General features: G+C 38.1%; 39 protein-coding genes and 2 tRNA genes. 24 read left to right on the top strand and 17 right to left on the bottom strand.

Annotation, left to right across the window (positions count from 1 at the left end; genetic code table 11):
• Positions 1 to 240: 240 nt before the first annotated feature.
• Positions 241 to 885, top strand: coding sequence for a 2-polyprenyl-3-methyl-6-methoxy-1,4-benzoquinone monooxygenase (gene coq7, locus DNK85_RS02750; RefSeq protein WP_235842359.1), 645 nt, complete (start codon positions 241 to 243; stop codon positions 883 to 885).
• Between the two features lie 67 nt (positions 886 to 952).
• On the opposite strand, the gene DNK85_RS02745 is transcribed toward coq7, so the two are convergent.
• Complete coding sequence (locus tag DNK85_RS02745) at positions 953 to 2,647, bottom strand: long-chain-fatty-acid--CoA ligase (protein WP_119328055.1); 1,695 nt, start codon at positions 2,645 to 2,647, stop codon at positions 953 to 955.
• 352 nt (positions 2,648 to 2,999) lie between these two features.
• Between DNK85_RS02745 and DNK85_RS02740 the strand changes: the two genes are divergently transcribed.
• The 3 genes from DNK85_RS02740 (at position 3,000) to DNK85_RS02730 (ending at position 9,372) form a co-directional block, all read left to right on the top strand.
• Positions 3,000 to 5,321: an acyl-CoA dehydrogenase gene (locus DNK85_RS02740; protein ID WP_268876825.1), complete on the top strand. Its 2,322-nt coding sequence runs from the start codon at positions 3,000 to 3,002 to the stop codon at positions 5,319 to 5,321.
• Positions 5,322 to 5,403: 82 nt separating this feature from the next.
• Complete coding sequence (locus DNK85_RS02735) at positions 5,404 to 8,088, top strand: acyl-CoA-binding protein (RefSeq protein WP_119328057.1); 2,685 nt, start codon at positions 5,404 to 5,406, stop codon at positions 8,086 to 8,088.
• Positions 8,089 to 8,181: 93 nt separating this feature from the next.
• Complete coding sequence (locus DNK85_RS02730; protein WP_119328053.1) at positions 8,182 to 9,372, top strand: acetyl-CoA C-acyltransferase; 1,191 nt, start codon at positions 8,182 to 8,184, stop codon at positions 9,370 to 9,372.
• A gap of 7 nt (positions 9,373 to 9,379) precedes the next feature.
• Here the strand turns inward: DNK85_RS02730 and DNK85_RS02725 are convergent, their stop codons facing one another.
• The 3 genes from DNK85_RS02725 to DNK85_RS02715 all read right to left on the bottom strand — a co-directional run bounded on the left by DNK85_RS02725 (position 9,380) and on the right by DNK85_RS02715 (position 13,950).
• On the bottom strand, positions 9,380 to 11,578 hold the full coding sequence (locus tag DNK85_RS02725) for a hypothetical protein (RefSeq protein WP_119328052.1): 2,199 nt from the start codon (positions 11,576 to 11,578) through the stop codon (positions 9,380 to 9,382).
• Between the two features lie 267 nt (positions 11,579 to 11,845).
• Positions 11,846 to 13,096, bottom strand: coding sequence for a hypothetical protein (locus DNK85_RS02720; protein WP_119328051.1), 1,251 nt, complete (start codon positions 13,094 to 13,096; stop codon positions 11,846 to 11,848).
• An 8-nt stretch (positions 13,097 to 13,104) separates the two neighbouring features.
• Complete coding sequence (locus DNK85_RS02715) at positions 13,105 to 13,950, bottom strand: hypothetical protein (RefSeq protein ID WP_162896487.1); 846 nt, start codon at positions 13,948 to 13,950, stop codon at positions 13,105 to 13,107.
• Between the two features lie 342 nt (positions 13,951 to 14,292).
• Between DNK85_RS02715 and gyrB the strand changes: the two genes are divergently transcribed.
• From gyrB to coaD, 6 genes are all read left to right on the top strand, one after another.
• Entirely contained in the window at positions 14,293 to 16,710 is a 2,418-nt protein-coding gene (gene gyrB / locus DNK85_RS02710; RefSeq protein ID WP_119328049.1) for a DNA topoisomerase (ATP-hydrolyzing) subunit B, read from the top strand.
• Positions 16,711 to 16,795: 85 nt separating this feature from the next.
• Positions 16,796 to 17,032 carry a CopG family transcriptional regulator gene (locus tag DNK85_RS02705; RefSeq protein WP_119328048.1) on the top strand — a complete coding sequence of 79 codons (237 nt, stop codon included), beginning with the start codon at positions 16,796 to 16,798 and terminating at the stop codon, positions 17,030 to 17,032.
• Positions 17,033 to 17,036: 4 nt separating this feature from the next.
• On the top strand, positions 17,037 to 17,399 hold the full coding sequence (locus tag DNK85_RS02700) for a type II toxin-antitoxin system PemK/MazF family toxin (RefSeq protein WP_119328047.1): 363 nt from the start codon (positions 17,037 to 17,039) through the stop codon (positions 17,397 to 17,399).
• Between the two features lie 73 nt (positions 17,400 to 17,472).
• Entirely contained in the window at positions 17,473 to 17,847 is a 375-nt protein-coding gene (locus DNK85_RS02695; protein ID WP_119328046.1) for a HesB/IscA family protein, read from the top strand.
• Positions 17,847 to 18,398: a putative Fe-S cluster assembly protein SufT gene (gene sufT, locus DNK85_RS02690; protein ID WP_119328045.1), complete on the top strand. Its 552-nt coding sequence runs from the start codon at positions 17,847 to 17,849 to the stop codon at positions 18,396 to 18,398. Before DNK85_RS02695 ends, sufT begins: the two co-directional genes overlap by 1 nt.
• 21 nt (positions 18,399 to 18,419) lie before the next feature.
• The gene (gene coaD, locus DNK85_RS02685) at positions 18,420 to 18,908 is read left to right on the top strand and encodes a pantetheine-phosphate adenylyltransferase (RefSeq protein ID WP_119328044.1); all 489 of its coding nucleotides are present in this window, start codon (positions 18,420 to 18,422) and stop codon (positions 18,906 to 18,908) included.
• A 12-nt stretch (positions 18,909 to 18,920) separates the two neighbouring features.
• Here the strand turns inward: coaD and DNK85_RS02680 are convergent, their stop codons facing one another.
• Positions 18,921 to 19,796 carry a LysR family transcriptional regulator gene (locus DNK85_RS02680; RefSeq protein ID WP_119328043.1) on the bottom strand — a complete coding sequence of 292 codons (876 nt, stop codon included), beginning with the start codon at positions 19,794 to 19,796 and terminating at the stop codon, positions 18,921 to 18,923.
• A 92-nt stretch (positions 19,797 to 19,888) separates the two neighbouring features.
• Between DNK85_RS02680 and DNK85_RS02675 the strand changes: the two genes are divergently transcribed.
• Both DNK85_RS02675 and DNK85_RS02670 read left to right on the top strand, forming a co-directional pair.
• Complete coding sequence (locus DNK85_RS02675; RefSeq protein WP_235842358.1) at positions 19,889 to 20,677, top strand: sulfite exporter TauE/SafE family protein; 789 nt, start codon at positions 19,889 to 19,891, stop codon at positions 20,675 to 20,677.
• A gap of 28 nt (positions 20,678 to 20,705) precedes the next feature.
• Positions 20,706 to 21,008: a type II toxin-antitoxin system PemK/MazF family toxin gene (locus DNK85_RS02670; RefSeq protein ID WP_119328042.1), complete on the top strand. Its 303-nt coding sequence runs from the start codon at positions 20,706 to 20,708 to the stop codon at positions 21,006 to 21,008.
• Here the strand turns inward: DNK85_RS02670 and DNK85_RS02665 are convergent.
• The 6 genes from DNK85_RS02665 to DNK85_RS02640 form a co-directional block, all read right to left on the bottom strand.
• A complete protein-coding gene (locus DNK85_RS02665) occupies positions 20,991 to 23,375 on the bottom strand; it encodes an MMPL family transporter (protein WP_119328041.1) in 2,385 nt (794 codons plus the stop codon). The two genes, DNK85_RS02670 and DNK85_RS02665, sit on opposite strands and share 18 nt — an antisense overlap.
• Before the next feature lie 10 nt (positions 23,376 to 23,385).
• Complete coding sequence (locus DNK85_RS02660) at positions 23,386 to 24,078, bottom strand: Bax inhibitor-1/YccA family protein (RefSeq protein WP_119328040.1); 693 nt, start codon at positions 24,076 to 24,078, stop codon at positions 23,386 to 23,388.
• A gap of 93 nt (positions 24,079 to 24,171) precedes the next feature.
• A complete protein-coding gene (locus DNK85_RS02655; protein ID WP_119328039.1) occupies positions 24,172 to 25,647 on the bottom strand; it encodes an MFS transporter in 1,476 nt (491 codons plus the stop codon).
• 56 nt (positions 25,648 to 25,703) lie between these two features.
• Positions 25,704 to 26,324, bottom strand: a complete 621-nt coding sequence (gene lipB / locus DNK85_RS02650) for a lipoyl(octanoyl) transferase LipB (protein WP_119328038.1) — start codon at positions 26,322 to 26,324, stop codon at positions 25,704 to 25,706.
• 3 nt (positions 26,325 to 26,327) lie between these two features.
• A complete protein-coding gene (locus DNK85_RS02645; RefSeq protein ID WP_119328037.1) occupies positions 26,328 to 26,663 on the bottom strand; it encodes an HP0495 family protein in 336 nt (111 codons plus the stop codon).
• Between the two features lie 90 nt (positions 26,664 to 26,753).
• The gene (locus DNK85_RS02640; RefSeq protein WP_119328036.1) at positions 26,754 to 27,350 is read right to left on the bottom strand and encodes an XTP/dITP diphosphatase; all 597 of its coding nucleotides are present in this window, start codon (positions 27,348 to 27,350) and stop codon (positions 26,754 to 26,756) included.
• Positions 27,351 to 27,488: 138 nt separating this feature from the next.
• On the opposite strand from DNK85_RS02640, the gene DNK85_RS02635 reads away from it, so the two are divergent.
• The 4 genes from DNK85_RS02635 to DNK85_RS02620 all read left to right on the top strand — a co-directional run bounded on the left by DNK85_RS02635 (position 27,489) and on the right by DNK85_RS02620 (position 31,566).
• Positions 27,489 to 28,373: a DMT family transporter gene (locus DNK85_RS02635; RefSeq protein ID WP_119328035.1), complete on the top strand. Its 885-nt coding sequence runs from the start codon at positions 27,489 to 27,491 to the stop codon at positions 28,371 to 28,373.
• 98 nt (positions 28,374 to 28,471) lie between these two features.
• Complete coding sequence (gene proC / locus DNK85_RS02630) at positions 28,472 to 29,347, top strand: pyrroline-5-carboxylate reductase (protein WP_119328034.1); 876 nt, start codon at positions 28,472 to 28,474, stop codon at positions 29,345 to 29,347.
• Positions 29,340 to 29,903, top strand: coding sequence for a YggT family protein (locus DNK85_RS02625; RefSeq protein ID WP_119328033.1), 564 nt, complete (start codon positions 29,340 to 29,342; stop codon positions 29,901 to 29,903). Before proC ends, DNK85_RS02625 begins: the two co-directional genes overlap by 8 nt.
• Positions 29,904 to 30,147: 244 nt before the next feature.
• Positions 30,148 to 31,566: a DHA2 family efflux MFS transporter permease subunit gene (locus tag DNK85_RS02620; protein WP_119328032.1), complete on the top strand. Its 1,419-nt coding sequence runs from the start codon at positions 30,148 to 30,150 to the stop codon at positions 31,564 to 31,566.
• A gap of 1 nt (position 31,567) precedes the next feature.
• Here the strand turns inward: DNK85_RS02620 and rpoH are convergent, their stop codons facing one another.
• From rpoH to DNK85_RS02605, 3 genes are all read right to left on the bottom strand, one after another.
• Positions 31,568 to 32,443, bottom strand: a complete 876-nt coding sequence (gene rpoH, locus DNK85_RS02615) for an RNA polymerase sigma factor RpoH (RefSeq protein WP_119328031.1) — start codon at positions 32,441 to 32,443, stop codon at positions 31,568 to 31,570.
• Between the two features lie 352 nt (positions 32,444 to 32,795).
• Positions 32,796 to 32,871, bottom strand: a tRNA-Glu gene (locus DNK85_RS02610).
• A gap of 20 nt (positions 32,872 to 32,891) precedes the next feature.
• Positions 32,892 to 32,967 (bottom strand) — tRNA-Ala (locus tag DNK85_RS02605).
• Positions 32,968 to 33,104: 137 nt separating this feature from the next.
• Between DNK85_RS02605 and DNK85_RS02600 the strand changes: the two genes are divergently transcribed.
• The gene (locus tag DNK85_RS02600; protein ID WP_235842356.1) at positions 33,105 to 33,542 is read left to right on the top strand and encodes a type IV pilin protein; all 438 of its coding nucleotides are present in this window, start codon (positions 33,105 to 33,107) and stop codon (positions 33,540 to 33,542) included.
• 4 nt (positions 33,543 to 33,546) lie between these two features.
• On the opposite strand, the gene DNK85_RS02595 is transcribed toward DNK85_RS02600, so the two are convergent.
• Genes DNK85_RS02595 through DNK85_RS02585 form a run of 3 tightly spaced genes read right to left on the bottom strand, consistent with a single transcriptional unit; the run spans position 33,547 to position 35,498 of the window.
• Positions 33,547 to 34,254, bottom strand: a complete 708-nt coding sequence (locus tag DNK85_RS02595) for an HvfC family RiPP maturation protein (protein WP_119328029.1) — start codon at positions 34,252 to 34,254, stop codon at positions 33,547 to 33,549.
• A complete protein-coding gene (locus DNK85_RS02590; RefSeq protein ID WP_119328028.1) occupies positions 34,251 to 35,081 on the bottom strand; it encodes an HvfB family MNIO-type RiPP peptide maturase in 831 nt (276 codons plus the stop codon). The genes DNK85_RS02595 and DNK85_RS02590 overlap by 4 nt, the downstream gene beginning before the upstream one ends.
• Before the next feature lie 24 nt (positions 35,082 to 35,105).
• Positions 35,106 to 35,498 carry an HvfA family oxazolone/thioamide-modified RiPP metallophore gene (locus DNK85_RS02585; protein ID WP_119328027.1) on the bottom strand — a complete coding sequence of 131 codons (393 nt, stop codon included), beginning with the start codon at positions 35,496 to 35,498 and terminating at the stop codon, positions 35,106 to 35,108.
• Between the two features lie 370 nt (positions 35,499 to 35,868).
• On the opposite strand from DNK85_RS02585, the gene DNK85_RS02580 reads away from it, so the two are divergent.
• The 7 genes from DNK85_RS02580 to DNK85_RS02550 all read left to right on the top strand — a co-directional run.
• A complete protein-coding gene (locus DNK85_RS02580; protein ID WP_119328026.1) occupies positions 35,869 to 37,050 on the top strand; it encodes an IscS subfamily cysteine desulfurase in 1,182 nt (393 codons plus the stop codon).
• The gene (locus DNK85_RS02575) at positions 37,043 to 37,381 is read left to right on the top strand and encodes a hypothetical protein (RefSeq protein WP_119328025.1); all 339 of its coding nucleotides are present in this window, start codon (positions 37,043 to 37,045) and stop codon (positions 37,379 to 37,381) included. Before DNK85_RS02580 ends, DNK85_RS02575 begins: the two co-directional genes overlap by 8 nt.
• Before the next feature lie 155 nt (positions 37,382 to 37,536).
• The gene (recO, locus tag DNK85_RS02570; protein ID WP_162896484.1) at positions 37,537 to 38,235 is read left to right on the top strand and encodes a DNA repair protein RecO; all 699 of its coding nucleotides are present in this window, start codon (positions 37,537 to 37,539) and stop codon (positions 38,233 to 38,235) included.
• Between the two features lie 59 nt (positions 38,236 to 38,294).
• On the top strand, positions 38,295 to 40,532 hold the full coding sequence (gene parC, locus DNK85_RS02565; protein ID WP_119328023.1) for a DNA topoisomerase IV subunit A: 2,238 nt from the start codon (positions 38,295 to 38,297) through the stop codon (positions 40,530 to 40,532).
• Between the two features lie 65 nt (positions 40,533 to 40,597).
• The gene (locus DNK85_RS02560) at positions 40,598 to 41,233 is read left to right on the top strand and encodes a glutathione S-transferase family protein (RefSeq protein WP_119328022.1); all 636 of its coding nucleotides are present in this window, start codon (positions 40,598 to 40,600) and stop codon (positions 41,231 to 41,233) included.
• 201 nt (positions 41,234 to 41,434) lie between these two features.
• Positions 41,435 to 42,865, top strand: a complete 1,431-nt coding sequence (locus tag DNK85_RS02555; RefSeq protein ID WP_119328021.1) for an NAD-dependent succinate-semialdehyde dehydrogenase — start codon at positions 41,435 to 41,437, stop codon at positions 42,863 to 42,865.
• 98 nt (positions 42,866 to 42,963) lie between these two features.
• Positions 42,964 to 43,499: MFS transporter (locus DNK85_RS02550; protein ID WP_119328020.1), on the top strand; the 536-nt coding region annotated here is incomplete at its 3' end.

Below are 43,499 nucleotides of genomic sequence, written 5' to 3'. Positions count from 1 at the left end.
GAAAAGAAGAGAATAAGAACAATCTAATCTTGATTTGTGCCAGTTAAAAATTTCCTTTAAACTATTTGTCAGCTGTTTGAGGTGCTTTTTCATGGTGTGCAAATCAAGAAAAAATAACGCTTCAAGCAGCAATTTGCAAATTTTTCTTCGTGTACAGAGTGTACAGAGTTGTTAACCTTTAATAGATTACTCATGACGTGTTAATATACATGCTTGGTTCTGCAATAGAAAAGAGTAATTATGTCAATGCGCCGTCATTCATTTTTAGACCAATGCATAGGTGAGCTTCAGCATTTTGTAAAGTCTGTTGTGTTGCCTGCAAAAAACCCAATGTCGACAACCCCTGCTTTTGATATAAATGAATCGGAGCTTGATGCGACAGAATCAAAACATGTAGCAGGGCTTATGCGAGTGGATCACACCGGTGAGATATGTGCGCAAGCACTCTACAGAGGTCAAGCATTTGTGGCTAAAGAGCACGAAACACGTGCGCATTTACATCATGCTGCAGAAGAAGAGTATAATCATTTGTCGTGGTGTGAAACACGATTAGAAGAGTTGGATGCAAAAAAGAGCCTTTTGAATCCCTTATGGTATGTGGGATCATTCTCCATTGGTGCAGTGGCAGGATTGCTTAGTGACAAAGTAAGTTATGGTTTTGTAATTGAAACTGAAAAGCAGGTGATGCGCCATTTAGAGGCGCATTTAAATGAATTGCCCGTTCAGGATAAGAAATCGCGTGTGATTTTAATGCAGATGTATAAAGATGAACAATCACATGCTGATGAGGCAGCACTTGCAGGAGGTGTTGAATTTCCGCTGTGGGCGAAGTTGATCATGAAAGCCCAGTCAAAGGTGATGACTACATTGGCATATCGTATTTAGAAAGACGATTGCTTACTATGGATGTGTTTTATCCCGATTGTAAATCATTTTGTGGTGGGTATAGCAATCACTGTTGATCCTTAGGGTTTAAAATGTATTTCTCTTTAAGCTCTTGTTTTAACACTTTGCCAACAGGATTCTTTGGTAATTCATCCAAGAACATAATGTCTTTTGGTGTTTTGTAATGAGCAAGGCGTGTATAGCAGAATTCAGTAATTTCTTTGGCTGTAATTGATTGATTATCCTCAAGTACAACAAAAGCAAAAGGCTTCTCACCACTAGAGTGTGATGGTGCACCAACAACAGCAACATCTTTCACCGCTGGAATTTGCAAAATGGTATTTTCAATCTCTTTTGGAAAGACGTTAAAGCCAGAAACAATCAGCATATTTTTGGAACGTCCTGAAATCGTTAATCGTCCCATATCATCCAAAAATCCAATGTCCCCTGTTTTAAGCCAACCATCAGGGGTAAAGTGCTCTTTGGTCGTCTTTTCTAAATGCCAATAGCCTGGAGATTGTTGTGGGCCTTTAACCCAGATCTCACCATTTTCATTGGCAGGTAAATCATTGTCTTGATTATCACGAATAGACACATCGGTGCTTGGTAGTGGGTAACCCACTGTGCCATTAAATACATCATCATCAAAGCGATTAATGGTAACTGCTGGTGACATTTCAGATAAGCCGTATGCTTCATGGATGGTGACACCTGTGATGGCTTTCCAATCATCAGCAACACGTTTAACAGTCGACATTCCACCACTTAATGTGTATTTAAAGTGAGGAAATGTCGATTGACGGAATGTGTCATTGTGTAAAAGTGCTGCATATAGAGTATTGATACTGTTAAAAATAGTAAAAGGTGTTTTTTGCATTGTTTTAACAAGTGATTTAATATCACGTGGATTTGGGATAAGTACCTGCTTTGAGCCTGCAAGGTAAAAGGTAAAAAAGTTAGCAGTCAATGCAAAGATATGATAAAGCGGTAATGCACCAATAACAATTTGTTTATCAAGATTAACATCTGTGCCAAGCCAGCTCCAGACCTGTTGAATATTCGCAACGATATTGCGATGTAATAATATTGTACCCTTAGGTTTGCCTGTGGTACCACTGGAGTATTGTAGACATGCCATATCATCGCATGTAATCTCAATGCTTTCTTCATCAAAACTACGATGATAATGAAGTGCGGTACTTAACTTATGGAACTGTGACGCATCATGTTTGCTTTTCATGCCCTTAAGATAGGTTGCAACAAAATGAATAATTTGTTTTTTGGGGAAGCTGTACAGATCCACTAAATCAGTTGCAATCATGTGCTTAAGATCAGGTAAATCTTTTTTTGCCTCTTGTACTAAATGAGCAAATGTGCTTAGCACAAAAATACCTGTAGCTCCTGAGTCTTGCATGATCTCTTTGATCTCATGTGCGGTGTATAACGGATTAATGTTAACAAAGATCGCCCCTATTTTGAGAATGCTGATAAGTACAATCGGGAATTGCAATAGGTTTGGCAACATAATCGCGATTTTATCACCTTGTTTAAAGCCTAGCTCATAATGCAAGAAAGCTGCGACTTTATTGCTGTAATGATCGATTTGTTGATACGTCATATCGTGATCATGGCAGGAAAAAGCGATGTTGCTTGGGAATTTTAATGCAGCTTGCTTTAGCATTGATACCAATGTTTCAGTTGATGCTGGGATGTCGCTAGGAACGCCATTTGGGTAATGTTTGATCCATGGTTTTTCTGACATAGTGTCTTGTCTCCGTTTTTATCAAAAATCCAAAAGTAATGAAGCTAAAAAGTAAATATACCAAAATTAAGCTTAGTCACATTCTAGACGTTGAATTTGCATGTTGTAAATAAATTCACTGCGAATTGCATAAATTATGTTGCTTTGCAATATTTTTTATATGATTTTAGCAATATTTTGGTTGGTGTAGCTTAATTTTTTACAAAATCGCTGTTATATTGCTAAAGAAATGAAATGGATTAACTGGCTTAAGGATAACTTTGTAGCATCAGGAAGAAAGTCATAGTTCAAGACTGTTTGCGGCAAAGATTGGTTAGAGTTGACCTTTAGAATGCTAGATTGAATAAGTGAAATTAAGGAAACGCGCATGATCAAGAAAATCTATAAATCAAGTAAGAAATCGATGCCACCTATTTCGGTAACTGAGCAAGTGGCATTAGATGCTGGGGATTGCTGGTATGAAAAACAAGTCTTCCAAGGTTTGCCTGATTTTGATGAGTTACATCGTTTGCAGAAGTTTCAGCTAAATGAAGAGGAGCAGTCTTTTTTAGATAATGAAACGACTGAGCTTTGTGCAATGATTGATGACTGGCAGGTGACACATGTCGATCGTGATTTGCCAGTGGCAGTATGGAACTTCATTCGTGAAAAAGGTTTTTTTGGTTTAGTCATTCGCAAAGAATATGGTGGCAAAGGTTTTTCAGCCGCCGCACATTCTGAAATTGTGATGAAAATTGCCACTAAAAGTGTTTCAGCTGCAGTCACGGTGATGGTCCCTAATTCATTAGGCCCTGGTGAGTTATTGCATCACTATGGTACAGATGAGCAAAAAGATATGTTCTTGCCAAAATTAGCTGCAGGCATCGATATTCCTTGTTTTGCACTAACTGGCCCAACTGCCGGCTCGGATGCAACTTCTTTGCCGGATAAAGGCGTTGTCTGCAAGGGGGAGTATAATGGTCGTGATGTCTTGGGTATTCGCTTAGAGAACATCAATAAGCGTTATATCACCTTAGCACCTGTTGCTACTTTAGTTGGTTTGGCATTTCAATTATATGATCCAAACAACTTACTTGGTGAGATGGGTAAAGAGGGTATTACTTGTGCATTATTACCACATGATCATCCGGGACTTGAAATTGGAAATCGTGCTTATCCTCTATCACAAGCCTTTATGAATGGTACAATTCGTGGAAAAGATTTGTTTATTCCAATAGATTGGATTATTGGTGGACAGAAAATGGCAGGTGAAGGTTGGCGTATGCTGGTTGAGTGCTTATCGATTGGACGTGCGATATCACTTCCTGCATGTGGCACTGCCAATACGCTGTTATCTAGTGTTATAACATCTGCTTACAGTATGGTCAGAGAGCAGTTTAAATCGCCGATTGGTTACTTTGAAGGTGTTGAAGAGAAGCTTGCACAAATGGGGGGACTTGCCTATCTTGCTAATGCGACTAGACAGTTTACCGTGGCAGCTGTTGATGCTGGCATCAAACCTTCAGTAGCGTCTGCTATTTCTAAATATCACTTAACCGAAATGGGGCGACATGTTATTAATCATGCGATGGATATTCACGCGGGACGCGCTGTTATTATGGGACCTAATAACTATTTAGCACGAGGCTATCAAGCAACACCTGTTGGTATTACTGTTGAGGGAGCTAATATCATGACGCGTAACTTGATGATCTTTGGACAGGGTGCCATGCGTTGTCATCCATATGTGCGTGATGAATCTGAAAGCCTAATGAATAAAGATGAGAAAAAAGGCTTTGAGCAATTCTCAAAACTAATGAAAAAGCACATTAGTTATATGATTAAAAATACAACACGAACTTTTTGGTATGGTATTAGTTGTGGTGCAACAGCAAAAGGTTATTCATCTAAATTTAATAAATACTATAAACGCATTACCCGTTTAAGTACGGTATATGCATGTGTTAATGACATTGCTCTTGTTACTTTAGGTGGCGCACTTAAGCGCAAAGAGCGCTTATCAGCACGTTTGGGTGATGTGATGAGTTATCTATATATGGCATGTGCTGTATTGAAATATTACAAAGATAATGGTGAACAAGCAGCAGATGATGTGTTTGTTAGCTGGAGTTTGCAGCATTGCTTATATGAAGCGCAAAATGCGTTATGTGAAATTTTTGCTAATTTCCCAAATAAAGCATTAGCAGGGACTTTGCGCTTTATTGCTTTTCCTTATGGTAAGCCATTTAAAAAACCGGATGACCGTTTGGATCATAAGCTAGCACAAGCTTTATTAAAAGATGAGAAGACACGTCAACGTATGAAATCAATGTGTTATGTCCCAGAGGATGACAAGGATCCAATAGGACGTGTTGAGCTTGCTTATCAAAAAGTGCTTGAAGCAATTCCGGTGCAAAAGAAAATCAAAGAAGCAATTAAAGCAGGTACGATACCAAAAGCTAGTTGGAGTAACTCTATTGACAAGGCACGTCAGCATAATGTTATTAGCGATGATGAGGTGACTTTACTTAAAGATCTAATGAAGCGTGTTAATGACGTGATACAAACTGATGAATTCTCGCCTTATGCTTTGGGTCCTAAAAATGCACATCCGGAATGGCGCGAAGCATATGAAGCGATGCATAAAATGTCCGATAAATCTGAAAAATTAAAGACAACAGCTGAGAGCATGTAAGATATACACCTATCGTAAATCACATTGCGGTGGTATAAAAAGTTAACATAAGGAGAACTTTTAGATGAGTGAATTGGAGCAAATAAGCGAATTAGAGCAGAAGTTTAACGATATGGTGCAGGCAGTACGCGATGCAACCATTGATTTTAAACCCGATAATAATCAAAAATTGAAATTATATGCTTTTTATAAACAAGCAACTGTTGGTGATGTTCAGGGCAAGTGTCCATCTGTTTTAAAAATGGTAGAACGTGCTAAGTGGATGGCATGGGACTCGATCAAAGGGTTGTCAAAAGAAGAAGCCATGCGTGGTTATTTGGCGGTTTTTGGACATGAATTTGCTGAGTCTCAAGATGCAAAAGTCACTGATCCTCCTCAGACAAGCGTTAAATCTGAGCCAGCAGTACAGCGCCAGCATGTGGGCATTGAGAAAGTAGCTATCCTTGGTGCCGGTGTCATGGGAGCGCAAATTGCCGCACATTTTGCTAATGCACGTATTCCTGTGGTACTTTTTGATTTAAAAGCCAAAGAGGGTGCGCCAAATGCGCTGATTGATGGGGCATTACAAAAACTTGTCAAACTTAACCCAAAACCTTTTGGGTCAACACAAGCACTTGACTATATTACTGCAGCGAATTATGAAGATCATCTTGAATTAATAAAAGATTGCGATGTCATTATTGAGGCGATTGCTGAGCGCATGGATTGGAAAAAGGATCTATATCATACAATTGCACCTCATGTTGCACCACATGCAATTATTGCCTCTAATACCTCAGGGTTAAGTATTGAATCTTTGACTGAAAGTTTACCAACACGATTGCATGCACATTTCTGTGGCGTGCATTTTTTTAATCCACCACGCTATATGCCCTTGGTTGAGCTTATTCCACATGGTGGTACTAAGGTAGAAGTATTGGATCAGCTGGAAAGCTTTTTGGTCCAAAAATTGGGTAAAAGTATTATTCGTGCGAAAGATACACCAAACTTTATTGCTAACCGATTAGGTGTTTTTTCGATGTTAGCAACGTGCCATTACACCGAAAAGTTTAATATTCCACTGGAAGTTGTCGATGGCTTAACAGGTAAGAAGCTTGGGCGTGCTAAGAGTGCCACATATCGCACAGCAGATGTGGTTGGATTGGATACGTTTGCACATGTTGTTGATACGATGAAAGATAATTTGCAGGATGGTTGGGAAAAAATCTACCAACTACCAAGCTGGATCCATGCACTAATCGAACAGGGTGCATTTGGACAAAAGACCAAAAAAGGGCTCTATCTTAAAGAAAAAGACGGACTTAAAGTGCTTGATCTACAAAGTCAAACTTACCGATTGTCTGATCAGAAGCCTGATAAAGCAGTGACCGAAATCTTAAGTGAAAAAGACTGGTCAGTGAAGTTGGCAAAATTAAAAAACATGGATCATCCACAAGCGCAATTCTTGTGGTCGTGTTTTAGAGATAGCTTTCACTATGCGGCATGTTTAGTTGGTGATATTTCCAATTATCCAAAAGATATGGATTTGGCGATTCGCTGGGGATTTGGTTGGAAAGAAGGTATTTTTGAAATTTGGCAACAAGCTGGTTGGCATGAAGTGATACGCTGGATCGATGAAGATATCAAGGCAGGAAAAACCCTTTCAAATAAAGCACTCCCTCAATGGGTATATGCGCTTAAAGAAGGTGTTTATGGTGATAATCAATCCTTTAGTTTTACTGATAATGCGCTAGTTGCACGTCAGGAATTACCCGTATACAAGCGTCAGTTACACAAAGACTATGTATTAGGTGAACATAGTACAATGCCAAGTGTTACTCTTTATGAAAATGACGGTGTACGCTTATGGAGTATTGACAATGAGATTGGCATTTTAAGCTTTAAGAGCAAGATGTGTGCAATTGGAGATGCTGTGTTAGCGGGTATTTCAGAGGCGATAAAAGTTGCTGAGCGTAAGCTCAAAGGCATGGTGATCTGGCAAGAGCAGGATATCTTCTCAGCAGGTGCTAACCTTGAGGAGTTTGGCTTTAAATTTATGATGCATGGCAAAGAAGCCGTTTATGATGTAATTCAAAAAGGACATCAAGTGATCACTCAAGAGTTGCGCTATAGCAAGATTCCAGTGGTTGCTGCTGTTAAGGGATTCGCCTTTGGTGGCGGTTGCGAGACGCTAATGCATTGTGATGCGGTGGTTGCCGCACATGAAAGCTATATCGGCCTTGTTGAAGCAGGCGTTGGAATAATACCTGGTTGGGGTGGTTCAAAAGAAATGGCAAAACGCGCCTCAGTTGCGCAAGACCCATGGAAAGACTTTGAGAAACGTTATAAGAATCTAGCAATGGCACAAGTAGCAACAAGTGCTTATGAAGCCATTGAGATGGGCTTCTTGCGTGAAAGTGACACTGTAGTTATGAATAGCAAAGAAATTTTAAGTATTGCGATCGAAAAGGCGCGATTCTTAGCATATTGCGGCTATGAGCCGCCATTAAAACAAAAGATTAAAGTCTTTGGTGAGGCGGGCATTGCCACCGTCAAAGGTCTTTTGGTTAATATGCGTGATGGTAACCAAATCTCAGCACATGATTATAAGATTGCAACCAATCTTGCAGATGCGATGTGTGGTGGTGAGATCGAAAAAGATACTTATGTTTCAGAGGATTGGTTACTTAAGCGTGAACTTGAGAACTTTGTTGAATTAGCACTTTCTGAGAAAAGTGCAGCAAGAATGCAGCATATGTTAGAAACAGGTAAACCATTGAGAAATTAGACTAAGTGAAATTATATATTTATTGAAATTAATACTATTCGTTAACCTGAATTTTCTCGTTTTCGAGGTGTAAAAATAAGGAGTTTTTATAAAATGACTGAACAAGCGGTATATATTGTTGCAGCGAAAAGATCAGCTGTTACTAAGGGTAAACGTGGTGGTTTTGCCAAGAAGCGTCCGGATGATTTATTAGCAGATATCTTAAAAGAAACGGTGAAAGAATCTAGAGTCAATCCTCTGGATATTGGTGATATCGTGATAGGTTGCGCTATGCCTGAGGGTGAGCAAGGTATGAATGTTGCGCGTATCTCAACACTTTTGGCAGGTCTGCCAGATTCGGTACCTGCCTTTACGATTAATCGATATTGCAGTTCAGGACTGCAGTCAATTGCTATTGCTGCCAATGAAATTGCTAAGGGTAATATGGAAGTTGCCGTTGCCGGTGGTATTGAATCAATGAGTATGATCCCATTTGGTGGACATAATATCTCATTTAGTAGTGAGATTTTTACCAAAGATGAAAATGTTGCTATTGCATATGGGATGGGGATCACCGCTGAGAATGTCGCTAAAGATTGGAATATCACGCGTCAAATGCAGGATGAGTTTTCATTAAAGAGTCATCAAAAGGCAATGCATGCGATTGAAAATGGTTACTTTAATGATGAGATTATTCCCGTTAAGGTGCATCATAGAAAGCCTGATGAGGCGAAAGCCGAGATCGTTGATAACGCAAAAATGATTCAAATCGATGAAGGTGCGCGCAAAGACACATCGATTGAAGCACTAGCCAAGCTTAAACCCGCGTTTGCAGCAGGTGGTTCAGTAACGGCGGGCAATAGCTCACAAGTCTCTGATGGCGCAGGAGCCGTTGTATTGGTAAGTGAATCTTATCTTAAGAAGCATAATCTAACCCCATTAGGTAAATTTCTAGGATTTGCAGTTGCGGGTGTGCCACCACGCATTATGGGAATTGGGCCGATTAAGGCGATTCCAAAAGTACTTGAACAAACCAATTTGACTTTAGCAGACATTGACTGGTTTGAGTTAAATGAGGCATTTGCTGCGCAATCTTTAGCTGTTATCAATGAGTTAAAGCTCGATGAAGCCAAGGTAAACCCTTGTGGTGGTGCAATTGCTTTGGGACATCCCCTAGGTGCTACGGGAACTGTGCTTACGGTTAAAGCACTGCACGGCTTAAGAAGAACCGGTAAAAAATATGGCATGGTCACTATGTGTATTGGTACGGGCATGGGTGCAGCTGGCATTATTGAGGCGTGTTAAAAAACGCTTAGATATTTTTGATGTCACCATCTTCGTTAATGAGCGTTTGGATATCGTTATCTACATAACGAATCACAAACTCTCCTGTCCAAGCACTTACTATGTTGTCTACAGTATTCATTCCAGTTTTGATTTGTTTGACTTGCCCTTTAGGTGTTATTAAAAGCATCTTGGATAATCCATTTTCTGAGTAATATCTCATCAATGCTTGACCATTATTTAAATTAATTAGATCAGGCTTCGTCGTGGATTTTATTGTATGTTGTATCCCGTCGATATCGACAAAAACTATTTCTTGTGCTTCTTTATAAAAAATAAGCATTGTAGGCGAAAAATATGAATGAAACTCATAAATAACCTCACCTGTTTCGTTGGCTTCTTTAGGTGGCTTAATATAGGTAGCTTCGCCTTTGGCTGTGATTAATGATATTGTAGGGGTTCCATGATAGGTAATCAGTAAGTTTTTACCTAAGCTTGGGTATATTTTATCAATACCCGAGGATGATTTGGGCGTGTCAACGTCAATTGAGCGATCACCTAATAGTAGGCGTAGCTTGCTACTATCAGTATATTGGATTACCACGTATTCTAAGGCCTGAGTAATGTTAGTTACCTTATGTACGCCACTATCAAAAGGGGAGTCAATTTTAGTTAAACTATCATTTGACTGCAGTTGATAGACTGTGTCCGTATCCTCATAAACAATAAATAATTGATCATTGGCAGCGAGCATTTGTTGGACACCTGAAGTAGCAATAGGTTTTTCTATATCAATGAGTTCGGCTTGTGCATTGATTAAGTTGATGGAGGAGCTATTATCATATGAAATAGCGATTTGAGATTGGTTTTTGATTAGTTCCTTAATATGCGCATTCTGAGGGGCTTTAACGTTAACAGATTTCCCATTTTCTTTGATTAAAGTCATATCTGAAGACTCATTATATTGGATGAGTGCATAGTTATCATGCATATGAACTATATCTATTTTATTGCTTTTTTCAGGTGCTTTGACGAGTGAAAATTCACCTTTTAGATTAACAATGCCAACATCAGCAGTTTTGTTATATTCAATTAAAAAATGATCTTTACCTAACCTTCTTATTGTATTGATATCTGCTGCTAGCTCTGTTTTTACAGGGATTATTTTATTATTTGTAATTAACTCTAGTTCGCCGTTGCCCTCAAATCCAACTAGGACCTCACCTGTTTTGGCAACACATGCTTTAGATATTCCGCCATGATGATCTGGGAAGCGAAATGTTGTAACTTCTCCTGTAGGAGAGATAAGCCTCCCTAATGACAGTTCATTTCGCAGTCTGAAATCATCTTTTGCATACTCACTGTAATAAGTAAAGATGGTTGGAGAGATAGAAAATTCATCATTATTAGCCACATAAGCAGAAAGTGTATATCGATCGGAAGATGGTTGTGGTGCGTCTACATAAACTTTATTACCGTTATGATAGAATAAAATAATGTTACCATCCTCGAAGTATAGTGGAGTGAAGTTCTTCGCTAAAAGTGCACCACTTTGTCTTTGGTATTCTTTTTTACCGGAGTCAGGCACAAAAGTGTCTACTCTATTGTTAGGATCCATGTGGGTTAACGCATTAGTGCCTTCATAGATATAAAATATATGTTCACCGTTTTTGGTAAGGTGTCTCAATCCAGTTGCCTTTTTAGGGGCATCTATGACGATGCTATCGTTGAAGCTAAACTCTCCAGTTCGAGTAACAAGCATTTGGTTATTGCCATAGGGAAATATTGCCTGTGCTTTACCATGCCTACTCTCTAAATAGAACCTAGCCTTTTGGGGGATGACTCTTATATTTTTTTGTGCTTGTTGACCATCTTGACCTTGGATGGTGATGCTTACTTCTTTGGATGTCATCTGATTGGCGCTAATACGGAATCGGCAAACACGGTGCCCTTCATCGATAGTACACTTATGGGGAGTTATCGCAAGGTCATTTTGTTCGGCAATGGTTAAGGTATAAGGGCGTTGCATATCTTCTGAAATGCTTGCATTTATATACGATGTTCCACCACCAGCGCGTAAGATATCTTGAGGCATGTTAAGTTGTATAGTTGTTTTTGGTGGGGTTATAGGGTTAACTTCATAAGTAGTCGATGAATTTGCAATATGAAATACATTGAATAGTGAAAAAAGGGCAATATATTTTAGATGAGCTCGTATTTTGATCATAATTTCTCCAATAGGGTCTTTTGGTTGGAAGCATTCTATCGAGAAATATAAAATCTGGCTGTTTCAGTAAGGTATTTGGCTGTAACAGTTATGATACTTCGCATGGCAATAAATTAAGGTGTTTGGCCTATGTACACGAAGAAAAATAAGCGTTCTTTCCCCTCTCAGTACTCCCTTGCTCCTGTTTTTGATTTGTTTTGTTTCACATTTATCAAAGCAGGCAGCCTTGCTCTAAGTCAAGGGCGGTGTCAGATCAAGTTTGAGCTACTACACTTGAAGGGATGATCTGTCATGCTTTCCCTCATTACTTTTGTGTTCATTATGAAATACGTTCAATACATTATTAGACGTGCTTTGGTTTTGTGCTAATGCATTTGTGAATGCACTGTTATTATCGCCTTGATAGTCGATTGCAATATTCTTGTGATGAGGTAATTTTTGCAAGGCTTCTGCGTATTCGTTCACGCTCAGATTAGGAATTTTTTTGAAGGTAATATGTACTGTTTTATCAGGCGTTACTTTCTGTTGTTCGTCTATTAGTTTTGATAGAGTTTCAATAAACTGACCAAAGGAAGATTGACGACTCTCCAAAGTGATGGCATTGGTAGTTTGATTCTGTGATAAGGTAAATTTACTATTATCTTTTGTAAAATCAATCTGCTGTTTTGTTATGCATTCATTTAGAGCAGTTAGGTTATTTCTAACTGTAGTTGTTGCGCCAATAGCGTTAACAAGTTCAAGAATATTGCACCAATCAATAAATTTCTTGCTACCATTTTTTTGATGGGTGCTTTTACAGGTACCATCAGTAGCTTGCGTTATGGCATCTCGAGCAGTAGGGGAAGATAGTATTTCGACAGAATATTGTTCTATCTTCAAACTTTTATCTAGATTGGAATCCTGTTTTGAATGTGAAAGTAAACTGAAGTTTCCGGTGCCAAAAATCAATTTACTGGTTCCGCCAATTTGTTCACTAAAATTATCAATCTTAAGTTCTTTCTCACCTTTAGGGTTAAGGTTTTTGTTCTGTTTAGAGATATTTTTACTGATCTTATTATTAATAACCTCAAATTCGCTATCCTTACCCACTTGTAATTGCGTGAATCCGTTATTGAGCTTTTTTTGTAGCTGATTAATTAAATCAGTTTTTTCTGCAATGTCATTTTCAAGCTTGGAAATTGTGCTTTTATCATTGTCCTGTAGCCGCTTTAGCTCCTTGATTTCTCCGTTATGTTGAATAAGCTCATTATCTTTTTTGTGCAAATTATCTTTTTGCTCAATCAACTGGCGCTGTAAGTTCTCCTGAGAGTCACTGCGATACTTTACAATTTGCTTGTAGCTTTCCAGTGTGTTTTTCAAACCCTCTATATGTAGCTTATAAGTCTCTACCATGGCATCAACATAAGCTTTATCCTCTGAACAGACTAGATTACGGTTAACCTCCTCTAAGTTGCTCTGAGCACTGTGTGATATATTGTCCTTCGCATTTAACCAAATGCCTCGAGTAGATGAGCGCATTTGGATGCTTACTTTCCCAAATGAACCCCCCTGTTTATGGCAGTTTGATTGAATATATTTTGGAAAGAGTTTTGATGCTTATCTAGCGATGCGTTAATTGACCTGTCCTGCCTGCTTGGAATGCTAGCGACTTTCATCCCTAATTTATAAGCGTCTTTTTTTCTAGCTTTTTCAAAATTGGTATTATCCTCAAGGAATTTGCTTGCACTTGCCTTAGCGTTTTTAGCGATTTTCTCAAAACGATTATTATCCTCTATAAATGCATTCTTTGACAAACCTTGATCATTAGGGTTGTTAGTATCTTGATTGAGGCTTTGCCGCTTAGTATCTGTTTCCGTGGTTTCAATCGTCAGGGTATTTGATGATGTCCTCTTTGTAGCACTATCTAAAGCAAATGAGTTATTTGTAAAATCTAACGTAATATTATTGTTCTGAGTTCCTAAACCATGAGATGAATTTTTGGTGCTTTCAAATGGTATCTCCCCAAATGTGAAGTCAGTATTCGGAACTTCAAAGTTATTAACTGGCTCTTTCTTACTGCTTTGAGTGCTGATCACTTTTTCTACCCCTTTAATTTGAGCGCTTGAGGGAGATTCAGGGGAGTTTTCATGACGACTGGAAAGCTCTTCAGCTAGCTGTGAGATATTTGCATTTAATCTGTTTGTTAACAACTGATCGAGCATTTTTAAGTCTACCTCACCTAAACTTTCCGCCATCTCTGGTTTATAAGCGCCTTTTTTTCGAGCTTTTTCAAAATTGGCATTATCCCCAAGGAATTTGCTCGCACTCGCCTTAGCGTTTTTAGCACTTTTCTCAAAATGATTATTATCCTCTATAAATGCATTTTTTGACAAATCTTGATAATTAGTGTTGATAGCATTTTGATTGAGGTTTCGCTTCTCGGCACTTTTTTTTGTGGTTTCAGTCATCAGGGTGTTTGACGCTGTATTTGCTGTTTTTGATGGCATTTTAGGTTCCTTTACTTGCTCGAGTTATATGCATTTGATGATAAGTTTAAATTTACCAATACATACCTTGGCATTCAATGTTTTGGAAACAATTCCATCAGTTTGATGAATGTGCCATTTTTTGTGTCGAATTTCATCTGTATTTGACAGGCAATAAATTAAAGGCTTTAGCACTAAATTTTGGTATACTCTGTGGCGATTTGTTTTGAATGAAAATGGAGTGACTGAATGTCCGACGTTAAAACTTATGATTCGTCAAATATTAAAGTATTAAAGGGTCTTGAAGCGGTACGTAAACGCCCAGGCATGTACATTGGGGATACTGATGATGGCTCAGGTCTTCATCATATGGTGTTTGAGGTGGTTGATAACTCGATTGATGAATCCTTAGCAGGATATTGTGACGATATCATTGTCACAATGCATACCGATGGTTCGGTATCAGTTAGTGATAATGGACGCGGAATTCCTGTGGATATTCACCCTGAAGAAGGGCGTTCAGCAGCTGAAGTAATTATGACTGTGCTGCATGCCGGTGGTAAATTTGATGATAACTCTTATAAGGTATCAGGTGGTTTACATGGTGTTGGTGTATCTGTTGTTAACGCACTTTCTGAGAGTCTTGAGCTACGTGTGTGGAAAAATGGCAAGGAATATGAACAGTATTATGCCCACGGTGAACCATTAGCACCATTAAAAGAAATAGGTAGTACCACAAAACAAGGGACAATGATTCGCTTTAAGCCATCTCCGCAAACATTTTCAATTGTCGAATTTAGTTATGAGATTTTGGCAAAACGCATTCGTGAGCTATCTTTTTTAAACTCAGGGGTTAAAGTTCAGTTGATTGACAAAATCAATGATCAACAGGTGACTTTCCAATATGAAGGTGGCATTAGCGCGTTTGTGGAGCATTTGAATAAAAGTAAAACGCCGTTGAATCAAAACATTATCAGTATTCAAGGGGAACGCAATGGTGTCATGGTTGAGCTGGCGATGCAATGGAATGAGTCCTATCAGGAAAATGTATACTGCTTTACTAACAATATTCCACAACGTGATGGAGGGACACACCTATCAGGTTTTAGAGCAGCATTAACGCGTACAGTTAATGGCTATATTGAGTCAGAAGGGTTAAATAAAAAGCTTAAAATAAGTACATCAGGTGATGATGCACGTGAAGGCTTAACTGCGGTATTATCCGTCAAAGTGCCTGATCCTAAGTTCTCATCACAAACCAAGGATAAGTTGGTTTCATCTGAAGTAAAAACCGCGGTTGAAGCTTTAGTTAATGAAAAGTTGCAAGAATTTTTATTGGAAAATCCGAATGAAGCAAAGTTGATAGCCAATAAGATTATTGATTCAGCACGTGCTCGAGAAGCAGCAAGAAAAGCACGTGAAATGACGCGCAGAAAAGGTGCCTTGGATATTGCGGGCTTACCCGGCAAGCTTGCCGATTGTCAGGAGAAAGATCCGGCCTTATCTGAGCTTTACATTGTTGAGGGAGATTCTGCAGGAGGCTCAGCTAAGCAGGCACGTGATCGTAGAACACAGGCTATTTTGCCATTAAAGGGTAAGATATTAAATGTTGAGAAAGCGCGTTTTGATAAAATGTTAAGTTCACAAGAGGTTGGGACTTTAATTAAAGCCTTGGGTTGTGGCATAGGTCGTGATGAATATGATCCAGACAAAACAAGATATCACCGTATTGTTATTATGACGGATGCTGATGTTGATGGATCACACATTCGTACATTGCTTTTGACTTTCTTTTATCGGCAAATGCCAGAACTTATTGAACGTGGTTATATCTATATCGCACAACCGCCGTTATATAAGGTCAAGCGTGGTAAGCAGGAAACTTATCTCAAAGATGATGCCGCTTTAGCACAATACTTGGGAAGTATTGGGATTGAAGGTGCGTCTTTATTTCCAGGTGAAAACATTCCCCCTATCTCAGGCGTTGGTTTAGAAAACTTGTATCAACAATATCAAAAAACCAATGCAAAAATGACTACTTTATCGCGTCGCTATCCAGTCAATGCGCTTAAGGCATTTGTTAGCTATTTGCCATATCCTGCTACTGGCGATGAATTGACGCTTAGTAATTGGTGGCAAGGCTTTGCTGAGCATGCTAATAAGCTTTCTAGTGGCTATGAATTTTATACAACAGTCATGCACAGTGAGCAACATGAAGATGAGAAAGTCATTAAACTGAAACTTTCGCGTTTATTACATGGTGTGAATACTGAATATAGTTTTAATTTAAGTTTCTTTGAAAGTAAAGACTATCAAAGCATTGTTGAGTTAGGTGCAGCCCTCAATGGCCTGTTAACCAAAGCGGCTTATGTTGAACGCGGCAGTAAGAAAGAGTTTGTTGATACGTTTGAGCAAGCGATGGAGTGGTTAATCTCTGAAGCCAAGCGTGGGCAGAATGTACAGCGCTATAAGGGTCTTGGTGAAATGAACCCAGAGCAACTATGGGAGACAACAATGGATCCTGCTGAGCGCCGTATGCTGCAAGTAACCATTGCAGATGCTGTGGCCGCTGATGAGTTATTTTCAACACTCATGGGTGATGATGTTGAGCCTAGGCGTGACTTTATTGAAAGCAACGCCCTTAATGTTGTAAATATTGATGTCTAAATATTATTCTTTGTTGACAGTTATACCTTGAGTTCTATACTTTAGTTATGTAGTACAAAATGTATTTCATTTATGGAGGCTAATTATGACATCAACTATCTCAGTGCGTCTAAATGAACAAGTCTTGCAAGCGGTTAAATCAAATGCGCACTTTCTACATGTGTCAAAAACTGAGTATATTCGCAAAGCAATAGATTATATGAACCATGAGATGCAACGTCAGATAAGTGCGGAAAAATTAAAAACAGCAAGTCTTAAGGTTCGAAAAGAAAGTATGAAGATAAATGCTGAGTTTGCTAAGTTTGAGCATGACCCAGAGTAGCCTTATGCAAACTGGTGAAATATGGCTTGCTAACCTAAATCCAAGTAAGGGCATTGAGCCTGGTAAAATGCGACCAGTTCTTATTGTGCAAAATCAGGTGCTGATTGATGTAGAGCATCCTTCGACAATTATTATTCCATTAACCACAAACTTAGTTGATGATGCATCGCCACTGCGTATTAGAGTGCATCGCCAAGATAAACTTGAGAAAGACTCAGATTTACTTATCGATCAAATAAGAGTCATTGATAATAAACGTTTGATCGCTGGACCTTTGATGCAATTGCCTTTGGAGCAGCTGGATGTTGTCTATCGTGCATTATTAGAAGTGATGGGAATGACTGGGTATCAACTACAAACACATTAAAATCTTAGAAAAAAGCATAAGTAAATGATACCATAGCGGTGCTATTTCAAAGTAAACTTAAAGATAGATTATCATGATAGAGAAATTTGATCCAAAAAGAGAGCAACCAGTGACGTTTACTAAGGCGGCTTTAGCGCATTTTAAGAACCATTTAGCGAAAACTAAATCGTGCGCTATCAAGATTGGTATTACAACAACTGGTTGTTCAGGCTTAGCTTATGTTGTTGAACCGATTAAGGAAATACCTGAAGGCTTTATTAAGATTAATGAAGAAGACGTTTTATTTTTCGTAGATCCTAAAGCATTACAATATGTAAATGGTCTTGAAATAGACCACGTCAAAAAAGAGTTAGGTTTATCGCAGCTTGTTTATAATAACCCCAATGAGTCAGCGCGTTGTGGTTGTGGCGAGAGTTTTACCGTGCAACAAGAAGGGTTAAAAGAATAATGAAAATGTCTGATGTTGCTATTTTACGCCGTGAAGTTGAGGTAACAACTGTTCCCTATGGTGAGAAAATGACTTTGTTACCTGGGCAAGAAGTACTTGTAACACAAGCAATGGGTGCAAGCTTCACACTAAATGTAATGGGTAACCTTGTCTATCTTGATGGCAAAGATGCTGATGCAATCAATCGTGAAATTATCCTTCTACCTAGTGATAAAGCCAATATTCAAAGAGGTGATGAAATAAATCTTGATCTTTTGTGGGATCAGCTACGCACGGTTTATGATCCTGAGATTCCTGTAAATATCGTTGATTTGGGATTAATCTATGATATTTCAACCACGCGTTTAGAGAGTGGAAACTATCACATCGGTGTGCAGATGACACTCACTGCTCCAGGGTGTGGCATGGGGCCGGTATTGGTGCAAGATGTTGAAGATAAGCTTAAACAATTTGCCAATGTTGATAAAGCTGATGTGGTATTGGTCTTTGATCCGCCATGGAATTCTGAAATGATGACGGAAGAAGCAAAGCTTGAGCTTGGACTTTTTTAGGTTTAGTAAAGGACTTAAACCATGATAAAAGTAGTTTATCCCGGGACATTTGATCCTATTAGTTTAGGGCATATTGATCTAATTAAACGCGCAAAGTCTTTATTTCATGAAGTCATTGTTGCCGTTTCAACAGGTAGTGGTAAGTCAACACTATTTACTGAAGAAGAACGCTTTCAAATTACCTATGAGGTCTTGGGTGGTATGGCAAATGTGCGCATTATGCGTTTACAAGGACTTATTGCTGACTTTGTTGATGAAGTAGGGGCTAGTGCGGTAATTCGTGGATTGCGAGCGGTTTCTGACTTTGATTATGAGTTTCAAATGGCAAATATCAACCGCCATTTAAATAAGAAATTTGAAACAATCTTTCTAACACCCGATGAAAAGTATACTTGTTTATCATCAACGATGATTCGCCAAGTAGCCAAAATTGATCCATATCGTGTGGCTGATTATGTCCATCCAGTGGTACTAAATGCATTGTTAAGAAAAATCAATCGTAATAGCTAAACTGATTATTGTTTAAGAAACCCTTTGACACATTTCAAGAAAAGTCTTGGCTGCACGGGATAGCTCAACTTTTTTATGATAAATACAAGCACTGTTAATATAAATAGGCGCATCGATAAGTGGCAATTCTTTGAGCTTATCCGACATCATATCCTCAGTTATAATTGACCAGCCAAAGCCTGATTCAACAATCCTTTTAATGATCTCAAGCATATTGATGTTAGTTAGTTCTGGTGAGTGTATCTCATGTTTGTCCAATAATGTATGTAACACAGTATGATGTCTATTCTCAGGTGCAGGAGATAACACAGGAACTTGACTCAATCGATGTGCAATGTTACCACTTCTTTGTTGCCAAAATGGATGATTTTTAGCAATAACGGCAATAACACGGCTCTTTTGCAGAATATGCCAGCTAATATTTTCGGGCATATTGTCCTTCATGGTAATTAAACCAATTTCTGCTTCTAGTGAGGCTACCTTTTCAATGATTGGCAATGAGTAGGTGGAGTCAAGCTTAATATTTACTTTAGGATATTGGCAAGTAAAGTCTTTAAGTATCTTTGGTAAAAAATGTAGCCCCATATGATAGTTGCAGCTAATGGCTAAATCGCCAATCACATCGTCTTGGAAAAGTTGCATTTTATGTTCAAGACTACTCCATGCTTGGATAAGCTTATTAGCGTAAGGGATAAGGGCTTTGCCAGCGGTGGTGAGTTGAACCACAGACCCCGTGCGATGAAATAGTTGATTATTTAACTGTGTTTCCAACTGTGAGATGCGCTTGGTAATCGTTGGCTGTGTCAAAAATAACCTATCAGCGGCTTCTGTAAATGACTGGGTTTCAGCAACAGCTAGAAAGGCGCGGATATTCTTCATTGATTCCATATTTGAATGACTTTAATTTATTTAATTCATTTTATCTATAATATAACGATTGTTAGAATAATGACATAGCATATTTTGCCAAAGGTTACTTTATGATAGCGTTAGTGATTTATTTAGTGGGTGGTGTTATCACAGGTATTTTGTCCGCATGGGTAGGAGCAGGTGGTGGTGCTATTATCATTCCATTAATGTTAATTGTCTGTAAATATCAAGGAATGTCAAATACGTTAGCCATTCATTTAGCAGTTTCAACATCATTGGCATTTATTACGATCAATGCATTTTATAATGCTTATAAACATTATAAACATGGGCATTTAGTGATGTCCATTTTGAAAAATGCAATACCAATGATCTTTCTTGGCGCAATTCTAGGCACCATAATTAGTGAATTTATGCCTGCAAGAGCCATTGAGATTTTATTTGCAGTAGTGTTATTAGTAAGCCTTATTAAAACATTTCGTTTGAAGGGAGCACAGGTTAATAAAGATATTATTATACCATCTAAAGGTTCATGTGTTTTCCTTGGAGGGACAACAGGACTGTTGTCTAGCATTATTGGTATTGGTGGCTCAAGTATTGTTAACCCATATATGAAACATTACAATTATCCGATGAAAAATTGTGCGGCAATGGCTGCAGCTACGGCTTTCCCAACGGGTTTAATCGCAACTATTACCATGCTGGTATCAAGCTATCATGTTGTTGGAATTCCTGCGTATAGTTTGGGGTATTTATATTTACCTGCTTTTTGCGGGTTACTGGTTGGATCAATTATTGGTACACCAATTGGCATTAGCATTGTTAAAAGATGTCCAGAAATGATATCACTGTGGTTATTTAGATTTATTTTAATCTATGTAATTATCGATATGCTCTAAAACTGAAGGTAGTAAGTTTTGACAAAAAATCATATTTATAGATCAAGAGATTAGAAAAATTCGTCCTGCTATTATTGTGAGTAACAATGCTAATAATAGAGTTTCGGAAATTGTTACGGTTATTCCGATTACCTTCAATGTTACTAAGGTTTATCCATTTGAAGTTTTTATTGCAGCAAATGAATCAGGATTACCAAAAGATTCTAAGGCGCAATGTCAACAGCTTAGAACGGTTTCAGTGCAGCGGATAATAAGTCATAAAATCGGCGCACTAAAAAGTGCAACCATTGGGAAGGTTAATGTGGGTATGCGCTTACACTTGAGTGTCTAAATTGTGTTTGTTTACCTTAGAGGCTAAGGGCGACAATAAAAATGCACTGGCAATGCCGATAAATACAGCCAAGCCAAAGTAGTGGATAACCGGTGTTTGGCTAAAGGCTAATAGTCCAAAGGAAAGGATGGTGGTAATTGCTGAGAGCGTGACTGCCAGCATTGTACTGTTTAAACTTAACTTGGTTTCAGCAAAGAACAACACATAATCAACGGCAATGCCAAGTACTAGAATCAGTGCTAAGATACTAAAGAGTGTTATTGGTACATTAAATATGCCAAAGACCGCGAGGCTTAATAAAGTTGCCATGGTTGGAGGTGCGAAGTAGCAGATTACTTTTTTTAGACTCTTGTAGCGTAAAAATAGCAATAGAAATAAAGCAATAAATACGATAATCAGTAGATAACTAATATATTGGCGATAAGTTTTAAATACATGCGAAATCTCATCTGCCTTATTGATAAAATTGGCATAAGGGAAGTCTGAGCAAAGTATTTTAATATCACGCATATTCAACTTTTGTGATAACAAAATGACCGAGGCAAATTGTGCATGAGAATTTCTTGAATTGTCAAATTTACCCATCCATAAAAACTTTAAATCTTGCGATACTGGTGAGTTTAACCAGTCGTTGATAGTAAGTGGTTTAAAGGGAATATTACGTAAGTTTTTCTCAATACTCTGGATTTCTTTATTATCAACACCGATCTGATTTAAAAAGTTACTTAATCGATGCTGTAATAGGTTGTTGCGTACAAGGTTATAATTCTGCTGTTGGCTGTTAAGACTTGGCAGATATTGACTAATAGCTATAACTGGTTGTGCAATATTTGGGTTTTGTACTTTGATTTGGGTAATTAATGTATGCTCATGTGTAATGACATCGTCAGGTGTCTTACCTGTGATGATGACAAAGTCAGTGCTGACATCACTACCAATAATAGATTTTAATTGTTGTTCGTTGGCTTTTAAAGCTTTAGGTATTGACTCTAAAATGCGAATGTCATCATTACTGTGGAGTTTTGAGATGCCAGTTGCAGCGAGAATGGCAAGGATCATATAGATGATCATGATTTTCTTAATACTTAATTTTTGCCAGAGTTTTAGGTAAAGTGTGGCGATATGACAGATAAAAGAGTTAAATGCTCGCTTATGTGGTTTAAGTAAATAAGGAAATAAACATACCACTGTCAGATATGACATAAATAAACCACTAATGGCAAAAGTTGCAAGTTGTCGTAGTCCAGGAAAAGGGGCAATCGCGATGATCAAATAAGCAATGATAACGTTTAAAAGGCCTAAGGTAATGCCAGAAAAAATGCGCTTTAACCCAGCTCTTGGCTGCCATATATTGCCGCCATATAATCTGTCAGCATAGTAGAAAAAGGCGTAATCGACTGAAATACCAATTAAACTGGCGCCAAACACCAGTGTAAATAAAAAAACTTTACCAAATATAAGATAAGTCACTATAAAGGCAAAAATAAAGCCGATGGCACTAGAGAATAGCGTCAATAGCAATGGTGATAATGAACGAAAACTAATAAGCATTAACAGAATAATACCAATCAATGAGCCAACACCAATAATTGAGACATCATGGCGTGCACTATCCGTACCTGCTTTGGCATAAAAAAGCATGCCAGTCATTAAGAAAATACTTTGGGGATAATTGCTTTTAATGGTTTGCTTAATGTCACTAAAAAGACGGGTAATGTTATTTTGATTACTTAAGGAAAAGCTATCATCCTTTAATGTGGCATTAATCATACTGTACCAGATGCTATTATCTTTAGTCATCAGATGATTCTTATATAAATCAAGCTTATTAGATGGTTTCGGCAATGCTAAAATGAAGTGCTGAAAAAGTGAAAAAGGATCATTTTGTAAAAGTTTAGAATTACTTATACCGATGGGGTTGTAGATGTTAAATAAAGCCTGCTGCGCAATCACATCAAACTGATGTTGTGTTATAAGCTTTTGATCTTTATCCGACAGTAAGGATAAGCGGTAAGGGAAATAAAACGTTGCCCAAGCTTGTTGCTCATCGCTGTTAACGCCATTACTCACACTAGAAAAATAACCAGATTTTTGCAGTGTATGACTGAACATATCGGATGCTTTTAGTGCTTTGTCTTGATCAGGATTACCAACTAAAATGACAACCTGTTTGCCCATTGTGTTGGCAAAATTATCAGCAATTTTCTCCACGCTATTAGAGTCTTTGGCACCTGGTAACAGTGCAAGCATGTTGGTATTAATAGGTAGACCTTGGAAAATCAAAAGTGCAAAGCTTAAAACACTTAAGGTTGAAAGTATGAGCCATAGATATAAACGCTTGTTGAAATGATTCGTCTGAGAGTGCATGTTTTTGGGATTAATTACGATTTCCCGAGAACATGCCTAAGAATTGTAGGATGGTTAAGAAGATATTTAAGATAGAAACATAGATGGTGACTGTTGCAACGATATAGTTTGTTTCGCCACCACGCACGATTTGGTTGGTCTGCCATAGAATAAAACCACCTGAAATAAAAGCAATAATGACAGAAAGTGCTAAGTACAATGCTGGCATTTGCAAGAACAGGTTAACGACAATGGCAACTAATGCGATTAATGCACCAATGCCTAGAAAAGAGCCTAACCTTGAAAAATCACGTTTTGGATTTAAGGCAATAGCTGAAAGACCTAGAAAAATTGCGCCAGTTGCACCTAATGCCATCATGATAAGCTCAGAGCCATTACTAAACGTTGTAATATAGTGGTTTAAAATAGGTCCTAGTGTCCAGCCCAAAAAGCCTGTTAATGCAAAAGTTAATACTAATCCCATGGGGCTATTGCGCGTTGCTTGTACGCCAAAGAGTAGTGCAAAATAAACAATTAAGGTAATGATGGGATTGATCACAGGTGCTGCAACCATCATTGACCAGCCAGCGGTTAAAGCGCTAAACAAAAGTGTTAGTGACAATAGCAAATAAGTATTTCGCAACACTTTGTTAGTTTGGATGACTGAGCTACCACGAACATCAATCACGCGCGCATTTTGTTGATAGTTAAAACGATCGTTCATATTCTCTCCATATGATATTTAATTAAAAAGCCCAAAATCGTTGTTAAGTATATGGGGAGAGTTGCTGAAAAAACAATAGTCAATGGCTTAAATTTAGACATTTTTTTTATGGTAGTGCATGAACTTTGTCAATAGATAAGCAATCAAGGCGCATAACAAGCCGGCAATAAGCAATATAACATAAAGGTAAGATAATGATTGATAAGTATCGGTTAGCGTCTGCGAGTTAAGAATGTGTTGATTAAGAGAAAAGACAAATACGCCAATAGCTGCGGTAATGATAAAGAAAAATCCCATGACGATAGACTCATATTTGCGTGGGGAGAACTTACCAACCATTGCATAGTACAAAGGTAGTAATAGTACTTTAGCGACAGAGTTCAACATTAAGGTGACCAGTAATAAGTAGTTTCCAGTCATTGCAAAGTGGTTTAAAGATTGTGAAAAGAAGCTAAACAATAACAAACCACAAGACAGAGCCATAAAAAAAGTAGCCAGACTAAATAAGCGAATTAATCGTTTCATATGTTGTGTATGTTTATTTTTATTCCACAGTACTGCGGAAACAAAACCAATAATAAGTACTAAAGCAATATTGGCTTCGAAAAAGAAATCAGCAGATAAACTCTTAGCACTAAAAAAACCATAGTTGCGATTAAACAATGTGAGGTAATTAAGAAAAATGGTAATAATATTTTTATCGGCAAGCCAGAAGAATATGCTAAGTGCCAATAAAGTCAGCAGTAAGCGATTACGTTTGCGCTGTGTTTCATCTTTTTCAAGATAGGCATAAAGTAGCATAATCACAATAGCAATAAATGCTAAGATGATAATAAGGACTTGCAATACACGTTGATAATGTAATAAAAAATCAGTCAATGAGGACAGAACAATTAAAATAAATAAAACGCTGTAAGTGGATGGTGTATATTTTGGCTCAATACCATCAATCAGACCAATATTGCGATTAAGATGAACGCCACCGGATAAAAAAATAAGTACAGCAAAAAGTGTTACTATTGCCATAATGATAAACCAGCTCTCATAGCTTAACTGTTGTAATGCGCCACCAATCGATAATGACAGTGCTGCTCCAAAAACGGTAGTCATATACATTAAGGTAAAGCCTGCGTGACGTCTTGGATCATCCTGAGTGTAGAGAAAGCTTAAAGTGGTAAATAGATTAGGAATAACTAATCCCACACCGATGACATAAGAAGAAAAACCAATCAAAGATAAGTTGTTAAGTGATAATAGAATAAGTGCAACAAATGAATAAAGCGTACCTATAACCACTGAACGTCGGTGACCGATCATATAACCTAAAATCCCACCGATTAATCCTGCGGCACTATATAAAAAGAGATTGGTCACAAGGTTAAAGTGGATCGCTAAAATATCAGGTGTTAATCCTTCTTGTGTACTATCGACAATGCTATGAATATAGCTAGAAAAATGTACTGTAATGGCAGTTGTGCCCATACTATAAAAGAGTGAGGCTAATAACAAAAACCACAATCCAAAAGGCTGTTTGGTATTAAGTAATAGTTTCTTAGGTTTTAATTGCATAGCATATGCGCTTCAAATGAGTCTTTGGCTATTATGACAATAATCTGATGATGGGTCTAACTTAAAATTAAACTATCTAACTTTTCAGTCAGTATTTGTGCATAATCATGAAGTACATTATCGATATTGATCAAGGTGTTATGTGCGTGAATTTGTGTCATTTTTAAGCCCTGGTAGCCACAGGGATTAATATAGCTAAACGGTGTTAAGTCCATATTTACATTAATGGCAAGACCGTGATAGGTTAAGCCTTTTTTAACGCGCAAACCTAATGAAGCAATTTTAGCCTGATCAACATAAATACCTGGTGCATTCTCGATTGTGTGGCTTATAATACCATAGGTTTCTAGCAAGCGCATACATGATTTCTCAATCGTACAGACAAAGTTTTTAACGCCCAAATTAAGGCGTTTTAAGTCAAATAAAAAGTAAATAACCGCCTGACCTGGTCCATGATAGGTCACCTGCCCACCACGGTCGCTTTGGACAATAGGAATATCTTTAGGGTTAATAATATGCTCAGGCTTACCGTGGCGTCCTTGGGTAAAAACAGGGAAGTGCTCCACAAGCCAAATTTGATCTTGAGTATTATCAGTACGTGATTGCGTAAAATCAATCATCGACTGATAAACCGACTCATAATTTTGTAACCCTAAGTTTTTAATAATAATTGGCATCTGTTATAGCACCATGTGAATTTCAGGGTGACCACTTAATGCCTGATAGATATTATCAAGTTGTTCCTTGCTCGTCGCTTCAAAGACTGCAGTGATGGAAATGTATTTACCCGTTTTACTTTCACGCGTGGTAAATTCAATCGCTTCAGGATTTTCAATATGTTTTTCTAAGATATTAAGGACAAACTCTGCGATCTCTTTTTGTGGGTTTGCCATGATTTTAATCGGGAACCTGCAAGGGAATTCAAAAAATGTTTCAGGTTGTTTTGCCTCATTGTTTTCAGAGTTAACTGTTTCTTTGGGAAGCACTTTATCTTTTTTATTTTCTTTATCACTCATCTTTAGTAGAACTCATGGATTGTCAATCAAACATTACGCCCAAGTGTAATGTAAAGCGTTAAGAAAATCATCTTGAAGCGCCATATTTTTCTACAGAAGACGATGGAGTTTTTCTTTTAGTTTTGCCAGTGCGCGTGCTCTATGGCTAACACTGTTTTTGATATCATTAGCTATTTCAGCCATCGTTTGTTGATATTCAGGCAGTAAAAAAATTGGATTATAACCAAAGCCATTATGACCACGACGCACATAAGTGATGCTACCATTGATGCGTCCCTCTGCGATGACTGGCATTGGATCATCTTCATGCATTACAAGAGCTAAAACGCATTGAAAATGCGCTTGACGTTTATCATTTGCAATATCTTGCATAGCATCAAGTAGTTTATTAATATTCGCCTCATCATTACCATGCTCTCCAGCAAAGCGCGCTGAGTAAATTCCAGGCGCACCATTTAAGGCATCAACACATAAACCAGAATCATCGGCAAGTGCAGGCAGCTTAGTAACCCGTGCACAATGTCGTGCTTTTAAAATTGCATTTTCAACAAAGCTTAGGCCAGTTTCATCTGCATCAGGGACATTAAATTTCGTTTGTGGGATTACTTTAAAACCTAAAGGTGACAAAATATCGCTGACTTCTTTGATTTTTCCTTTATTACTCGAAGCAAAAACAATTTCTTTCATGTGTTTAGTGCGCCTTGGTATTTTGTTAGATTAGTAAATTGTATGCATTTTAATGGGAAATAAAAAACTAAGCAAATTGCTGGTCAGTCCCGAGCTTCTTAAGTTAGTATGATGCATTAAAGTAAGAAAAGGGAATGTATGACTAACGAGAAAAAGGCACTTATAGCACTGGTCATCACCGTTATTTTATGGGCATCTGCTTTTGTTGGTATTCGCTACGTGATGGAAGCATTCTCAGCAGGTGGCCTGGCATTATCACGTTACTTTGTGGCATCAGTTGCAGCTTTTATCCCATTTTGTCTGATCAAAAATAAAAAATTGCCACGATTTAAAGATTTAGTGATATTTACGATTCTTGGCTTTTTTGGTTTTTTTTCCTATAACATCTTGCTTAATGAAGGTGAGAGAACTGTAAGTGCAGGATTAGCGAATCTTATTGTTGCGCAATTACCGATTCTTGTCGCTGTTTTAGCGATGATTTTGTTTAAAGAGCGCATTAATCGTTATGGTGTTTTGGGGTTTGTAATTAGTTTGTGTGGTGTGTTGGTCATTCTCTTAGGCAGTCATAATAGCGCCGGATTTGGCGGTGTATTATTGATCTATGGAGCTACCTGCTCAGGTGCGATTTACTCGTGTTTGCAAAAGAAGTTTCTAGCACGCTACCATCCGATTGAAGTTGTATGCTACTGTATGTGGCTAGGCACTTTAATATTGATAATATACGCACCAGAGGCAATACACTCAGTAATACACTCGGACTTGTCACATGTCTTAACCATTGTGTATATGGGCATTTTCCCAGGAGCAATTGCTTATTTATTGTGGGGTTATGCCTTTAAACATATTAAGGCAGCAGCGGCATCAAGTGCTTTGTATCTAATGCCTGTCTTTACGTTAATTTTAGCGGCTATTTTTCTTTCAGAGATTCCAAGTGTCCTTTCAATAGTAGGAGGCATTATTGCTGTTACTGGCTCGATTGTGATTAGTAAGTTTGGTATTGGTGTCATGCAAAAAGATCACTGAAGTGGTTACAAAAACTTGAGTTTGAAGAGTCAATTTGAAACAATACGCCACATGAAAATATTAAGAAAGTTAAGAGAAATAGGAAAAAGGATTTAAGAATGGTCAATGCGCAAATTTGCTTTTTAGGTGGTGGTAATATGGCAAGAAGCATTATTGCTGGATTGGTTAATGATGGTGTTGCCGCTCAATCTATCATGGTGGTTGATCGTAACCAGGAAAAATTGGATTTACTTAATCAATTGTTTCATGTTAAGACAACACGAAGTATTGAAGATGCAGTCAAGTGTGCAGATATTGTGATGCTATGCGTTAAACCACAATCTCTAAAAGAGTTAATGTTCACAATCAGAAGTTCATTACATAAGCAGAATAAACCCTTGTTTATATCGATCGCAGCAGGCATTACCTTAACGCAAATTGCGCATTGGATGGTTGGTAATTATGCAATTGTGCGGGCTATGCCAAATACCCCAAGTCTTATAGGTTGCGGTGCTAGTGCGTTGTTTGCCAATGAATATGTTTCGCGCCAGCAAAAGGAAATGGCTGAGCAAATTATGCGTAAAATAGGAGTGATTACCTGGGTTGATCATGAAAACTTGATTGATGTTACCACAGCAATTTCAGGCTCGGGACCTGCTTATTTTTTCTTGATGATGGAGCATATGATTGATGTAGCAGTTTCTCTAGGGTTAAGTGAAAAACAAGCGACCTTATTGGTCACTCAAACGGCATTTGGTGCAAGCAAAATGGCATTAGAAAGTACACAAACCTTGTCAAGTTTACGTCAAAACGTCACTTCAAAGGGAGGGGTTACTGCTGCGGCATTAAAAGCCTTTTCGGAAACTGGCTTTAAAGAGAGTATTGCTCATGCAATTAAAGAGAATCTATCGCGTTCACAAGAGCTGGCAAGTCAATTTGGTCATGCATTAACACATGATGAACAAAAAGATAAAGAAGGGATAAAGTATGATTAATGCGATCAATAATGTTGTACTTTTCTTAATAGAAATTCTTTTTAGCTTATTTGCCTATGCTGTTCTTCTTAGATTTTTCCTGCAATGGGTAAAAGCTGATTTTTACAATCCGTTTTGCCAGTTAATTATTCGCGTAACTAACCCCTTATTAAAGCCATTACGTCGTATTATTCCTGGTTTTTTTGGCTTGGATTTTGCTGCCATTGTCTTGGTATATGTCGTTTTATTATTGCAAATTATTCTGGTGCAAATGCTTACTGCAAAAAATTTTTATATCCCATGGGGTATTATCTGGCTTGTGGCAGTGGTTAAGTTTATTCTTACGGTGATCTGGATGTATATTATCTTGATTTTTATTCGTTCCATTGCCAGCTGGTTTGCTCAAGGCTCATATAATCCAACCTTGATGGCATTGCATCAACTGACTGAACCACTACTTAGAAAAGCGCGTAGAATTATTCCACCGACGCAAAGTGGTATCGACTTCTCACCGATGCTGGTACTAATTGTGCTTATTTGTTTACAGATATTTATATCATCGATTTTTGCAATGTAGCGTACTTTTTAGTTTGTTTAAAACACAAATAGCGTCTTACGGTTGTCTTGGCTCAAACATTGAAATCATTTATGGCGGCTAGCAAAAGGTATTAGTGTCTTTAAGATCATCTTTATGACAGTAGTAGAAATTTTGATTTTTGCTGATTTATTCTCGTTGTTGGGTTTATTTTGGTTATATTTTATTTGATACAGGCATAGTATTCACATAGACTTAGGACGGTTTTTATGTTGGAGTGTGGGTAATGCAGGTATTGGATTCATCGATGGCTACGATTCGTCGTGTAGTACCGCTTATCGTTGCGGTAGTGATTTTTATGGAGTTTTTGGACCTTACCATCATTAACACCGCGATTCCGAGTATTGCCAGAGATTTTAGCATTAACCCCATTTTATTGAAATTTTCGGTAGCAAGTTATTACATTAGTCTCGCGATTTTTATTCCGATTAGTGGTTGGTGTGCTGATCGTTTTGGCACAAAGAGAGTATTTTTATTTGCGGTGATGGTTTTCACTTTATCGTCACTTGCTTGTGGACTATCAAACTCAGTCGTAATGTTGACGGTTTGTCGCTTCTTACAAGGTGTTGGTGGTGCTTTTATGAATCCAGTAGCACGGATTATTATTTTGCGGCTGTTCTCACGTAAAGAGCTGATTAAGGTGCAAAGTATTATTTTCACACCTGCGATGCTGGGCTATGTATTGGGCCCTTTTGTTGGTGGTGTAATATGCGATAGCATGAGTTGGCATTGGATTTTCTTTATTAATTTACCGATTGGCTGTCTTGCTTTGGTCTGTGGATTTATTTATATTCAGCAACACGTTGCAAAGACCTTTAGACGCTTTGATATGGTCGGTTTTTTAATTGCAGGTTTTGCTTTGGTTGTTATCACATTTGGCGTTGAGATGATTGGACACTATGATATTGTCAGCAAAGGGATTGTATATACAAGCATTGTGATTGGCATATTGTTATTGCTCATGCTCGTAATGCACTGCTTAAAGAAAGTCAATCCTGTGCTTGATCTAATTGTTTTTAAAGTTAAAACATTTAGAACAGCGGTGTCAATCAATGCAGTCTCATTTGCATTAACAGCGGGAGTTTCTTTATTGTTACCGTTGATGTATCAAGAGGGGTTTGGTTTTGATGCAGCGACTTCAGGGCTTCTGACTTTACCGATTGCTGTGGGCTATTTAACATTTAGAGGGTTTGCTAATCATATTATTTCTAACTTTGGGTTCAAAAACGTTTTACAAGTGAATTTAATTTTGGCTATGATTTGGCTTATAGGTATTGCGCATATTGAGCAGCATACGTCAGTTTTCTATATTGTGGTTGTTGAGTTTTTATATGGTTCCAGTACTATTTTGATCGGCTCAGCAATTGGAGCGTTAACCTACATGGATTTAAATGTTGATCAAGCAGCGAATGCTACTTCAATTGATTTGACGATTCGTCAATTTGCTGCATCCATGGGGGTGGCATTAACCGCAGTTATTTTGAGCAGTATGTTACACATATTTGACTTATCACTCTTTAGTCCAAATGCCGTGGTATATCACTATAGTTTCTATGCAATGCTGCTGCTTTTATTGGGCGCGTTAATCATAAGCCTTACCTTGACAAAAGCTGATGGCATGGCAGAGTTAACGACGGCCAAATGATTTACACGCGTGCGACAGCACGTTTGAGTTTATCCATTGCAAGTTCTTCAATTTGACGGATTCTCTCGGCAGAAACATCATGTTTTGACGCCAAATCATGTAATGTCAGTTTTTCATCGGCAAACCAGCGCGATAAAATGATATCTTTACTACGCGCGTCAAGTTTATCAATTGCTTCTTGTAATTTGCCTTGGACTTTTTCTTCATAGTCCTCTTCAACAGCTGCCTGTTCTGGGTTGTTGGATTGATCTTCAAGATATAAAGCCGGGTGAAAGCTTGACTCATCATCGGACTCTTCAACAGGTGCATCAAACGCCATATCATAGGCATTCATGCGCTTTTCCATCTCAAGGACGGTTTCCGGTTTAACCCCTAACTCTTTGGCAACGCTTTGAATTTCTTCGTCACTAAACCAACCAAGACGTTCTTTGCTGCTTCTAAGATTAAAGAAAAGCTTACGTTGTGCTTTGGTTGTCGCGATTTTAACAATACGCCAGTTTTTCAAAATATAGTCATGCATCTCAGCCTTAACCCAATGCACAGCAAAAGAAACAAGGCGCACACCTACATCAGGATCAAATCGCTTTACCGCTTTCATCAAACCGATATTACCTTCTTGAATCAAATCGGTAATCGGTAACCCGTAACCAGAAAACCCACGTGCGACTTTAACCACAAAGCGTAAGTGTGAAAGAATGAGTTTTTGTGCAGCATCAATATCATTTTGTTGTCGTAAGCGATGCGCTAATTCTTTTTCTTCTTCCTCAGAAAGCATTGGGATACTGCTGGCAAAACGGATGTAGCTGTCTAAGCCATCCGTGTCAGATAGTGCTGGTATTGGTAAGGTATTTTTTTTAGGAACGAGTTCTTTACCCATTTGCTGCTCGTGTTGTCGATAATGCTCAAAAGTATAGCATATATATACCCATCACAAACCATTTTACGGTTTCTGTCATTGGATTTTTTGCGATCTTGGGTGATCAGATTTTGCCAATAGCGAATGCGTTAAGAAGCAATGAATAGTTTCATTGTTTTAGCAAATGAGCGCCCAAAGACTTTGTCAAGGGCAGCTATTATCTGCAATATGATTATCTAAAAGCATCAAAACTTCTTCGACATTAAACACTGTAAAGTAATTTATAATGGGTATAGAGCATTGCTAAAGATATTTTAAGCATGAAAATATTTGACCCTAGAAACAAAAAAACCGCTTAGCACGGTTTTAATGATGGCGTCCCCAAGGGGATTCGAACCCCTGTTACCGCCGTGAAAGGGCGATGTCCTAGGCCTCTAGACGATGGGGACACAAACTTGTGTCACTGTTCTGGTGGAGCTAAGCGGGATCGAACCGCTGACCTCTTGCATGCCATGCAAGCGCTCTCCCAGCTGAGCTATAGCCCCGAAACTGAAGCTGCATTCTAGGGAGGTTTTAAAAGGCTGTCAAGCGCTTAAATTTAAATATTCTTAAAATTTGAGTTTTTTGTCAGTTGATGATTGAAAGTCTTCTATACTAGAGAGCATAGACATGGATAAAGAGTATGAAGATGTATCTTAAAAAAATAAATGACAACCATAGAGCACAGGGTTTTTCATTGATTGAGCTATTGATTGTCATTGTCATAATTGCGGTTTTAGCAGCTATTGCCATTCCGATGTATAGTAACTATGTACTAAGAGCACATCGAGCAGATGCGGTGAGTTCACTAAATCTAATTGCGATGAATGAGGAAGCATGGGCATTAAGCTCAGGCACCTACACTGCAGATTTGAATGATGTATGGGTAACCTCTGGTGGTATGGCGTTTTCAACACGTGGTTTTTATGATATTACTTTATCTGGTGTCGATAGTAGTGGTTATACCATAACAGCTACACCAAGAGGATCACAAACGGCGGATAGTGGTGATTGCCCTAATTTAACTTTAGTTGCCGATGATGGTGCAATTACACGCACACCCATTGCCTGTTGGGAGTAACGATTTATACTGGAATAAGTATATTTTTCTCAATATACGATTGACAGAGTGCTCTGCCACTTTGCAATAAGTCCTCACTGACAGGTAGCGATAAATTGTGTGCTGCAGTAGTGATCGCTTGGTCGATATTTTGCGGTTCTGTTATTAGAAGCTCTAATAAGTGTGCGCTTAAAAGATTGACTTCCATAAACAATACCTTAAAAGCACTATTGCGATAAACCACGAGAAAGGTTGGATTAACAGGTGGCTGTTCAGGGGTGAAATCTTTAGATATCTGGTGCACTGGATAGCGATAAACAAGGACGCGGGTACTATTATTAGTGATATAGTTATCACTTAGGTTTTGTCTTTCGCGATCAATTGATAACTCAACATCTAACTCAATCCATTCATAATGCATAAGCTCATGCAAAAAAGACCAAGGTAATTCCTCTAGGGTATTGATATATTCAACAAATTGCTTAGGCAGGTCATAAAAATAAGGACTTTGACTGTTGTAATAGGCTAAAAAGTCTAAGGTTAATTTACGCCATTGTGCTTTAGATAAAATGCTGACACTGACAGGAAAGGCACGTTTTAAAGTATTATTGATGTTATTGTAAATAAGGTTTTGATAAATTTCCATTTGCTCATGACTGATATTAGGAATATTTTTTGATGCATTTTGCTGGCGTAAATTACTGGTAAAATCAGTCATTATCTTATAACTCATACGCTTTCCCTTGAATAAACCTGTTGCTGAATTTGGGCAATAGTTTGAAGCTCTGTTTTTAAATTCGCCAAAGGAGGTAAATTAAAATCCCGTTCAAGCAAGGTTGGAAAAAAACCATGTGTTTGGTAGCAGTGCGCAAGAAGCTGCCACACTGGATCGATAACATCCTCACCATGAGTGTCGATAATTAATTGCGGTGATTTTTGCCAATGTCCAGCAATGTGCATATAGTGAATTTTGTCACGAGGTATTTGCTGGATAAATTGCTGTGGGTCATAACCGTGATTAACACTGTTGACGTAAACATTATTTACATCTAATAGTAGTCTAGAGCCAGACTCGCAAACGATTGCTCGAATAAAATCAATCTCACTTAATATTTGTCCAGGAGCAGCATAGTAGGAAGCATTTTCTAAAACCAATGGGCATTCTAGAATATCTTGTACTTGCTTGATACGTGTAGTGACATACTTAACCATTTCATCACTAAAGGGCAATGGAAGTAAATCATATAAGTATCCTTGATGATCTGAGCAATAACTTAAATGCTCACTGTAAATGCTAATATGGTACTCACGCATAAAGGCTTTAATGCGTTTAATAAAATCGATATTTAAAGGTGCCGTTCCACCAATCGACAAGCTTAATCCATGCAACACAATAGGAAATTGTTCACGATACTTTTTAAGTAAGTGTGCGCGTCGACCCCCTATACCAATCCAGTTTTCAGGAGCTATTTCAATAAAATCTACACCCTGAGGGCTTTGTAATAACTCATCAAAAAACTCCTGACGTAGTCCAAGTCCTATGGCTTGGTGATCTAGCATGCGTTTGTCCTTGTTACTCTTTGATTAGTCGCTATCGGTATTATCACTGCTATCATCATCACTGCCACAGCTACCAGCGCCACATTTCATGTCACTGCTTTTATCAGATGAAGTGCCACATGAACCTGAGCCGCATTTACCATCTTGTGATTTGTCCATGGCATGATCACTACCACAGCTACCACTACCACATTTCATATCGCTTGATTTCTCTGACGCTTTAGCACTGCAGCTACCAGCACCACATTTCATATCATTCGATTTATTGTCATTAGCATTTGCCGAGGTCTGCATATTTTTACCATTAGCATAGCCATTATTCATATCACTGCTTTGGAAATTACCATCGGCAAAGGCATGTGTGGACATGCCAAAAGCCAAAGCTGAAGCAATGATTAGTGATTTTGTTGTTTTCATAAGGTTTTTCTCCTTGTTGTGGGTTTAAAATCCTTCTTAGTGCGTCTTGCAACAGCATCCAAGTTTTATACTCATCAAAACTCATTTTGCAGCATTTATGTCATTGAATTTCTCGCATTTTTGAGCAATTGGATTTTGGCAGTAGTCCTAGCTATTACCTGCAATCTAATTGCCCAAAAACATCAAAAACTTCTGCGACACTAAGCACCGCAAAATGATGTACGATAGGTATATTGAGTATTAGCATATCGAAAATAATAAAAAATGCACGTGGTGAATTGCAAATAAAATTTTTCTTTTTGGCATTGCTCTTTGGCTAGTATAAACTAGATATCAGTGATAATGCTAAAGTCTATAAAGATATCTAGCTATGAAACAAATATATCTTGATTATGCTTCAACTACCCCGGTGGCTGATGAGGTGGTGGCACAGATGCTGAAATATCTAAGCTTTGATAATGCCTTTGGTAATCCGGCATCAAATACCCATGATTATGGTTGGCAGGCAAAAGAAGCTGTGGATAATGCGCGATTACAAGTTGCTAAATTGATTAATGCGGAGGCGCGTGAGATTATTTTTACCTCAGGTGCTACTGAGTCGGATAATCTTGCGATTAAAGGAGTAGCTGATGCTTATTTAAATCGTGGAAAACATATTGTGACATCAATGATTGAGCACAAAGCAGTGATGGATACATGTGCTTATCTTGAGACAAAAGGTTATGTGGTAACTTATCTTAAGCCGGATGCTAAAGGTCAAATCTCGTTCGAACAAATTAAGGATGCATTAAGATCTGATACGATTCTTGTTTCTATAATGGCTGTGAATAACGAACTAGGCACGATATATCCTTTAACTGAAATTGGTGCTTTATGTCACGAGCGTAAGATTTTATTTCATGTTGATGCTGCACAAGGTGTTGGCAAAGTATTTATTGATGTAAAAGCAATGCATATTGATCTACTATCCATTTCAGGACATAAGATCTATGGCCCTAAAGGTGTTGGCGTGTTATATGTCAGAAGAAAGCCTAAAGTAAAGCTTACGCCAGCGATTCACGGTGGAGGGCATGAGCAAGGTTTTCGCTCAGGGACGTTGGCAACACATCAAATTGTAGGATTAGGTAGCGCCTGTGAGTTGATGTACTTAAAGCAAAATGAACTAAATGAGCATGTGAGCAAGTTGCGCAACCAGTTTTTACAAGGAATTAATGTGTTACCTAAGTTAATCATTAACACGCCGTTAGATAATAGTTATGCCGGAATTGTTAATATTACCTTTAAAGGTGTCGATGGTGAGTCACTGGTGGCAATGCTTTATCAACTAGCAGTATCAATGGGTTCGGCATGCAATTCAGCAAGTGTTGAACCGTCATTTGTATTAAGTGCCATTGGTTTAACACAGCAAGAAGCACATGCCAGTTTGCGTTTTTCATTTGGACGCTATACCACAAAAGAAGATATTGATATTGCAACCGTGGCAATTGTTGACGTGGTCACGAAATTGCGCGCACTATCACCAATATGGGTAGGTGATCAAAGTCATGATTAGTGAAAAGGTCTTAGCTCTGCTTAAAGAGATTACATTGCAAGACTGCCAATATGATGATAATCCAGATGTTCAAATCATCGCACATGCTGGCGACTCCGGGCAGCAAGTTTTCATTTACAGTGATCAAGTCGATTACTATTTCAAAGCGATTGGTAGTCCTTATTTATTGGCAATGACAAAATGGTTGGTAATACAACTGCAAGATCAACAGATGAGAGAGTTTGCTAATATCACTATTGGTCAGCTGCAACAGGCATTTGATTTACCCGCGCACAAACGGCAAGATGCCTTAGTGATTTTGCAGTTGATTGAGCAGTTACACCCATCGTAAATCATTTTGTGGTGTTTAGTTGTAAAGCAGTTTATGAGGGTTTTGACAAGTTGGATTGCAGGTAGTAGTTAGGACTACTGCCAAAATTCAACTTGGTAAAAGTGCGGAAAATGCAAAGCAAGAAACTTTGTAAAATGGTTTATGGTGGGTATAGAATGGCTACGCTAGAAAAAGCAGTAATTTTACATAGTCGTAAATACAAAGAGTCATCGCTGTTATTAACATTATGGTTAAGAGAGCATGGTAAGCTCAATGCAGTTGCGCGGACGAACAAAAAGAATCATGGCATTTATCAGCCATTTAGCTTGTTGAGTGTTGATATAAAGATCATGCCTGCAGCGGAAAGCTTAGCAAATATTCGTTTTGCCGAGTGTGAAAAGAGCTTTAGCATGGGAAGTTATTTATCACAATTAGCACGTATGTATCTTAATGAGGTTTTATATTGGCTTTTGCCACATGATCATCATGATACAGCACTCTTTGATAGTTATTCATTAGTAATACAAGAATTGGTTAGCGATGATATTACGAGATTATTACGGTATTTTGAGCTGCAGCTATTAGAAAGCTTAGGTTATGGTTTTCAGGTGGATCATGATGAACAACATAAAATGATTACTGAAAATCATTATTATACAATGGCGCCGTTATCCGCCTTTTATCAAACAGCCGTTGAAAGTGGTATTAGTGGCAAATATATCAAACAGTTGCAACAGCCTGTTTCCAGTTGGGATAATGATACACTTCAAGTGCTACAAAAACTCATACGTATTAATTTAAATGCCTGTCTGCAAGGGAGAGTGCTTAAAACCCGTGAGCTTTTAATGAGTTTTTTACGAAACCAAAATGCTTGATGACGCTTAGATGATCATTTGCTATGATGTGATGAGTTTAACGTCTTAATTTTTAACATATGGATCAATTAAGCCTTTCTTTTGAAGATAATGAAAAGCAGACGATTAGTGCCTTTAGTCGTCAGGCATATTTGAATTACTCGATGTATGTGATACTTGATCGTGCATTACCACATATCGGAGATGGCTTAAAGCCTGTGCAGCGTCGGATCATTTATGCGATGAGCGAGATTGGCCTATCGGCATTAAGTAAACACAAAAAATCGGCGCGTACTGTCGGGGATGTGCTTGGTAAATATCACCCGCATGGTGATAGCGCATGTTATGAAGCGATGGTGCTAATGGCGCAGGATTTCTCATATCGCTATCCTTTAATTGATGGGCAAGGTAACTGGGGTTCTCCGGATGACCCTAAATCATTTGCCGCAATGCGCTATACTGAGTCGCGTTTATCTAAATATGCTGAAGTGTTATTAAATGAATTAAAGCTTGGCACAGTCGATTGGCAACCAAATTTTGACGGCACATTACAAGAGCCAAAGATGCTGCCGGCACAAGTGCCTAATGTCTTATTAAACGGTAGTATGGGGATTGCTGTGGGTATGTCTACGGATATTCCATCACATAATCTCACGGAAGTTGTTGATGGCTGTTTATATTTATTGACGGGTAAAGATCACGATTTAGATGGTTTAATGACGCATATTCCAGGGCCTGATTATCCAGGAGGTGCTGAAGTCATAACTTCATTTGCGGAGCGTAAGAAAATCTATGAAACCGGCACCGGCAGCATTCGCTTGCGTGCGGTTTTTCATACTGAAGAGGGTAATATCGTGATTACTCGCGTACCGCATCAGGTTTCTAGTGCTAAAGTGATTGAGCAGATTGCTGCACAAATGCATAGCAAGAAAATCTCGTGGTTGAGTGATATACGCGATGAATCCGATCACAATGATCCTGTACGAATTGTTTTGGTCCCTCGTTCAAACCGTGTGGATACGCATCTGTTGATGAGCCATTTATTTGCAACAACTGATCTTGAGAAAAGTTATCGCGTGAACTTAAACATGATTGGTTTAAATGGCAAACCACAAGTAAAGTCACTGATGGAGATCCTAACGGAGTGGCTTCTATTTAGAACACAGGTGACCACGAAACGTTTAGAGTTTCGTTTGGATAAGATCTTAGAACGCTTACATATCTTAGATGGTTTTTTGATTGCATTTTTAAATATTGATGAGGTCATTGCAATTATCCGTTATGAAGACGAACCAAAAAATGAGCTGAAAAAGCGTTTTGATCTTACTGACACACAAGCTGAAGCCGTACTTAATCTGCGCTTACGCAATTTAGCCAAGCTTGAAGAAATGGCGATCAAAAAGGAAAAACACGAGCTTGAAAAAGAGCGTGATGGAATTATGGGGTATTTGGATAATCCAACTAAATTAAAAAATCTCATCAAAAAAGAGCTCAAAGCAGTACAGCAGAAGCATGGCGACCAAAGAAAATCAGCCCTGGTAGTGCGTCCTGAAGCCAAAGCCTTAAAAGAAGCAGATCTACAACCGGTTGAAAGTGTTACGGTTGTTTTGTCAAAACAAGGATGGGTGCGTGTCGCTAAAGGCCATGATGTCAATGTTGAAGGTTTAAGTTATAAAACAGGTGATAGTTATTTTGCCTCAAGTATGGGTAAGAGTAATCAGCACTGTCTATTCTTCTCAAGTCTTGGTAAAGCCTATAGCTTGCTAAGTGCTGATCTTCCTTCAGCAAGAGGCCAAGGCGAGCCAATTACTGGACACTTGAAGCTTGAGCAAAATGAGCAAATTGTGGGGTTGACATTTGTGAAATCAGAAGAGCAAATAATATTAGCCTCAAGTGTCGGTAACGCTTTTTTAGCGAATGTTGATGACTTGATTAGTAAGAACCGCTCAGGCAAACAAGTGATTACATTAGGCCGTGACAAAATGGTCCCACCTGCTAACGCACATGACTATGCGCACAGTTTAATTGTCGCCATTTCTAATCAAGGGCGCTTGCTTGCGGTTGATAAAAGTGAGCTGCCAAGTTTGGCAAAAGGCAAAGGTAACCGTCTTTTGAATATGCCAAGCGCATTAGCTACAGGAGAAGAGCTTAAATTTGTTGCCGCCATTACTAATGGACAAAGCTTGGTAATCTACTCGGGTAAACGCCATATGCGTTTAAGCTTTAGCGATCTAAATGACTATCAGGGCAAACGTGCCTCACGTGGCAAGATTTTGCCACGTGGTTTTCAGAATGTTGATCATGTTACTAGTGCATAATGAAGAAATTAGGTTTAAGCTAATGGCTTGTAAATTAAAACTACTAAAATTTAGGAAATAAAATTATGTATAAATTATACTCCATTGCAGGCTCATGCTCAACAGCAATCACTGTTCTTCTCAATAAACTAGGTGTTGAGTTTGAGGTTGTTCAGCGTGATGACATTAAGAACTACAGGGATATGGTAGCAACTAATCAAGTTCCCGCACTAGATGATAATGGTCAAATCATCACAGAGGGGGCAGCTATCGTATTATATCTACTTGAGAAACATAACAGCAGTATGCTGCCAAGTAACATAAGTGAAAAAGGTAAATTTTTGCAATACATTATGTTTAACTACGCGACTTTACATCCGTCTTACTCTAGGATATTTGCAGTTGCTAAAACTCTAGACCATGGAGATAGCAATAAGCAAGAATTAATGCAAAAGATGGCTGATAGCGTTTCGTATAATTGGAATATACTTAACAACAGGCTTGTTGGTAGACGTTATATTGTAGGTGATCAAGTGACAGTCATTGATTATTTAGTTGCTGTTTATGCGAGTTGGGGTAAGTATTTCCCAGAGTTAAAAATCACATTTGGAGAGAATGTACTTAGATTGGTCAATGAGGTTTCAGCGTTACCAGAATTTAAAGCAGCATATCAACTAGAAAAAGTAGAGTATAAAATTTTAGACTCTACTGCAACTGCTTAACAAAATAAAGTGCCGGCTTTCTTGGTATGCCTAGGCTATATGTGTCAAGGCATAATTATAATGGCAGATCACAGTTCAATGTGGATTATAAGGGTAAGCAACAGCTATTAAACCTACGCTAGAATTATACAAATATGCTAACATTTTTTGTCATTTATAGTTGGTAACGTAATACAATTGTATAACAATATTGGAGTTATAATGGAAGTTTACGAGAAATATCTTAAGAATTGGAAAGAAAGAGTAGCATCAAATAATTCTACATTTGACATTATTAACCCAGCTTTGGGAGAGGTAATTACAAGCTTGCCTGAAATGGGGAAGATTGAAACAGTAAATGCTATTGATAAACTTGAACAAGGATTCAGTGCGTGGAGTTCTTCAACTTTTGCTCAAAGAGCATCGTTGCTTTTAAAATGGGCAGAGATTATTGAAGAAAATAAAAATGAAATTGCTACGTTGCTTACAATAGAGCAAGGTAAGCCATTATCTCAAGCACAAGGTGAAGTTTCTTGGGCAATTTCACTGATTCGAAAATATGCAAATGTTGCTGAAAATACACATGGCTATACACCCATTCAATCTAATCATTACAGCGAAACAATGATCACTAAGCAGCCTATTGGAATCATTGGTATTATTACTCCTTGGAACTTTCCGGTTGGAATTAGTGTTAGTAATATTGCAGGTTCAATCTCTGTTGGCAACGTTGCTCTTTGTAAGACTTCCGAAGAAACACCTTTAAGTGTTGCAGTAGTAATTGAAATGGCATATCAAGCAGGGATTCCTGATAATGTAATTCAATATCTTACTGCTGGAAATCCCCAGCATATAGGTGATGCTATTTGTGCAGATTACCGTGTGCGTATGCTTAGTTTTACAGGTTCTACAGCTACAGGTAAAAAACTCTACGAAAAAAGCGCAAGCAATGTTAAGAAGCTTCTCCTTGAGCTTGGAGGCAACTCACCTTTTATTGTTTATGATGATGCTAATATAGATAAGGCTGTTAATGATGCTGCAATACTGAAATTTAAAAATTGTGGACAAGTCTGTGTTAATGCAAATCGTTTTTTTATCCATGAAAGGGTTTACGATCAATTTGTAGAAAAATTAACCAAAAAGGCGAAGGAACAAATTACAGGAAATGGTTTAGACCCCAAAACTACTATGGGTCCACTTATAAATAAAAAAGGCTTAGAAAAGGTTCAGTCTCTTGTTAAGAATGCTATTAAAGGTGGTGCGGCACTTATGTGTGGTGGAAGTCTTTTACGAGAAGACTCGCTTTTCTACGCTCCCACAGTTTTAGCAAATGTTTCTGATACTATGGATTTATTTTGCCATGAAATCTTCGGCCCTGTTGCCGCCTGTTATAAGTTTAGTAGTGAAAATGAAGTGCTCAATATGGCTAATGATACAGAATATGGTCTTGCTGCTTATTGTTATACAGAAAATTTATCTAGGGCATTTACTTTTTCAAAAAACATTCAATCTGGTAATGTTGCTATTAATAGTATTGAATTTAACGGTGGACCATTTGGTGGATTTAAACAATCTGGAGTGGGGAGATCAGGTGGTCACATTAATCCGCTTGAAGTATTTTGTGAAACAAAAACCATTAACATAAAATTTTAAAAATAGTTAAGGCTATGAAGCTATCAATACAAGAGTTAAGCGCCTTAGCGGACGAGTGCTTAGGCTATAACCAATAAGAAAGGGAAAAGAGCTAATATATGCTTTCAAAAGAAATTAGAAAGAACATACTACCGGCATTAGTTGGGAATATCGCAGATTGGTATGAGTTTTACATGTATGGAATGTTTGCCGCCCCAATTATCGCTAAACTATTTTTACCACAAGAAGAATATTTTATAGCTTTACTATATACATATTTAGCATTTGCTATAGGTTTTTTAATTCGTCCTTTGGGTGCATTATTTTTTGGATACTTTAGTGATAAATATGGGAGGAAAAAAATATTATTTTACTCACTATTACTAATGGGCATTCCTACACTACTTATGGCTTTACTTCCAACTTATACTACAGCAGGAATCTATGCTCCTGTATTATTAATGGTTATTAGAATATTACAAGGCTTTGCTGTTGGTGGAGAAATTGGTGGGGCAGCTGCATTTATTCTAGAAAGTTCTAAGCAGACTAAGAAGAATATTTCTGGAGCATTGCTTGTAGCATCTTCATTTTTTGCACTTTTACTTGCAAGTAGTATAAGTTATTGCCTATTAAAATTCACACTACAGGACACTAA

It is taken from the genome of Cysteiniphilum halobium (genome assembly GCF_003574425.1).
Lineage (GTDB): Bacteria > Pseudomonadota > Gammaproteobacteria > Francisellales > Francisellaceae > Caedibacter > Caedibacter halobius.
The sequence above is the reverse complement of the archived record's forward strand: the minus strand, read 5'-3'. Positions and strand labels throughout refer to the sequence as shown.

What these genes read in the sequence shown, in the direction of transcription:
- DNK85_RS02705 (WP_119328048.1), top strand. Translation starts at nt 16,796, where the DNA reads ATGACATCAACTATCTCAGTGCGTCTAAATGAACAAGTCTTGCAAGCG.
- DNK85_RS02700 (WP_119328047.1), top strand. Translation starts at nt 17,037, where the DNA reads ATGCAAACTGGTGAAATATGGCTTGCTAACCTAAATCCAAGTAAGGGC.
- DNK85_RS02600 (WP_235842356.1), top strand. Translation starts at nt 33,105, where the DNA reads ATGAAGATGTATCTTAAAAAAATAAATGACAACCATAGAGCACAGGGT.
- proC (WP_119328034.1), top strand. Translation starts at nt 28,472, where the DNA reads ATGGTCAATGCGCAAATTTGCTTTTTAGGTGGTGGTAATATGGCAAGA.
- DNK85_RS02595 (WP_119328029.1), bottom strand. Translation starts at nt 34,254, where the DNA reads ATGAGTTATAAGATAATGACTGATTTTACCAGTAATTTACGCCAGCAA.
- gyrB (WP_119328049.1), top strand. Translation starts at nt 14,293, where the DNA reads ATGTCCGACGTTAAAACTTATGATTCGTCAAATATTAAAGTATTAAAG.
- DNK85_RS02725 (WP_119328052.1), bottom strand. Translation starts at nt 11,578, where the DNA reads ATGATCAAAATACGAGCTCATCTAAAATATATTGCCCTTTTTTCACTA.
- DNK85_RS02720 (WP_119328051.1), bottom strand. Translation starts at nt 13,096, where the DNA reads ATGCGCTCATCTACTCGAGGCATTTGGTTAAATGCGAAGGACAATATA.
- DNK85_RS02730 (WP_119328053.1), top strand. Translation starts at nt 8,182, where the DNA reads ATGACTGAACAAGCGGTATATATTGTTGCAGCGAAAAGATCAGCTGTT.
- DNK85_RS02695 (WP_119328046.1), top strand. Translation starts at nt 17,473, where the DNA reads ATGATAGAGAAATTTGATCCAAAAAGAGAGCAACCAGTGACGTTTACT.
- rpoH (WP_119328031.1), bottom strand. Translation starts at nt 32,443, where the DNA reads ATGGGTAAAGAACTCGTTCCTAAAAAAAATACCTTACCAATACCAGCA.
- DNK85_RS02555 (WP_119328021.1), top strand. Translation starts at nt 41,435, where the DNA reads ATGGAAGTTTACGAGAAATATCTTAAGAATTGGAAAGAAAGAGTAGCA.
- coaD (WP_119328044.1), top strand. Translation starts at nt 18,420, where the DNA reads ATGATAAAAGTAGTTTATCCCGGGACATTTGATCCTATTAGTTTAGGG.
- DNK85_RS02655 (WP_119328039.1), bottom strand. Translation starts at nt 25,647, where the DNA reads ATGCAATTAAAACCTAAGAAACTATTACTTAATACCAAACAGCCTTTT.
- parC (WP_119328023.1), top strand. Translation starts at nt 38,295, where the DNA reads ATGGATCAATTAAGCCTTTCTTTTGAAGATAATGAAAAGCAGACGATT.
- DNK85_RS02745 (WP_119328055.1), bottom strand. Translation starts at nt 2,647, where the DNA reads ATGTCAGAAAAACCATGGATCAAACATTACCCAAATGGCGTTCCTAGC.
- DNK85_RS02660 (WP_119328040.1), bottom strand. Translation starts at nt 24,078, where the DNA reads ATGAACGATCGTTTTAACTATCAACAAAATGCGCGCGTGATTGATGTT.
- DNK85_RS02575 (WP_119328025.1), top strand. Translation starts at nt 37,043, where the DNA reads ATGATTAGTGAAAAGGTCTTAGCTCTGCTTAAAGAGATTACATTGCAA.
- DNK85_RS02585 (WP_119328027.1), bottom strand. Translation starts at nt 35,498, where the DNA reads ATGAAAACAACAAAATCACTAATCATTGCTTCAGCTTTGGCTTTTGGC.
- lipB (WP_119328038.1), bottom strand. Translation starts at nt 26,324, where the DNA reads ATGCCAATTATTATTAAAAACTTAGGGTTACAAAATTATGAGTCGGTT.
- DNK85_RS02590 (WP_119328028.1), bottom strand. Translation starts at nt 35,081, where the DNA reads ATGCTAGATCACCAAGCCATAGGACTTGGACTACGTCAGGAGTTTTTT.
- coq7 (WP_235842359.1), top strand. Translation starts at nt 241, where the DNA reads ATGTCAATGCGCCGTCATTCATTTTTAGACCAATGCATAGGTGAGCTT.
- DNK85_RS02680 (WP_119328043.1), bottom strand. Translation starts at nt 19,796, where the DNA reads ATGGAATCAATGAAGAATATCCGCGCCTTTCTAGCTGTTGCTGAAACC.
- recO (WP_162896484.1), top strand. Translation starts at nt 37,537, where the DNA reads ATGGCTACGCTAGAAAAAGCAGTAATTTTACATAGTCGTAAATACAAA.
- DNK85_RS02645 (WP_119328037.1), bottom strand. Translation starts at nt 26,663, where the DNA reads ATGAGTGATAAAGAAAATAAAAAAGATAAAGTGCTTCCCAAAGAAACA.
- DNK85_RS02625 (WP_119328033.1), top strand. Translation starts at nt 29,340, where the DNA reads ATGATTAATGCGATCAATAATGTTGTACTTTTCTTAATAGAAATTCTT.
- DNK85_RS02635 (WP_119328035.1), top strand. Translation starts at nt 27,489, where the DNA reads ATGACTAACGAGAAAAAGGCACTTATAGCACTGGTCATCACCGTTATT.
- DNK85_RS02560 (WP_119328022.1), top strand. Translation starts at nt 40,598, where the DNA reads ATGTATAAATTATACTCCATTGCAGGCTCATGCTCAACAGCAATCACT.
- DNK85_RS02675 (WP_235842358.1), top strand. Translation starts at nt 19,889, where the DNA reads ATGATAGCGTTAGTGATTTATTTAGTGGGTGGTGTTATCACAGGTATT.
- DNK85_RS02620 (WP_119328032.1), top strand. Translation starts at nt 30,148, where the DNA reads ATGCAGGTATTGGATTCATCGATGGCTACGATTCGTCGTGTAGTACCG.
- DNK85_RS02640 (WP_119328036.1), bottom strand. Translation starts at nt 27,350, where the DNA reads ATGAAAGAAATTGTTTTTGCTTCGAGTAATAAAGGAAAAATCAAAGAA.
- DNK85_RS02665 (WP_119328041.1), bottom strand. Translation starts at nt 23,375, where the DNA reads ATGCACTCTCAGACGAATCATTTCAACAAGCGTTTATATCTATGGCTC.
- sufT (WP_119328045.1), top strand. Translation starts at nt 17,847, where the DNA reads ATGAAAATGTCTGATGTTGCTATTTTACGCCGTGAAGTTGAGGTAACA.
- DNK85_RS02580 (WP_119328026.1), top strand. Translation starts at nt 35,869, where the DNA reads ATGAAACAAATATATCTTGATTATGCTTCAACTACCCCGGTGGCTGAT.